This is a genomic window from Parasphingorhabdus sp., from assembly GCF_036964565.1.
In the GTDB taxonomy this organism is placed as follows: domain Bacteria; phylum Pseudomonadota; class Alphaproteobacteria; order Sphingomonadales; family Sphingomonadaceae; genus Parasphingorhabdus.
In genome coordinates, this window is record NZ_JBALTN010000001.1 from 204675 (window position 1) to 259066 (window position 54392).

Below are 54392 nucleotides of genomic sequence, written 5' to 3' on the forward strand. Positions count from 1 at the left end.
TTCCACTTCGAAGCCGCGCGCCCGCGCCTTGCCGACATTGCGGATGATCGGCTGATTGCCGACGCTGTCCTGCGCCTGCAGGTTGGTATAATCATACCAGAAGGCCGACGCGTTGAGCAGCAGCGCCCGGTCGAGCAGTTCGCTTCTCAACCCGATTTCATAGGACCAGATTTTCTCCGGCTCGAATGGGTCGCGCTGGCTGCTACCGATATTATAGCCGCCGCTCTTGAAGCCGCGCTGCACCGAGGCATAGAGTAGCACATCGTCGCTCGGCTTGAAATCAATCCCCAGCTTGGGCGTGAAGGCGCGGAATGTGGTCGGTCCGTTGACCGGCGCGATGATGAAGCCGAAGGGATCCGGCTGGGCCGCATCCCGGTCGTCGCTGATCGCATTGGGAAAGAAGATGGTGTTGGGCGCAATCCGGATGTTGGGCAGCATCACCAGATCAAAATTCTGCCGTCCGTCGCGTCGCTCCTCGCTATAGCGCCCGCCCAGCCGCACCGTGATCTGGTCCGACATATCCCACTGGGTATCGAGATAGGCCGCCCAGGCCTTGGTTTCCTGTTCGCCGCTCAGATGCAGTTCGCAGCATTGATCGCTATCGGGAAACATCACCGGAAAGGGCGGCAACACGCCCGTCGCCTGCAGGTCCATGAAGCCCTGAATCAGGATCGGCTCCCAGAAATTGCCGAAAATATCATTGTCGATGATATTGCGCTCTTCGAAATAATAAGCGCCCGCGATCCACGAGAAGGCCTTGTCGGTAGGCGAACTCAGCTGCACTTCGCCGCTCCATTGCCAATGATCCTCCTCCCGCCCGACATAATTGACATAGGCGTCCGACAGGTCGAATTCATTCTGCGAGGCCGGGTTGGTGTCGCGGTAGCTGCCGATGATTTTGAGAACATGGTCGGCAACGTCCCAGTCGAGCGTGGCGCCCAGCCCCCAGTTCTCGACCTTGTTGAAATAGGGCACATCGGCAAAAATATCGCGGGAAGCGGGGGCGGAAACGCGGCCGCTGTTTTTCATCGCGAAATAGGGGAAGGTCTGCGACCCTTCCCGCGTGCCGTACCAGCCAGGAATTTCGTCGGCATAGCCGGCGCTGGCATAGAAATAGGCATTGGCCTTGTCGTCGGCGCGATAATAGTCACCGGTCAAGGTGATCATCGCATCGGGCGACAGGTCGGCCTCCACCGTCAGCCGGATAGAGACATCCTCCTTGTCCTCCACCTTGTCGGTGCTGTTGTCGGGCCGGGTGACCGTCGCATAGCCGTCGCGGTCCTCCCATTGGAACGCCAGCCGCGCCCGAACCGACTCGCCGAGCGGGCCGCTCAGCGCCCCCGCGACCCGGTAGCGGTCATAATTGCCGGCCGTCAGTTGCAGATTCCCCGAAAGGCTGTCGGTCGGGCGACTGGCGACGATATTGACCGCGCCGCCGGTGGCATTGCGGCCGTAGAGCGTGCCCTGCGGTCCGCGCAGCACTTCAATGCGGTCGATGTCGAAGAACAAGGGGCCGATCGCTGCCGGGCGGCTGATATAGACGCCATCGACATAGGTGGCGGTCGAACTGTCGCTGCCGGCGATGATCGTCGGCGTGCCGATGCCGCGGATGAAAATCGATGTGTCGCCCTGATAGGTCGCAATCTGGACCCCGGGAGCAATCGCGCCGACCTGTTCGATCGAACTGATCGACCGGCTGGCCAGTTCGTCCCCGCCAAAAGCGGTGATCGACAGCGGTGCATCCTGAATCGACTGCTCGCGGCGGTTGGCGGTAACAATGATAACATCACCGGTATTGTCCTGTGCCTGACCGGCCGCGTCCTGCTGCGCATGTGCCGGCGTCGGTATCGCCATGATCGCGGCCAGGCTTGCCGCTCCGAGCACCGCCCGCCTGTTGTTCCTGATGGTCATATTATCCTCCCTCGTTCGGTGATTTCATTCACCGTTTTTCTTGAAAATTCAGGTTCCCTGGCCCCGCCCGCGAAACGTCACCGGGTTGCTGGCCAGGCCGTGGTTGAGCAGGCTGACATCCTGCCAGACCGCGTCGCCGGTCCGTTCAATCGCGCCGTACCGCTCGCGGAGCATCCGCGCCGTGGATTCCGCTTCCAGTTGCGCCAGCGGCGCCCCGAGACAGCGATGGATGCCATAGCCAAAGCTCATGTGCCGGCTGGCATTCGGGCGATGCAGCCGGAATGCATAAGGATCGGGAAAGGCGTTCGGATCATAATTGGCTGCCCCGAAGAAGCAGGCTACCCAGTCACCGCGCCTGATATCGGCGGTGCCGATGCTGATGTCCCGCGTCGCCACCCGGAACAGCCGCTGCGGCGGGCCGTGAAAGCGCAGGGTTTCCTTGTAGATCGCATCGAACAGGTCCGGGTCTGCGACAAACTGCCGCCAGATATCGGGAAAGTCGGCGAACACAGCGATCAGGTTGCCGAGATAGAAGGACGTCGTTTCCGCTCCGGCTACCGTGGCGGTCATGCAGAAGCGGACGATTTCCTCGAACGAAAGCCTGTCGCCGTCGACCTCGGTGCGGATGAAGGCATTGAGCAGCGGCCCCGGCCTGTCCTCGCCTTGAGCGATGCGTTCCATCTGGTCCCGCACATGGCGGTGGAAATAGGCCATGGCCGCCTCGTTGTGGGCCTGCCGCTGTTCCGGCGTGATATCGGCGGACAGCATGAAGGCCGTCGCCCAGTTGCGGACGTCGCGATCCATCTCCGGCGGCATGCCGAACAGAAAGGCCATCACCCGGCTCGGCAGCATCGCGCAATAGTCGGCCGTGACATCGACCGGCCGGTCGGGCACGAAAAAATCGTCCATGCAGGCGGCGACCAAGGCGTCCACGGCGGGTGTCAGCACCTTGATCGAGGAGGGCTGGAACACCTTGGCGGCAATCTTGCGCAGCCGCGTATGGTCCGGCCGATCGTGATTGACCAACATCAGCGTGGGCGCCGACGATTCCTCCTGCAGGCTGTCGCGCGACGAGAAGCTTTCGTGATCCCACGCGACCGCTGCTACCTCATCGAAATTGAGCACCACCCAGGACGGCTTTGGCTCATCGACACCCGGCATCGTACCGGGAGGATAGTCGCGATAGCCGAACAGCGGCGACTGGTCGCGCAGCAGGTCATAATAGGGATAGGGGTTCCGGATCACTTCCGGACGATTCAACTGGTCAACACTGAACGTGGGTTTCATTTATCCTCAATCCCTGTTTTATTATGTCCTATAGACATTATGTCCGTACGACATAATAAGGATTGGAAAATGAAAATGTCAACCGATCTGCATTTCTGACCAACGAACGTTGATCAAGTTATTGATTAAAATATATTTAATTGCTTTTATGGAGGGCGCGTATGGACATAGTGCCGTGCGGCAGATGGACATATTCTGGTGGCAGGATCGAAAAATTACAGAGCGCAGGAATAGACTTTCGTCGGATATTCGTCCATCCACCTTGTTGAGTCGGGAGTCAGTGACACCGGGTCTGGTGAGGGAGCATGGCGTGAAGCAGCAGTCTGATTTCGGTATCGATTATCCCATAAAAAGGGAAACAGCTCCGCAGAATTTTCTCAAGCTGTTCTACCCCTTTCATTATTCGGTCGGCATGGCTGTCGAAAAGCAGCTCAGCGGATCCGATCTGACCCGGCATCAGACGGTGATCCTGTGGATCATCCACTCCAAGGGCGAGGGCGGGCACACCATCCACCGCAAGACCATCGAGAGGCTGATCGGCGAATGGTACGAACTCGGCAGCCCCGCCATCTCCAAGGTGCTGCGCGCGATGGCCGACAAGGATCTCAATCTCATCTCGATCCGGGAAAGCAAGGCTTCCGCTCGCGAAAAAATCATCCGGCTGACCAAAAAGGGCCAGTCCACCGTGAACGAGATGATGAAACGGACCGAGGCCTTCATCAAGCTGATCTCCGACGAGCTGACCGACGAAGAGATTGCCAACGGCATGGAATTCATGAGCCGGGTTGGCGCGATTGTCGAAGGCGGCTTTGCCGGGCAAAAGGAATAGACCAGCCCCCGGCGCCAGCGCCAGATCCCTTCCGGGCGAGAAGGTGAGGGGCGAGAAAAACATGTCCTACAGGCCGCCAATCATGATAGGGATGTCCCATGCCCGATCTCTACGCCAGCATCAATTCTGCCTGCCTTGCCAGTCGCTTGAGTCCGTTTTTGCCGATTGAGGGGCAAGTGCGGGATTTTTTTCTTAACCTTGTAAAGATTGTAAAGTTCATCAGCAAACGGACGCCCGACATCAACAGGGTTGCACCGGATCGGGCGGTTTCCTGATGCTGCCGTCGCTGCTCGTTATCGATGATTTTATCGCCGACCCGCTCGCCGCGCGCAACGCGGCGCTCGCGCTCGACTATGATCCCGGCAACAAGCACGGCAATTACCCCGGCCATATCTCGACGAAGCCGCTGGAGATCCAGGGCCTCGACGAGCGCATTGGCGGAATCATCAATATGCCGGTCAAGGCAGCCCCCGATACCAGTCACTTGCATTGCCGGATCACGCTGAAGGGCGACAAGGGCCGCAGCGGCGTTCATATCGATCCCGCCTTCTACTCCGGCATTCTCTATCTCTCGCTGCCCGAACATTGCAGGGGCGGGACCGACTTTTTCCGCCACAAGCGCACGGGTCTGGAGCGCGTGCCGACCGATCTTCTGCCGATCCAGCAGGCCGGCTATAATGATATCAACGCCCTGATCGAGGATGTGGTCAACAAGGACACCAATCATCCGGCGAAGTGGACGAAGGTGATGACCGTGCCGATGCGCTTCAACCGCCTGATCCTGTTCAGCCCCTGGATGTTTCACAACAGCGGCGAGGCCTTTGGCCGGACCGCGCAGGATGGCCGGCTGGTCAACCTGATGTTTTTCGCGAAGGGATAGCGGCAGCCCTGTGGCGATGCTATGCAGGGGAAAATCTTGTCGCCCCGGCGAAGGCCGGGGACCAGGCACATACGGCGGGCAGGCCCAATCTTGGGTTCCAGGCACCGACCGGAAGAGCAACAACAGGAGAAGACCGATGCCCAAGCCGATTTCCAGAACCTTCGCAGCCCTGCTGTTCACCGCCGCGCCGCTTGCCCTGATCGCAGCCAGCCCGGGCCACGCCCAGGAAGCGGACCGGTTCGCCTCTGTCGAGATCAAGGCGGAGCGGCTGGCCGACGGGGTCGCCGTCCTGTTCGGCGCCGGCGGCAATATCGGCGTCTCCTTCGGTCCCGACGGCACCGTCCTGATCGACGATCAATATGCCCCGCTCACCGGCAAGATCCAGGCCGCGGTCAAGGATCTTGGCGCCGATCCGGTCAAATATCTGATCAACACCCACTGGCATGGCGACCACAGCGGCGGCAACGAGAATCTGGGCGCCGCCGGCGCGCTGATCATGGCCCATGACCATGTCCGCGAACGGCTGGTCAAGGGCACGGACAAGGTCCCGCCCGCCGCGCCCGCAGCGCTGCCGGTGATCACCTATCATGACGGTATCAAGCTGCATCTCAACGGCGACGAGGTGCGGGTCCGGCACATGAAGCACGCCCATACTGATGGCGACAGCATCGTCTTCTGGACGAAAGCCAACGTTCTCCACATGGGCGACCTGTTCTTCCACAAGGTCACCTTGCCGTTCATCGACCTCAGCAGCGGCGGCAACGCGCGCGGCATTTTGGCGGCGGCGGACAAAGTGCTGGCGATGGTCGACGAGGACACGAAGATCATCCCCGGCCACGGTCCGGTGGCGACCAAGGCGGACCTGGCCGCCTATCGCGACATGATGAAGAGCGTCATTGCGGCGGTCGAAACGGCGCAGGGCGAAGGCAAGTCGCTGGCGCAGGTGCAGGCGATGAAGCCGGCGGCGCAATGGGACATCAATCCCGATGCCTTCATCAAGGGCGATGCCTTTGTCGAGGCGGTCTACAAGAGCCTGCAGCAGCCGGCCCACGCCGAGGAACACGCGGATGGGCACTCCGACCAACAGGCAGAGGGTCATGCTCACTAGCTAGAGCGTGGCCGCCTCGATTTCCTCGCGCAGCGAGGCGACCAGGGGCGCGATCCGGGTCAGCCGCGGCGCTTCCTCGTCGATGATCTTGGCAAAGATGGTTTTCTTGAAGCCGAGCACGGTCGCGCCGGGCGGGCGCTTGGACGGCGGCAGGGTCGACAGGACGATGTCGATCATCCGCTCGGCGCCGTGCAGCCGGCCCCACAGATAGTCGTTCTCGCGGTAGCTGCGGCTGAAAAAGGCACCGAAATTGTTAAACTCGATGCCCTTCAGCGTCGCCGCGACGCCGCCCTTGCGGATCGTCTTGGCATCTTCCGGCGAGATCCGGTCGACCTTGATCGGGTCAAACTCGTCGAGGCCCTCGCCCTGCAGCAGCGGCAAGGTGGCGATGTCGTAAAAGGGGAAGCCGAGAAAGGCGAGCAGCATCGACCGCTTCTCCGTCTTCGGGGTCGCCGCCAGCGCCGTTGCCAGTCTGGCATCGACAATCGCATCGGCGGTGGTCAGGTCCCGCGCCCGCGCCAGCGCGTCCAGGACCGCGCCCGGCCGATCCTCGGCATGCTCGGCCAGCGCCACGAAATCATCGCCGAGATAATCGATCGTCTCGCGCTCGATATAGAGCGACAGGCAGTCGTAGATCACGTCGTGCATCGATTCCATCGCTGCCTGATCGCCGGGGGCGGCGCGATCGAGATCCTCGGCTAGCTGCCGCGCAAGGAACCGCAGGCGCCGCACCCGCAAGCCCAGATCATGCTGGCGGAAGAATTCCGCTGCCTGCGGCGTCGGTCCGCCGCTCCTATGCCCGATATTGTCGAGGCCGAGCCGCCGTATCTCTCGCCACAACGAGTCACGCAACCCGGGATGATTGTGCGCATTGGGGTCGGCCTTGGCCCGGCGGATGGTATTGGCAATATCCTCGATCACCGTCGCCAGCCTGAGATGCCCGTAGGCGCTATAGGAAAAGCCGGCGAGCTTGGCCGCCTTGTCCCGCGCCTTGCGCCGCCAGGCGGCAACCCGCGCGGCCGTCGGCCGGTCGAGGAAAAAGGTTCGCCCGAACAGGCTTTCGACATGCTGCTCGACCTCGCCGCGCAAATTCTCGGTGATCAGCCGCATCTGGGTGATGCGGTTCGACCGTCCGGCGATCGCGTTCAGGCTGTCGCGGATCGGCTGCTCCCGCGGTATGTTCGAAATCGCTCCGAAAATCGTCGAGAAAAATCCCGGCAGCGCCTCGTCCTCCGCTTCCTGGGCGGCCTGCAGCCGCTGCATCGCCCGGTCGCTCTTCGCCACGTCGAGATCGGGGCGGGGATCGATATAGACGAAGCGTCGGTCGACCTGTCGCTTCGCAGGCCGGTTCTTCAGCGCCTCGATGGCTTGCGCGAACGGCGCGTTGGCAAGCACCGAACCGTCGATCAGCACCGTATCCTCCGCGGTGCCCGCGCGATACTGGCTGGGCAGCACGCGTTTCAGAAATGCCGACCGGCCCTCCCAGACATAGTCCCGGTCTGCGAGCAGCGCGTCGAGCTCGCGCACCGTAAACGGGGGAAAGGCCCCCGGAAAGCTGGCGGTGGCGCGACCGGCGAAGGTCAGCGCTGCCGGATCGGCGATCGCGTCGTCGCGTTTGCCGCGAGTCGAGAAGCCGATGGTGATCCGGTGCTCCATTTCCAGCGCTTCCGGCGGGCTGTGCAGCTGCAGCTTTTCCGGATGGCCGACGAAATCGGTCACGGTCACGAACAGGTCGAGCGGCTGGCCCGGCGGCAGCAGGCGCGGTCCCCGCTCGGTCGCCCGGACCGCGGCCAGCGCATCCCAGATCAGTCCGCTGAACACCTTGCCGCCGAAGGGCGGCGCGAACCAGCGCGCGCGGACAAAGCGCGACAGCTTCATTTTGACCTCTTCCCGGGCTTCCTTGGACACGGTCTGCTCGACCGCGCCGCCCTTGCGGCCCAGCGCCATCCAGGCAATCGGTTCGGCCCAGAATTTCGAAAAGCGCGACAGCGGCCGCGCGTCGGGGTCGAGCAGCTTGTCGACATCTGCCGTCTCGAGCCACAGATCGGTCAGCGGATCGAGCGACTGTCCCGACAGGATCGCCTGCGCCAGGAATATCCCGTTGATTCCGCCGGCGCTGGCCCCGGCAATGATGTCGGGCAGCACCCGCAACCTGGTGCCGGTTTCCCGCTCGAGCCATTCCAATATGTCATAATAGGTCCCGCGGCTGCACTGGTCGACCCGCGCGCCGTCATGAAAATCCCGGCTCGCCTGGGCCAGTTTCCAGATTTCCTTGGTGATGCCGTGCATGTAGATCGCCAGGCTAACCCCGCCATAGCAGATCAAGGCCAGTCTGAGTTCTTTCTGCCGCATGGGGATTTAACTACAGGATGGCCGACACGGTGCAAGCGGGAATACCGTTCAATCTCTCCCAGCCGCGACCCGCCGTCCGATGAAATCTGCTTGCCCTCGATGAACATGCTTTCCTACATGCCTTCACTTCTGTTACATTCGCGGCATGTCCGGAACGCTCAGCATCTCAGACCCATCGATATCGCTTGTCAAAGGACCAGCTTAGCCAAAAATCGAACCGGACAAGCTTTCCGTTAAGGGGGTGTGACCCGTGTGACCCTGGTTCATATTTCTGACCTAAAATCGCTGGTGTTCCTTTTTTGTTCTGCTAGATAAATTTCATGGCCAAACCGAAAAGAAAATATGTCTGTCAGAACTGCGGCTCGATCGCGCATCGCTGGGAAGGGCAGTGCACCGACTGCGGCGAATGGAACACACTGGTCGAGGAAGCGGGTGAAACCGTCTTTGCGTCCAAGCATAATCTGCAGACCGGTGGCCGGGAGGTGCGGCTGGTCGGGCTGGACAGCGAGATTGCGCTGCCCGAACGCAGAAAGACCGGCATCGCCGAGTTTGACCGCGCTGTCGGCGGCGGGCTGGTAGCGGGTTCGGCGACCTTGATGGGCGGCGATCCCGGGATCGGCAAATCCACCCTGTTGCTCCAGGTCTCGGCACGGCTGGCAGAGGCCGGGCTTTCGGTGGCCTATATTTCGGGCGAGGAAGCCGCCGATCAGGTGCGGCTCAGGGCGCGGCGGCTGGGACTCGGCAAGGCTCCGGTCAAGCTTGCCTCGGCCACCTCGGTACGCGATATCCTGACCACCCTCGGTCGCGATGCCCCGGATTTTGTCGTCATCGATTCGATCCAGACGATGCACAGCGACCTGATCGAGGGCGCGCCCGGCACGGTCAGCCAGGTCCGCGCCTCCGCCCAGGAGATCATCAAGTTCGCCAAGGAGCATGGCACGATGGTGATGCTGGTCGGCCATGTCACCAAGGATGGCAATATCGCCGGGCCGCGCGTGCTCGAACATATGGTTGACACGGTGATGAGCTTCGAGGGCGAGCGCAGCCACCAATACCGTATCCTGCGCGCGATCAAGAACCGGTTCGGCGGCACCGACGAAATCGGCGTCTTCGCGATGGAAGAGGCGGGACTCACCGAAGTGTCCAATCCGTCGGCCCTGTTCCTCACCGACCGCAGCGAGGAGGTCACCGGTGCCACCGTGTTTCCCGCGCTCGAAGGGACCCGGCCGGTGCTGGTCGAGATTCAGGCGCTGACCGTGCGGCTGGCCAGCGGCGCCACCCCGCGCCGGTCGGTGGTCGGCTGGGACAGCGCCCGGCTGGCGATGATCCTGGCGGTACTGGAAGCGCGCTGCGGCCTCAGCTTCTCGGGCGCTGAAGTCTATCTCAACGTCGCCGGGGGTTACCGGCTGACCGATCCGGCCGCCGACCTGGCGGTGGCGGCGGCTTTGATCTCGGCCCATGCAGAACGGCCGATGCCCAGCGATGCCGTGATATTCGGCGAAATTGCCCTGTCCGGAGAGATTCGTCCGGTCTCCCGGACACCGTTGCGCCTGAAGGAAGCATCCAAGCTCGGATTTAATCGCGCGCTGCTGCCGGCATCCGGCGAAAAGGGCGGGGGCAGCGTGAAACAGCTGCAATTTGCCAAGCTTGCCAATCTCGTTGACCATATGCTTGGCCGTGACTAGCTAGAGCGAATGACCGGACTGGATATTTTTGTACTGACATTGATGGGCGGCGCTGCCGTCCTCGGCTTCCTGCGCGGCTTTGTCCAGGAAGCCTTGTCCTTGCTTGTCTGGATCGTCGTGGTCGTCGGCGTATGGGCGCTGCACACGCCGATTGCCGACCGCCTTATCGCGCCGGTCGGCAGCGAAAGCGGCGCCTCGATGCTTGCTTTTGCGGCAATCGTCATCGTCATCTATGCCCTCGGCCGGTGGGCTGCCCGCTCGGTCGGCGCCCGCTCGCGCAAATCGGTGCTGGGGCCCGTCGATCGTGTGCTCGGGTTCGGCTTTGGCATGATCAAGGGGCTTATCGGCGCGACCCTGCTCTTTTTGCTGGTCAGCCTGGTCTATGATACGATCTACGGGGCAGACGAACCGCGGCCGGAATGGCTGGCGGAATCGCGTACCTATCCTCTGCTCAACGCGAGCGGGACGGCAATGATCGACTTCGTCCAGGAGCAGCGCGCCGCCGACGAGGAAGAGGCCGGGCAATGAGCGAGCCTCTCTACACCCGCGACATTTTGCGCCTTGCCGTATCGATCCCGCACCAGCAGCGGCTGAGCGATCCCGACGGTACGGCAGACCTGCGGTCGCGAACCTGCGGCAGCAGCGTTTCCGCCGATGTCACGGTCGATGAAAGCGGTGTGCTGCAAAGTCTGGGATTCGCCATCAATGCCTGCGCGCTGGGACAGGCATCGGCCGCGATACTGGGTGCACAGGCGATCGGAAAATCGTCCGGCGAAATCGAACAGACCCGATCCGGGCTGCTTGCATTTCTCGAGGGTTCGGCGGAAACGCCCGGCGACTGGCCGGATATGGACAAGCTTTCCGCAGCGCGCGACCACAAGGGCCGCCACCCGGCGATATTGCTTCCCTATGACGCGGTGATCGCTGCGTTTGCGGACGCTGCCACCAAACAGAAGGCAGGCTGATCGATGGAACCCGAAACCCATATGGCCGATCTGCTGCTGGGTGGCTTTGTCATGCTCGGCGCAGCGCTGGTGATGGTGCTGGTCTTTCGCCGGTTCGGCATTGGCGCGGTTCTTGGCTATCTGATCGCCGGGATATTGATTGGCCCGCAGGGCTTCCAGTTGATCAGCAACGCGGAAACGGTCCTGGAATTTTCCGAAATCGGCATCATCCTGCTGCTGTTCATTGTCGGGCTGGAACTTGCCCCGGCACGGCTGATGCGCCTGCGTCAGGCAATCTTCGGGCTCGGCATGAGCCAGGTTGTGCTGTGCGGGATAGCATTGTTCCTGCTGATCATGACCGCCACGAACTTCACCCTGGCCGCATCGATCGCGATCGGCCTGCCGCTGGCGCTCTCCTCGACCGCACAGGTCCTGCCGATGCTGCAATCTTCGGGCCGGTTGAACACGCCCACCGGGGAAAAGGCATTTTCCATCCTGCTCTTTCAGGACCTCTCGATCATACCGCTGCTGACGATCATCGCGGCCCTGTCGCGGGCGCCGGACGAAAGCGGCGGTCAGTCGGGTTGGCTCACTGCCCTTTATGCCGTCATTGCGATTGTCGGGCTTATTGCCGTGGGCAAATATCTGCTGCAGCCGTTGTTGAAGGTAATCGGCCGGATAGCTGAGCGCGAACTGTTCATCGTGGCCGGCTTGGTCGCGGTATTCGGCAGCGCGGCGCTGATGGAATTCATTGGCCTGTCGCCCGCTCTGGGTGCCTTCATTGCCGGTGTCATGCTCGCCAACTCGCCCTATCGGCATGAACTGGAAGCCGATATAGATCCGTTCCGCTCGCTGCTGCTCGGCTTCTTCTTTCTCGCCGTCGGGATGATGCTCGACCTTGATGTGGTGATGGAAAATCCGGCCTTTGTTCTGGGTGCCGCGGCGGCGCTGGTGCTGGTCAAGATTGCGATCATTTTCGGACTCGGCAAGCTGTTCGGCATGGCGACCAATCCCGCTCTGGCGATGGGCATGCTGCTCAGCCAGGGCGGTGAATTTGGCTTCGTGCTGTTTTCCGAGGCGGAGAAAGCGTTGCTGATCGAGCCGGAGGCGAGCAGTCTGTTCGGCGCGGTCATCACGGTGTCGATGGCGACGACTCCTTTTCTGATGCTGTTGTCGCGGCGGTTCAGCAATGGCACCGCAAAATCGTCGACGAAACTGGACGATCCCGGAAACGCGGCGCGGGCATCGGTGATCATTGTCGGGCAAGGACGCTTCGGCCAAACCGTGTCCCAGATGCTGCTCGGCGCCAAAATTCCGCTGACTCTTATCGATATCAAGCCGGAACAAATTGATATTCATGAACAATTTGGCGCGAAGGTGTTTTATGGCGACGGCACCCGGGTGGATCTGCTCCGCCGGGCCGGGGCTGCCGAAGCCAATGCCATCGTGTTCTGCATCGACGACCCGAATTTCGGTCCGGAACAGGTCCGCGCCATCGTCCAGTCCTTTCCGGACACCAAGCTGCTGGTCCGCGTGTATGACCGGCGACAGCTGATTGCGCTCAAGGGACTGGGGATCGTCGGAATGAAGCGCGAGCTTTTTGAATCGGCCATTGATCTCGCAAAACAGACGATGTTCGCGATCGACATCGACAGCAGCCTGATCGACGAGGTTGACGAAGAATTCAGGCAGCGGGACTGCGACCGGCTGGAAGCCCAGCTGAAATCCGGCGGTGACATGTTCGCGGGCGCGGAACTCCGGTTCGGGACCGGTCTGCCGCCGGAAGCCTGACCTAGTCCGATTCGTCGAGGAACGCGGCGACGTCCGCCAGATCGACGTCGTTGGCCAGGAACGACTGTCCAATGCCGTTGGCAAGCAGGAAGGGCAGGGTGCCGCCGCTCATTTTCTTGTCGTGCATCATGTGCTCGACCAGCCGCTGTCCCGATGCCCGAACCGACGCCGTGGCGAGGCTATGGGGCAGGCCGACCGACTGGAGATGCCGGGAAACGCGCTCCGCATCGCCGGCGCTGCAATGGCCGCGTCTTGCCGAATATCCGAACGCCAGCGCCATGCCAGCGGCGACGGCTTCCCCGTGAACCAGCGTGTCGGAAAATCCGGTCTCGGCCTCCAGCGCGTGGCCGAATGTGTGGCCGAGATTGAGCAGCGCGCGGCGACCGCTCAGTTCCTTCTCGTCCTCGCCGACGATCTGGGCCTTGGTGCGAACGGAGTGGATGATCGCTTCGCTCAATGCCTCGGGATTGCGATTCAGCAATCTGCTGCCATTGGCCTCGCACCACTCGAAGAAGCGGGCGTCGTTGATCAGGCCATATTTGACCACCTCGGCATAGCCGGCGCGCAATTCCCGGTCAGGCAGGCTGTTCAGCACAAGCGGATCGATCAGCACAAACCGCGGCTGGTTGAAACTGCCGATCAAATTCTTGCCGGCCGCGCTGTTGATTGCCGTCTTGCCGCCGACGCTGCTGTCGACCTGGGCGAGAAGGCTGGTCGGTATCTGGACAAATTCGCAGCCGCGCTTGACTATTGCTGCTGCGAAGCCTGTCAGGTCACCGACAACGCCGCCGCCAAGGGCAACCAGCGTATCGGATCGCTCGACCCCCTGTTCGAGCAGCCAGTCGGTAACCCTTTCCAGTTGTTGCCAGCTCTTGCTAGCCTCGCCGGCCGGCAGGACCTTGACCAGCAGATCGGTCCCGCTGCCGGCAAAGGCCTGCTGCAATTCCGGGAGAAGTTGGCGTCCGACATTGTCATCGGTCAGAATGAAAAGCCGCCTGTTGTGGGCGAATGACTGCAAATGCTGCGCGGCCCGCGCGAGACTGCCGGGCTGGACCAGGACGGGATAACTGTGTTCGGCGAGTTCGACTGTGATCTGGGTCAACGTTGCAAAGCCTCGATAATCTTTTCGACGGTGGACTCATGAGGGGAATCGTTGCCCGTCACGTGTATTTGGGCGGTCGCATAAACCGGATTTCGTTTGGCCGCCAGTTCGCTCAGGATTTTCGCCGGGTCGCCGGTTTTCAGCAGCGGCCTTGTATTTCTCCGGGCAACGCGTTTCACCAGCGTGTCCAGATCCGCATCGAGCCAGATTGCTATGGCCTTTTCCAGGATCAGGCTTCTTGTTTCGTCATTCATGAACGCGCCGCCGCCGGTTGCGATGATCTGATGCTCGCCTTCCAGCAGTCGGGCTATGACCCGCCGTTCGCCATCGCGGAAATAGTCTTCGCCGAAGCGATCAAAGATTTCGGCTACCGTGAGACCGGCCGCCCGTTCTATCTCTTCATCCGCATCGACAAACCCCATGCTCAAGCGCTTTGCCAGCCGGCGACCCACCGTGGTTTTGCCGACGCCCATCAGTCCCACCAGAACAATCGACTGGTCTGGCACAAAATCCGGCCTTTCACCGGAATTTCCGATGCAATTGTCGAAAGAGGCTTTAATGTTTTTGTCCATTGGGGCAAAGGCTATACAAGGGTTGGCTAAGGGTGCAAATTCGAATGCTGACTATGCTGTTTTTTTAACCGTTCAGAAGATTGAGTCCCATTGATGCCGCGTTCGTTGGTTTTTCTCGTTTTATTTGTCGTAATTTTCATTGGAGCGGCTTTTGCCTTGGCTTCGATGGACGTTGAACAGCCGCTTCAGCCGGTCGAGAAGCCGGTCATTGGTGACGATCTCCAATAATATGCGGATCAGGCATATATCTTTGGCTGCGGTAAGCGTTGGCGCGCTGTTGATAGCCATCCCGGTTTTTGGCCAGAATTCTCCGGAATCTCTACTGCCTCCCGGATTTGGCGAACCGGCGCCGGCTCCTGCACCACGACCGGCCCCGACGACCTCCCCCACACCGGCTCCAGGCCCTGTGCCGGGCAGGCCAGCGGGTTCTCAGGAAAGCGATCCGTCGAGTTCGGCTGAGGGCGATCCGGGCACGGTACCAGCGGAGCGGGACTCCCCTTTATTGACTCTGGACGAAAATGGAGAACTGGATCTGGACGCCCTCGATGCGGCGCTTCAGCCGCAATATGAGCTGTCTCCTGGCGAGCGGCGGTCGATGGCGGAAATCGGTGTGCTTACGCCGCAATATAACGGCCTGCCGGTGGATGCTTTCGGTCAAGAGGGCGGTCAGTATCTGACCAGCCTGATCCAGAATCTGAAGGGCCCCATTCTCTCCCGGTGGGGAGCGATCATGCTCAGGCGCACCCTGCTCAGCAAGGTGACCAGTCCCGAGAACATCAATCCGGCCGACTGGACGGCTGAACGTGCCTGGCGATTGCTTCTCATGGGGGAAGCGGATGCGGCCCGCTCGCTGGTTCTGAAGATCGACGGCGGTAACTACACGCCGCGACTTTATGAAGTAGCGATGCAGGCACATCTGGCGACGGCAGACCCGGCAGGAATATGTCCCCTGGTTGACGGTGGCGCCCGCGTGAGCGACGCCCCCACCTGGACCATGTTCAGACCGATTTGTGCGTCCTTTACCGGCGAACAGAGCCGTGCAACCAGTCTGCTGCAGCAGGCACGACGGGATAAGGTGGCTACGGGTATAGACTATCTGCTCGCGGAGAAGACGATCGGCGCCGGCTTTGAGGGCCGGCGAGCGGTCTCGATCCTCTGGGACGACATTGAATTTTTCAACAACTGGCGCTTTGGGCTGGGTGTGGCCACAGGCGTGGAACCTCCGGATCGCCTCTACGCCCAGGCTGGACGCCACGTGCAGGGATGGCGGGCCCGGGCTCCGATGCTGTCGATCGAATCGAGGCTGAAGGCGGCAGACACCGCAGCGGCGATCGGCGTGCTGTCGAATAGGGCCATGGTCGGCCTTTATTCTGTGGCCTATGATGATCCCGATACGAGCGATGATCGCAAGGCCTTGGCTTCGGTTCTGCGTCAGGCCTATGTCGGGGATACGGCAACAACCCGACTGGCGGCAATGCAGGATCTATGGAACAGATCCGACGATCCGCTGACGCAATATTCGGCCAGAATATTGACCGCTCGCGCTGCGGCGCAAATTCGACCGTCTGAGTCGCTTGGCGAGCAGAGCGGCGTGATCATTGCTTCCATGCTGACGGCAGGCCTTGATCGCAGCGCGATCCGATGGGCCGATATGGTCGATCCGGGAAGCGATGGCTGGGCCCTTCTGGCCGTTACAGCGCCCAAGCCATTTCCGGTTTCCTACAGCAATCTTGATGATTTTGGTGACAATGATGTCAGCGACAATCAGCTCCGGAGCAAATTTCTTCTGGCCGCAGTTGCCGGTCTGGGCCGTGCGGACCAAGAGGCTGTCGCCGAGTTTGCCGATGATCTGAGCGTCGACCTGAATCGTTCCACCAAGTGGACCAGAGCGATCCAGGCAGCGTCCGAGCGCGGCCAACCCGGAACGGTCGCGCTGCTGGCGGCCGTCGGCATGCAGGGTCGCTCATGGAAAGTCATGTCTCCGTTGCATCTCTATCACATCATGCAATGCCTGCAGCGGGTGGGGCTGGAGCCGGAAGCGCGGATGATTGCAGCCGAAGCCTTGACGCGGACTTGAGTTTCACCTGGACGATCGGGAGATCCAATCGTGCAACACATCAGTGATGACGATAGCCTCATCGACCGATTTCTGGAAATGCTCGCTGCGGAAGTCGGGGCGTCCCGTCATACTCTGGCTGCGTATCGCACCGATCTGATGCAGGCTTCGGCGATCGCCGGCGGACAATTGGCGCTAGCCGATCGGGAGGTCATCCGGCAGTTTCCCGCGCACTGGCGGAAGCTTCAGAATAGCACGGTCGCCCGCAAATCGTCCAGCTTGCGCCGGTTTTTCGGATTTCTGGTGGAGGAAGGGTTCAGGGAAAATGATCCGTCCGACGCTTTGCCCAGGCCGGGCGTGGTTCGGTCATTGCCGAAAACACTGTCCCACGCTGAAATTGCGCTGCTGTTCGAACGGATTGCCGAAGGCCTGACCGAGAATCCCGAACAGCCGGCTCTGCTTCGGCTGTCCGCCATTCTGGAGTTGCTTTATGGTTCTGGACTGAGGGCCAGTGAACTTGTCAGTCTCGAGCGGTCGTCAATCACCGGCGACAGACCTTATCTGATCATCAGGGGCAAGGGAGAGCGGGAGCGACTGGTGCCGATTTCGCAGCAGGCCTGCAAAGCGGTAGGCCGCTGGGCAGGATCATGCGAGCCCAAGGGAAAATGGCTGTTTCCTTCGAGGGCAGGCCATATCAGCAGAATCAGGCTTTTCCAGATTATCAAGGAGCATGCTGGCAAGGCAGGCATCAACCCGGCCAAAATCAGCCCGCATGTTTTGCGCCATGCATTTGCCACCCATTTGCTGCAGGGCGGGGCAGACTTGCGGGCGCTCCAGACATTGTTGGGTCACAGCGACATCAGCACGACACAAATCTACACGCATATCGACACCGCTCGCCTCGTCGAACTGGTGAACAAACGGCATCCTTTGAGCCAGAGACATCTCGCGCGTTGACCTTTAGCGTGTCGGGTTCTAACTCTTTTTCATGACATCTTATCTCGATTTTGAAAAACCAATCGCCGCGCTTGAATCCCGCATTCTGGAGCTGAGAGACACGGCCGACGAAGGCTCACTCGATATCCAGGCGGAAATCGAAAAACTGCAGGCCAAATCCGCAAAAATGCTCGGCGACACCTATGCGAAGTTGACGCCGTGGCAAAAGACCCAGGTCGCCCGTCATCCGGAACGCCCGCATTTCAAGGATTTCACTGCGGGTCTGTTCGACGAGTTCATCCCCTTGGGTGGCGATCGGAATTTTGGCGATGATCAGGCTATCATCGGGGGGTTTGCGCGGATAGGGGACCGTCGCCTGATCGTCATTGGCCATGAGAAGGGTGACGATACGGAAAGCCGCTTGCGGCACAATTTTGGCATGGGGAAACCCGAAGGATATCGAAAGGCGATACGCCTGATGGACATGGCCGATCGATTTTCACTGCCGGTCTTGACGCTGGTCGATACTTCAGGCGCTTTTCCGGGCGTCTCGGCCGAAGAGCGCGGGCAGGCTGAAGCGATTGCGCGTTCGACAGAAAAATGCCTGTCGCTGGGAGTGCCGATGGTAGCCATTATTGTTGGCGAAGGAGGATCGGGGGGAGCTGTGGCGCTCGCCGCCGCCGAACGCGTGCTGATGTTCGAGCATGCGGTCTATTCGGTTATCTCTCCCGAAGGATGTGCCTCCATACTGTGGCGAACCGGCGACAAGGCAGATGTTGCTGCGGATGCGATGCAAATCACCGCCCAGAACCTGCAAAAGCTGGGCGTGATTGATCGAATCATCGAAGAACCTGTCGGCGGGGCCCATCGCGACCGGAATTTGGCTATCGCTTCGCTTAGACAGGCGATCGTGGAAGAATTCCTGCAACTCGCAAGCCATGACCGAGAGGCCCTTCGCCAGATGAGGCGTGAGAAATTTCTGGAGATGGGCGCGCTTTAATCTGCGGTGCGACTCTGCCTTCTCCGATTTGGCCGGAACACGGAACCCTTTGTCGGATGATCGGTTCCTATATATTGCACAAAGAGGAACCTGACATGAGACGATTTTCAAATGGCCTGACGAGCGCCGCGGCAGTCATAGCGCTGGTGGCGTGCACCGGAAGCGGCGCGGATGCGGGAGCGGTCGGGTCGGCCGGAAGTCAGGCTGGCGAGGCACGGTCAATCTCCCCCGCGGAGAAGCAGAAGGGCGCCGAGGCGCACCCGCAGTTGCTCGAGGAATTCGGCGGGGCCTATACAGGGCCGCAATCTCCCTATGTTGTGGGCGTGGGTCAGAACATCGCAGTGCAATCAGGGCTGGGTAACGCGAGAAGTGACTTTACCGTCACCTTGCTGAACAGCCCGGTGAACAACGCATTCGCGATTCCGGGAGGCTATGTTTACCTCACGCGTCAGTTGATGGCGTTGATGAACGACGAGGCGGAGATGGCCGGGGTGCTCGGGCATGAAGTTGGTCATGTTGCCGCGCGACATAGCGAGAAACGGCAGAAGGCGGCGACGCGGAACGGTATTCTGGGGATTTTGGGACAGATCGGCTCGCAGGTGCTGCTGGGCGATTCCTCGCTCGGACGAATCGGTCAGGAAATCTTCGGAACCGGCAGCCAGCTGCTGACGCTGAAATATTCACGCGGCCAGGAATATGAGGCGGACGATTTCGGGATTCGCTATCTTGCGTCGGCCGGCTACGACCCCCAGGCGCTGTCGTCCATGCTGGCCTCGCTGGCGGCGCAGTCGGCGATCGACGCCCGGGTTGCCGGCCGCGATGCGCGCAGCGCTCCCGAATGGACCAGCACCCATCCCGACCCGGCGCGCCGGGTATCCCGCGCCGCGACCAATGCCAGCAAGCTGAAGAAAGTCGGGGGTCTGCGCAACCGCGACCAGTTCCTGCAGAAACTGGACGGCATCCTCTATGGCGATGATCCCAAGCAGGGGGTGATCGAGGGTAACAGTTTCCTGCACCCCGACCTGAAGCTGAAGTTTACCGTTCCCAGCGGCTTTTCGATGCAAAACGGCGTCCGTGCCGTCAGCATCGCTGGATCGGGCGGGCAGGGCCAGTTCACGACCGGTGCCTATAACGGCAATATGGCCACTTATATCGACGCCGCCTTCAAGGGGCTTGCCGGTCAGGGCAAGACCATCGCCTACGGCGCAATCGAACGGACGACGGTGAACGGACTGCCGGCATCCTATGCAATCGCCCGGGTGGACAGCAACAACGGGCCGGTCGATGTGACCGTCTTTGCCTATGAATTTTCGAAAAGCAGCGCCTATCACTTTGTCACGATGGCGCCGGCCGGCAAAGCTGCCGTGTTCTCGCCGATGTACCAGACCCTGACGAGGCTTTCTGCCGCACAAGCCGCGGCCATAAAGTCGCGGAAAGTGGATGTCGTGACCGTCCGGGCCGGCGATACCATCGCCAGTCTGTCGGCGCGCATGGCTTACACCGATCTTCGCGAAGACCGGTTCCTTGTCCTGAACCGCTTGCGGGCAACGGACAGGCTGCAGCCGGGCCAGAAGGTCAAGATGATCACCTATTGAATTGGTCGGCATAAAAAAAGACGGCAACCCGGAGGGTTGCCGTCCTCTTTTCTTAAACAGTCCGAAGACTATTCCATCGAAGTGTTGACTTCGTTGAAGGTGTTGCTGAGGGTGTTACCCAGCTGACCCATGGCGACGATAGCCGCAACAGCGATCAGAGCAGCGATCAGGCCATATTCGATAGCCGTTGCGCCTTCTTCATTCTTGAACATTTTACGTACGAATTTCATCGGTGGTCTCCTAGTTTGACAAACTTCACTTACCCAGTCAGACCCAAAGCAAGTCCAACGTTCACCAGTCTAAATTACAAACCTTACCAAAAATTTAAGAGTGCAAGCCTTGATCATGAAACGTCGGTTACCTGGTTGGCAACGTCATCCCACATGTTGACGGTCGTGTTGGCCACATTGCCGATCGCAACAATTGCGGTCAGCGCAATGAGAGCCAGTATCAAACCATATTCAACAGCCGTTGCACCCTTGTCGGAAAGATATAATTTTTCCAGAAGATCAATCATGTCTCTCTCGACGCGGGTAAAGTTCTGCTAAGTCGTGAACGGATCCGGTTTCACAGAAATGGCTTAACAAAATCCTTAGATCGCACAAAAAAATGGAAAAAAATCCGACATATCTATTTGTCGCCGCAGCCGCGCTGATCGACGAGGCCGGGAGAATCCTCGTGCAGAAGCGACCGGAAGGCAAACCTTTGCCCGGGCTGTGGGAATTCCCCGGTGGCAAGGTCGAGGCCGGTGAAACGCCGGAATCCGCGCTTGTTCGCGAACTTCGGGAGGAACTCGCAATTGTCGTGCATATCCCCGACATCGTCCCCGTGGCCTTTGCCAGCGAGGCTCTGGCCGATCGCCATCTGATCCTGCTGCTGTACAAGTGCCTCTGTTGGGCGGGCGACATCCGAAGCCCGGATGGACTGGAGCTGCAATGGTTGCCGGTGGAGGCCCTGCATGATCTGCCGATGCCGCCAGCCGATGGTCCGCTGGTTCACCAGCTGTCGCAAAGCCTTCGGTCCCGGTCCTAGTTGTCCCGCGGACCCTTGCGCGAGTCGGACAATGTGTCTGCGAGCGAGGTCTGGCCGCTGCCGCGCCGTGCCGGTTTCGGCTGGTCCGGATGCGCGGCCCAGGCGCAAAGATACAGGATCGTGACCGTTTCCGCGAATTTTCCGTCCGGCCCGGACCGCGCCTGAAACAGGTCACGCATGCGCTCATAAACATCCCGCCGGACCGGCGCCCCGCGCCCCGAGATAATATTGGTACCACCGGTATCGCGGATGTCGGCCAGCAGCCGCTCCAGACTCGAATAGTTCAGGCGCAGGCTATCGCTGTCGGCAACGGGCAAGGCCAGTCCAGCCCGCACTACAAGATCGCCGGCCGTGCGCACGTCAATCTGCGGATGGATATGGGCGGCAACACGATCTTCTTCCGCGCGCATCATCAGCGACTTCAGCGCCGGAAAACTTTCCGCTCCGACCAGCGCGGCCAGCATCAGCCCGTCGGGCGCCAAGATCCGGCGCATCAGGACCAGCGCTCCCGGCAGATCGTTGACGGTATCGAGCGAACCGATATTGATGATCAGATCGAAGCTGTGATCGGCAAAGGGCAACCGGTCGTCGTCGCATTGTACTCCGCCCAGCGCATCGGCAGCCAGAGTCCCGGAATCCGCGCAGATCACGCGGATCCCGCGCGCTTTGAGCTGTTCCGCGACCTGCCGCGCGGGCAGGCCAATCAGCAGCGCCCGCCGGAACTGGCGCTTCACCACATCCAGGCGCTCGAGAATCTCCTCGACCATCAGACGCGAGAAAAAATCGTTACCGCCGGCCCGGACACAGGCACGGTCGCGGACGAGCCGCCTTCTCCTTCGGTCGAATATGTCGGGGACATTGACTGTATCGGTCATAGGGCTTGAGGCTTTACGGGCGGCGGGCAAAAAGATCAAATGCCGTTGCAGTTCTTGATGAAGCCACTCGCCGATTTCGCCTTGCCGCCAAGATGCCCGATATGCGGCGTCACGGTGGAGCAGGACAACCGGTTCTGCATCGATTGCTGGCATCAGCTGAATTTTCTTGCCGAACCCTGGTGCGCCGCCTGTGGTCTGCCCTTTGCCTTTGAACACGCCGCCGACAGCCGGTGCGCCGCCTGCCTAGTCCAGCCCCCCGTCCACGACGGGGTCAGGGCGGTCGTTCAATATGACGAGCGCAGCGCCCTGATTGCCATGCGCCTGAAATATGGAAACCGGCTGGGGCTGGCGGACCTGATAGCGGAACAGCTGCAAAAGTTCATCGAGAATGGCGCTGAAGATGCCATCCTGGTTCCGGTGCCGCTCCACCGGTGGCGCCTGTGGCGCCGGGGATTCAACCAGTCGGTGCTGATTGGCAGAACGCTGGCCCGCATCACGGGCCTCGAAATGAACTGCGGTCTGATCTTTCGCAACCGTATCACTCCGCCACTGCGCGGCATGAGTCCCAGGCAGCGGCGCAAGACGGTGGATGCGGCCTTTGCACTTCGTCCCGCAGCCTCTGCCAGTCTGAGCGGGAGAACGGTCCTGCTGATCGACGATGTCTATACCAGCGGTGCGACCAGCAACGCGTGTGCCCGGCTGCTGAAAAGGGCCGGCGCAGCGCGCGTGTATGTTTTTTGCTGGGCCCGTGTCATAAGAGAAGCTGAGCCCGGCCAGTTTTCGCAGCAGGCAGCGATTGCTTGAAATTTGCTTGGCAAAAGCCCATCTGAAAGTCTGATGGCAGAAAGATTTCAATATGTCGAAAGTCGAGATTTATACCAAGTTTACCTGCGGATATTGTTTTCGCGCCAAAGCCTTGCTGGAGAGCAAGAATGTCAAGTTCGAGGAATTTGATATCAGCATGGGCGGCGAGAAGCGGGAAGAGATGATCCAGCGTTCCGGCGGCAGGATGACCGTTCCGCAGATCTTCATCGATGACCGCCATGTCGGTGGCTCGGATGATCTGGCGGCCCTGAACGAGAGCGGTCAGCTCGACCAGTTGCTGGCAAGCTGAATCGTCCTGGCTGAAGCATTTTGAAAGTTGCACTCGCCCAGTTCTGCAGCGGCATTGTTCCGCAGGAAAATGCCGATCGCTTGTGTCAGGTCATGTCCGAGGCCGCAGCCGGTGGGGCGACGATGCTGTTCACGCCGGAAATGACGGGGCTGCTGGACCGCGACCGCGTCCGCGCGGCCAGTGCTATCCGCGATGAAGCGCATGATGTTGTGCTGTTGGTCGCGCGGCGCGAAGCAGAGCGTCTCGGAATCTGGGTGCAACTCGGCTCGCTGGCGATAAGGGCGTCGGACGATCCCGACGGAAAATGGCTCAATCGGTCGTATCTGATCGATCCTGAAGGCGAGATAGCAGCGCGCTATGACAAGATTCACCTGTTCGATGTCGATCTGAGCCCTTCCGAATCACTGCGGGAATCTGCTGCCTACCGAGGGGGACAGCAAGCGGTCGTGGCGTCCGTTCCGGGTGCGACGCTTGGCCTGTCGATATGCTATGATCTTCGCTTTTCGTCGCTGTACGAAGCCCTGACCAATGCCGGAGCGGATATTCTTTCGGTTCCCGCCGCCTTCACCGTGCCGACCGGCAAGGCGCACTGGGAAATATTGTTGCGCGCCCGGGCGATCGAGTCTGGTGCCTTTGTCATCGCCGCGGCGCAGGATGGCGACCACGCAGACGGTCGGTCGACCTATGGCCATTCCATGGTCGTCGATCCATGGGGCGAAATCTTGCTCGACCTGGGCAAGGGTGAGGGACTGGGATTCTGCGATCTCGACCTCGCGAAAATCGGAGAAGTGCGGTCGCGGGTGCCGGCTGTGGCCAACCGCAAGGAATTTGCGCAGCCGGCCAAGCCGTCATGATAATCTTCGATCTGACATGCAGCGAGGGCGGGCACCGCTTCGAGGGCTGGTTCGCCTCTTCGGCAGACTATGCGGATCAGCAAGCGAACGGTTTGCTCGATTGTCCGGTTTGCGGCAGCAGCAAGATCGAGAAAGCCGCGATGGCACCGAATGTGGCCAGAAAGGGTAACCAGACTCCGGCTGCGGCACCGGCAACCGACGGAAGGCCCGATTCCCCGCCAGCCAAACCGGTCAGCAGCAGGGTGACAGTGCCTGCGGAATATCAGGAACTGATCGGCAAGCTGGCTAAAGCGCAGGCGCAGATGCTGAGCAATTCGGAATGGGTCGGCGACAAATTCGCCGCGCGGGCGCGTGACATTCACTATGGTGATGCGGATGAAAAGCCCATCCACGGGACGGCATCGGCCGAGGAAGTGGCCGACCTTGCCGAAGAAGGCATTACCGCGACGCCCCTACCTTTGCCGGTGCTGCCGCCGGAATCGAAAAATTGACTGTGGCGCGCGCTGGCCGATGTGGCTAAACACGGCTCCGGAACGCGCCCGTAGCTCAGTCGGATAGAGCATCAGATTCCTAATCTGGGGGCCACAGGTTCGAATCCTGTCGGGCGCACCATTCTGCGGTTTTCCAGTTACCGTTTTGCAGATACAGGTTGTCCTTTCCGTCCCCGGGGCGCTCCCGGGAGGTTGACGATGCCGAAGGCCTCGAATGGTCGGTAGGGCGATCGACCGGGATGCAGGCAGGTTTGCGGCGCAGGCATCTGTATCTCGCCGCTGTTGACTTGTCCAAGCAGGGCGGTACCATCCCAAACAGGACATTTACCTTATGAATGGAAAAAATAATGAACGTCATCTTGCGCCTAATTGCCGGCCTGCTTCTGACGGCTTTGCTGCCGCTCGCCGCTCAGGCTGCCGACGATCCCTTTCTCGGCGCTTGGCAACTCGATATTGAGCGATCGACTATCGCAGACAACCCCGGCGTCAAGAGCAAGCAGTTCGTGTTTGCGCCCAGTGCCGACGGGGTGCTGATCACCGAAACGCTGGAACTAATGTCGGAAGACGGAAAGAAGCACGTCTCGCAAATTCCCTATTCCTATGGCCAGGTCACGCCGCAGGCCGGCCCCGGTATCGACGGGTTGCTGGTGGTGAAGGCTGACAGCCACACCGCTTATTGGACCGCTCTGGGGAGTGGCAAGGTCCTGTCGCAGATGCAGGTCGTCGTCTCGAGCGAAGGTACACAGATGACCTTCCGCTATCTCTGGGCCGCGGGAGATCCCACGGGCAGCCGGTTCAATGATCGATATGTCTATGTACCCGTGACCGAGGGGTGACGCGCCGATAGTCCGGTGGTGCCTGACCCGGCAGGATGATGTTCGATCCTACCGGTTCAGGTCAGGGCGACGATACTGGCCAGGATCAGCCGGACCAGATCGGCCTGCCCGCGGGTGCCGGTCTTGGCGTAGATTCGTTTCGAATAGAGCCGCGCGGTTTCGAGGGTGAGGCCAAGCAGGCCGGCGGCTTCCCGAATGGTGACGCCGCGGCTGATGTGGAGCGCGAGCCGCGCTTCCTGAATCGTGAGGCCGAAGAGATTGGCCAGATGCTGGCTGCGTTCGACGCTGCTGGAGCGCTCGCCGTGGACAAAGGCGACCGCCAGCGGCTTGAGGGCGCCGGGCAGGTCGACCGGCGGGGTGGTCAGCAGCATGTCGAGCCAGGGTTCGTCGGAGAGATGGACCGTGCGCACCGCGCTTTCGCCCGCTTGCCGCATCTGCAGAAATTTGCGCAGGATGCCCTGTGCGTCGGGACTCTCCGCGATCAGCCGGCCGTCGGGGGATTTTCGCAGCGTCCGGGCCTCCTGCACGAAGGCTTCCGCCTGTTCGCTCATGTCGATGATGCGGCCTGCGGCATCAAGCATGAACCAGCCGAAGTTGAGCCGCATGATGGCGTCGGCGGATATGCCGGCCTTGAGCCGCTGGCGCTCCAATTCGGAATAGGTGCCTGCGGCGATCGCGAGATGCCCGGCCAGCGCGCCGAGCAGCGCGCCGTCGCTGGCGGAAAAGTCGCTCTGTTTTCGCCCCAGGGAGATCCAGATCTGACCGCCATTGGGCTCTGCCACCCGCATATTGCGGGCGTAGCGGATATCTGCGTCCTGTAGGAACAGGGCCCTGAACCGGCTTTGCCGGGGGTCGTTCGGATCGAGAAACTCGTCCAGCGAATAGACGCGGTTGAGCCGCATCGCCTTGTGGGGCAGGGCAGCAGCCAGCCCTAACTCCTCCTGGTAGATATCGTTGAGGTCGGCCGACTGCTGGGGCAGAGCGGGTATCCGGACGGATTGCAGCCAGTCATGATCGCCCTGAAAGAACAGCCGCGCATAGTCGGCCGCGGTTCTGCGGCGCAGCTGTTCCAGGAAATCCTCCCAAGGGGGCGCCCCGAGGGTACCGCGGTGGAGCGCGGCGATAAGATCATGTTCCTCGCCAAGAATGACTGCCATTTCCCGTCTATATCCCATATGGGAACTACGCGCCAGTCGGAATCCTCTAATAGAGCGGGGAATGATCAGGAATGGAACGACACGTGACCCGCATATTGACCCATCTCGAGCGGCTTGAGGCCGAGGCCATCCACATCATGCGCGAAGTGATGGCGGATGCCCAGAAGCCGGTGATGATGTACAGCGTCGGCAAGGACAGCGCGGTGCTGCTGCATCTGGCGAAGAAGGCCTTCTACCCGTCGCCGCCGCCGTTTCCGTTGCTGCACGTCGATACCACCTGGAAATTCAGGGACATGTATGCGCTGCGCGAAAAGGCCGCGGCGGAGGCCGGCATGGAACTGATCGTCCATCACAATGCCGAGGCGAAGGAGCGCGGGATCAATCCGTTCGATCATGGCCCGCTGCACACCGACATGTGGAAGACGGAAGGACTGAAGCAGGCGCTGGACCTGTACGGCTTTGATGTTGCCTTTGGCGGCGCTCGCCGCGACGAGGAAAAGAGCCGCGCGAAGGAGCGGGTATTCTCCTTCCGGACCGCCAGCCACGGCTGGGACCCGAAGAACCAGCGGCCCGAACTGTGGAATCTCTACAATGCCAAAAAGGCAAAGGGCGAAAGCATCCGGGTGTTCCCGATCAGCAACTGGACCGAGCTCGATATCTGGCAATATATCATGGCCGAGAATATCGAGATCGTGCCGCTCTATTTTGCCGCGCCGCGGCCGACCTATGTCCACGAAGGCGGGCTGTTCATGGCGGATGACCCGGAACGGCTGGAACAGGTCATGGGCTACAGGCCCGAGATCAGCACGCGCTCGATCCGGTTCCGGACGCTGGGCTGCTTTCCGCTGACCGGTGCAGTCGAGAGCACGGCGTCGACGCTGTCGGAGGTTGTCCAGGAAATGCTGCTGACCACCACCAGCGAACGTCAGGGCCGGGTCATCGACAAGGATGAAGGCGGGGCCGGGATGGAGAAGAAGAAGCAGGAGGGCTATTTCTGATGACCGAGCAGACCGTCAAGGCATCCAGCTACGAAACCGAAGCGCTGATCTCCGAGGATATCGACGCCTATCTGTCGCACCACCAGAACAAGGAGCTTCTCCGCTTCATCACCTGCGGCAGTGTCGACGACGGCAAGAGCACGCTGATCGGACGGCTGCTCTACGACAGCAAGATGATTTTCGAGGACCAGCTGGCGGCACTGGAGGCGGACAGCAGGAAGTCGGGAACCCAGGGGCAGGAGATTGATTTCGCCCTGCTGGTCGACGGTCTGGCGGCGGAGCGGGAGCAGGGCATCACCATTGACGTCGCCTATCGGTTCTTCTCGACGGAAAAGCGCAAGTTCATCGTCGCCGACACGCCGGGACACGAGCAATATACGCGGAACATGGTCACCGGCGCGTCCACCGCCGACGCCGCGATCATCTTGGTCGACGCTCGCAAGGGAATATTGGTGCAGACCCGGCGGCATTCCTACCTGGCGCATCTGCTGGGGATCAAAAACCTGATCCTGGCGGTCAACAAGATGGATCTGGTCGATTTCAGCGAGGAGGTGTTCGAGACGATCGTCGCCGACTATCGCGCCTTTGCCGAGGGCATCGGTATCAAGAGCTTTACCGCGATCCCGATTTCCGGGTTCCGCGGCGATAATATCACCACGGCACCATCGGCCAATACCGGCTGGTATGAGGGTCCGGCACTGATTGCGCATCTCGAGAATATCGAGATCGCGGCGACCGCGGCGCAGGACCGGCCGTTCCGCATGCCGGTGCAGTGGGTCAACCGGCCCAATCTCGATTTTCGCGGCTTTTCCGGTCTGGTCGCGGGGGGCTCCGTCAAACCCGGCGATCCGGTGCGGATCGTGCCGTCGGGCAAGAACAGCAGGGTCAAGGATATCGTTACGCTCGATGGCAAGCTCGATGAAGCGGTGGCCGGCCAATCGGTAACGATCACCCTGGAGGACGAAGTCGACTGTTCGCGCGGCGATGTCATCGCGGCGGCAGGGGCTCCGCCAGAGGTCTCTGACCAGTTCGAGGCCACCATCGTTTGGATGAGCGAGGAGGCGTTGAAGCCTGGGCGTGGCTACTGGCTCAAGCTGGCGACGCAGACTGTGAGTGCTTCGGTTCAGGAGCCGAAATACGAGATTAACGTCAACACGATGGAGCATCTTGCTGCCAAGACCTTGGAACTGAATGCGATCGGCGTTGCCGAAGTGCGCACCGACAAGCCGGTCGTGTTCGAAGCCTACGGCGACAATCCGGAGCTTGGCGGCTTCATCCTGGTCGACAAGCTCAGCAATGCCACGGTGGCCGCCGGCATGCTGCATTTCAGCCTGCGGCGGGCGTCCAATGTCCATTGGCAGCCGACAACCATATCGCGCGAGGAACATGCGCTGCTGAAAAACCAGACACCACGGGTGCTCTGGTTCACCGGGCTCTCCGGGTCGGGCAAATCGACGATCGCGAACGAGGTCGAGAAGCTGCTCAACCTGATGAACCGGCACACGTTCCTGCTTGACGGGGACAATGTGCGGCACGGCCTGAACAAGGATCTCGGCTTTACCGAGGCCGACCGGATCGAGAACATCCGCCGGGTCGGCGAGGTCGCGAAACTGATGTCTGATGCCGGGCTGATCGTGCTGACCGCCTTCATCAGCCCGTTCCGGGCCGAGCGCAGGATGGTCCGCGAGATGCTGCCGGACACGGAATTTATCGAGATATTCGTCGATACGCCGCTGGCGGTTGCCGAACAGCGCGATGTGAAGGGGCTCTACAAGAAGGCCCGCAGCGGCCAGCTGAAGAATTTCACCGGGATAGATTCCCCTTATGAATCACCGGAGAGTCCGGAAATCCGGGTCAATACGGTGGAGATGACCCCGGTCGAGGCCGCCGAATATATTGTCCGTCAAATCATGCCGCTGAAATGAGTGAAACCATGACCGACGCCCAGCTTGCGGCCCATCTTGCAACCGTTGCCGGGCGCCTTCTGCTCGGCGTCCGGGACAGCGGCGTTTTTGACGGCAAGGCGCTTGGCAAGGCCGGCGACAAGACCGCGAACGAGTTTCTGGTTCACGCCTTGCGCCATCAGCGCCCCGAAGACGGCCTGCTGTCAGAGGAAAGCAAGGATACCAAAGAACGGCTGACCAAGTCGCGTGTCTGGATCATCGATCCGGTCGACGGCACCCGGGAGTTTGGCGAGGGACGGTCGGACTGGGCGGTCCATGTGGCACTGGCGATCGACGGTGTTGCGTCCGTCGGAGCGGTTGCATTGCCCGGTCTGGACGGCGGGATCGTGCTGCGGAGCGACGGGACCGGCAGCCTTCCCGATCGGGACGGGCCGCCGCGTCTTGTCGTCAGCCGTACCCGCCCCGCCGCGGAAGCGATTTCGGTCGCCAACCGGCTTGGAGGCGAACTGGTTCCGATGGGGTCCGCAGGGGCCAAGGCGATGGCTGTGGTGCGAGGGGAGGCGGAGATCTATCTCCATTCCGGCGGCCAGTATGAATGGGACAGCTGCGCCCCGGTCGCGGTGGCATCGGCACATGGATTGCACTGTTCGCGGCTTGACGGATCCCCGTTGCTGTATAATCAGGGCGATACCTATGTGCCGGATCTGCTGATTTGTCGGAAGGATTGGAAGGTTAGAGTGTTTGACGCGCTAAAGGACTGACTTCGTCAGACAATCGCGGATTTCCTTAAAAAAATATTTATATTACAAGTACTTAAATGTATTTAATTGGGGCTGGCGCTAGCTGGAACAGCTGTCATCCATTTTATCGGACAGTATTTCGAGCGCCTCGGCGATCTTCAATGCCGCCAGCGAAAGTTGCAGATTGTCGAGTTCTGCCAATATGCCTTCCAGCGGGCCGATGACCTCGTTCTTCAGATTTCGTTTGGCGCTGTCAGTCATGATTCCAATTTCCTAGCAAATGATAGTCAACGATTTTTTTCCGGACAGTCCTGGTTCAAACGGGCAATTCTTCGTTAACGGGCGATAGGGATGAATGTTAAACATGCGGCGGCAATGGGTTCTGGGTCCCGCGCTGGGTTGGGAGGCAGGCGGAGGCTGCCGAGCCAGTTGCGTTCACTCTGCGGGAACGATATGAGCAAGCAGAATTTATGGGACATTAATCGTGGACGAAAGCGATCTTGAGGTATCGCGCGTAGCCAAGTTGACCGCAAAGCAACGCGAATGCCTGCACTTGGTGGTGCTGCGAAAATCCTCCAAGGAAATAGCGAGGATTCTGGGAATATCCAAACCGGCCGTCGACCAGCGGCTGATCAGTGCCCGTCGCGTTCTTGAGGCGTCTACGCGAGACGAAGCCGCCCTGATCTATGCCCGGGCTTCCGGCACCTATGACCGGATATTATATGATCCGGCAGGTGTTCCCTTCCACGATGAAAACGGGGCAGAACAGCAGCAGGACGAGGCGGCAGATTCGTTCATCCTGGAAGAAGTTTCCAATCCCTATGACTTCGCAACCGGGCATGATCGCGATGTTTGGCCCCAAATCCTGAAAGATACAGGGGGACACTGGGGTGCTGCGCAGCGAATTGCGATCATTGTCGTTTTGACGATTGGTATCCTGGCGATCGTTTTGATCGGACTGTCCGTCTCCCAGTCTCTTTCCAGTCTTGTGGCAAACTAACCGGCCATCAGACTCAATTAGATGGATGCACAATGCATCCGCGATTTGCGGAAGGGAGAAGTCATGTCTTATAAAATCAGAATTGCCTGCGACCGGATCAAGCGCGATGTCCCTGAGACGGAAACGTCGATTGATGTCGCGCTGATCTCCGTGTCGCACTTGATGGCTACGCTATTGGAGGCGCGCATCGATACGGGCCTTCCCGCTGGTACCGGTCAGGCTGCGGTGCGCCGTCTGGCCAAAGCACAAATGGCGCTGGTCGAAGCGAGCACAGATGTGCTGAGGGTGCACGGAGAACTCAGGAAGGTCGGGCAGGCGGTCGCCGGCCTTGATTTGCACGAGGATTGCCCGCCGGCTCAGGCGTGCGCCAGCACCCATGTCCTGCATGTGGCCTGAGCGATCTCGGTTGACTGTGATGCCCGCGACTGGTCCATATAGGACATGCGGACGTCCATCTTCCTTCTCCTGCTCGCGATCAGCTGCGTCTATGCGATCTCTCGAGGAGGGGCGCCGGAGCGATGGGTTGCTGCCATCATCATTGGCATGGGCGCGCTGGACCCGCTTGTTCATGTCGTTACACCTCTGGAATATGCCAAGGTGGACCCCGGGCATCTGTTTATCGATCTGGCGGGATGGCTTGGCTTCCTTTGCGTCGCGCTTCGGGCAAACCGGTTCTGGCCGTTATGGGTAGCCGCGCTGCAGACAATCGCATTGGTGGCACACATGGCAAAACTGCTGGACGTAACGATCCAGCCAAAAGCCTATATGATCATGCAAATAGCATCCTCCTATCCCTTACTGGTCGTGCTGATGATTGGAACATTCTGCCACCGCAAGAGATTGAAGACCATCGGGACCGAGAGGTCCTGGCGCAATTCCTAGCCATCATCGCCCCGAACGAGGCGCAGCACCTTTCCAGCGCGCTGCTGTCGGAATTCGGTTCGATAGGACGTATATTGGGGGAATCCGCCATGTCTCTTGACCGCATTCTGTCCGGGCAAGAGGAGGTCGTCAAATTGCTGCAGGCAACGGAACGGCTGATGCTGGCCCGGCTGCTCACAGATATTCCCCGCAAGCTGGTGGCGGGTACCGATCAGCGGCTTGTTCAATATTTGCAGGCGCGCATCGGGTCCCGGTCCACCGAGACCATGCGGATATTATTTCTGGATGGCGCAAACCGGCTGATGGGGGATGAGGAATTTGGAGACGGTTCTCCCCGGCGGATACTGGTGCAGCCCCGATCCATCGTGAAGCGCGCTCTGGAGCTCGATGCGAGCGGGATCATTCTCGCCCACAATCATCCAGGCGGCAATCCCGAACCGAGCAGGAAGGATGTCCAATTTACCCAATCCCTGAAATCGGCATGCCAGCAACTGGATATCCGCCTGCAGGACCATATCATCATCTCCGGCAACCGTTGGGCGAGCTTGAGGAAGCTGGGATTGTTGTGACCTAGGGCAGGGACCAGCACCGTACGCCGGGATTGCGTGGTCGAACCAGCCAATATGCCAGAATATATATCCCGAAGATGCGGCGGGGAAGATGGGAACAGATGCCATTGTCGCAGTTCTGGAACGCCGGGGTGCCCGGAAAGCTTGCCCGGCCAAGAATTAGTCAAAACCGGTTGCGATGGCCGGTCGAATGGTCAATATTCGGTCGCTGTTATATGGAACAACATCACTCCCTGGAGCAATCCGGACAGATTTGCGTGACCCGGATAACGGACATAATTGTCCGGCGCGAAGATTTCCGTGGGCGGCAGGCCAGCGGTGACGATTTCCACAATAACTGGTTGTCACCTGCCGTTTACTGACCCAGTAGGCAACAGAGATGTTTGCGCCCGGAAGAGCGCTCGGCTTTGGGAATTACTATGGAATTTACCTATAAAGAGATTCAGGAGATTCTCTCGCAGAAGCATGATATCGCCAAGACCAGCATTACGGCGTTTCGCGGCAGGATCCAGCACATGCAGCGGCAGGGATTTCCGACAGGGATCAATACCGGCAAGGGCCGGCCGGCTTCCTACACATGGCGCGAGCTGTTGCTCCTGGCTCTGGCGTTCGAATATCTAGAAATCGGCTCGACTCCGGACCGGGCCATCGCCGAAATCATCAAGCTGGAAGACATGCTTCTCGCTGGGGTCGCGAAAGTGATCCTGGCCGACAAGGAATCCGGTGGCAGCGATCAGGGCAGTCACTTTCTTTTTGCCGAACTGTCCGCGCTGCTGACGCTGAAATCCGAGGAGAGCTGGTATCAGCAATGCAAGATCCTGTCGTTCCGGGAGATCAGCCAGATCTTGTCTTCCGAAGGCAATGATGCGTTCCGATCGCCTTATGCGATCATTGACCTGCGCCAGTTTCTGGGCGGAATATTCATGAGCGTCATGAATGTCTGCGGTCTCAATAACCAGATCATGGCCCAGGACATAAAATTATGGGCTTCGCGCCAATTGTCGGTGGCACATTAGCACACCGTGATTGCGGTAAGCATCCCAGTTCCTCAAGCTGACCAAATCACTCTCGCCGGTTAATAGCCATTGTTTTTGACCGTCCCTGACTCCGAGGTCCTGTTTTCAGGCCAGCCGGAGGAGTGTGGTCTATCGTGCCGTTTCGTGAACAGGGGGCCGAGGGCGGCAGACGCATCGTGGTCGCCTCTGCGCTTGCGATGCTGTTGTGCAGTCCCGCCGGGGGAGCGGAGTCGACAACCGGCAGCGGCGGCGGTTCCGCGATGACCCAGGCAAGAGCCGTTATCCGTGATGGCATCGAACTGCGGCAAGAGGGAGGGACGCTCTCCCCCGCTCCGGCCATGACAGCGGCGTTGCAGGTCAATGTCGTGCCGTGCGATCCGGAAATGCGGAAAATCCGCGCGGATTGCGTTCTTCTTGTCTATGAAATCCAGTAGCCGATATTATGGCAACCCGTGTCCTTGCGTTTGGGTCGGGTGCTGATCCGTCAGCTATCGGGCGCGCCGGATTCCGGCGCGGATTCCTCAATATCCTTAAGGATTTGAATGGCTTCCTCAACCTTGATCGCCGGCACAGCCAGTTCATTGTCGTCCAGGAAACCGAGAACCTTTTCCAGTTTGTCGATCAACTTTTGCACGGCAATATTCTCCTTTCCCACGCGTCGCGACGTTGCATGGCCAGAAATTTGCGGGTTGAAATCATCTCATCTCCTCCCGGGTTTGCCAAATGACTGCTGTCATGATCTGCTTGGAGCAACCCATTAGGATTAAACGATTATATGTACAATAGTAACGACCCGTATTTATACACGGTCTGCCATGTGTATCATCTTGTAAACCATTTGGACAGAGGCGGTTAAAAATCCGGCGCCAGAGCCGGATTTCCTGCTTGTGGCGGCGCAATCCGCCCCCATGCCCGACGATTGCCGCGGGTTGCACATTAATAATTGTTTTCCTGACCGTTAACCACAGTGTGAAGGAGCCAAGCTATGGCCAAATATGATTATGACTTCGTGGTGATCGGAGGCGGGCCGGCCGGTCGTCGAGCTGCGATCCAGGCGTCCAAGCTAGGAAAGTCGGTGGCCGTGGTCGATGACCAGAAGCTGATCGGCGGCGTGTCGGTGCATACCGGAACACTGCCATCAAAAACGATCCGGGAGTCGGTCATGTCCGTGACCGGCTGGCGCGACCAGCATTTCAAGTCCCGGCAGCATCGCAATGGCATAAAGCTGATGCAGGATTCCATCAATTCGCGGCTGTCGACCACATTGGGCGACGAGGTCGAGGTCATTGACAGCCAGCTTGCGCGCAACAATGTCGCGATCCTGAAAGGCAAGGCGAAATTCTGCGGCACGCACAAGCTTGCTATCCAGCAGAATTTCCAGGGCAAGAAGACCATTTTTTCGGTCACCGCAGAAAAATTCCTGATCGCCGTCGGGACCAAGCCGTTCCGACCGAAAAGCATCCCGTTCAACGGCACCACCGTTATCGATAGCGACAGCGTGGCCGCCAACCTGCCGATGCCGAAAAGCATCACCGTCGTGGGGGGCGGAGTGATCGGGCTCGAATATGCCACGATTTTCTCGACCCTGGAAATCCCGGTAACGGTGGTGGAGGCGCGGGAGCGGATTCTGGAGTTTATCGACCGGGACATCATCGCCAATTTCGTTCAGCAGCTGTCCGACCGGGGCATCAATCTCCGGCTCGGCCGAACCATCGACAGGATTTCCCTGAACAAGCAGGGTCACCCGACGATCATTCTTGACGATGGCCGGCAAGTCCAGTCCGAAATGCTGCTGTTCACCGCTGGCCGGGTCGGCGCCGTCGACAGTCTCGGACTGGAAAAAGTGGGCATCGCGTGCGACAGCCGCGGCCGGCTGGAGGTCGACAGGCAAAGCCTGCAGACCAGCCAGCCGCATATCTATGCCGCCGGCGACATCATCGGTTTTCCGGCGCTGGCCTCCACCTCGATGGAGCAGGGGCGGCAGGCCGCCTGCCACGCCTTTGGTGCTCCCATCCAGAATTCGGGCAACAGCTTTCCGCTCGGCATCTATGCCATTCCCGAGATTGCCAGCATCGGCCTGTCGGAGGAAGAGGCGCGGGCCAAGGGGTTCCAGGTGGAAATCGGGATAGCCCGCTTCCAGGAAACCTCACGCGGCCATATCCTGGGCAATTGCAAGGGCATGCTCAAGTGCATTTTCGATTTGCACGCGCGCACGTTGCTGGGCGTGCATATCGTCGGCGAGGGCGCGACGGAGCTGATTCACATCGGTCAGGCGGTTATCAACCTGAACGGCGGGATCGACTATCTTTCGGACAATGTCTTCAATTTTCCGACGCTGGCGGAGGCCTACAAGGTCGCCGCGCTGGATGCCTATAACCGTATGCCGAAACCAAGACTGCGAGCCTGACATGAAAATCCATATCAAGAACATCTGGCACTCCTACATGGGTGACAAGGACGGCGGCGACGTCTGCCCCGTCTGCACCGAGGTCGAGGGCCAGCGCTCGCCGATGTACGAGATCGGCAATTTTCTGGTTCGCCACAATCTTGCGATCAATCCGAAAAACCTGGAACAGAGCTGGGAATATGTCTGCGGCACCAACAAGGAGCTGAAGGCGGAGCTGGATCGCGCCTCCTCGGCGGCGAAGCTCGACAATGAATCGGCGCTTGCGATCTACGACAAATATCTGAACGACGATATCAACGGCCGGATCGGGAAGATATTCGAGGAGGCCGTCGAGCATATCCACAATTCGTCAATGATCATCAAGGCCGGCAATGACAATGCGATCAAGCACGAGACGCAGCTGATCGAACAGGCGGATGACATCCGCGGCGGCAAGACTTCGCTTGAGCACTCGATCGAGAAGCTGCTGGGCCTGTCCCGCCTGATGGTGGAATCCACGCGCGAGAACCGCGAGCAGATATCGGAAACCAACAAGAAGCTGGCCACGCTGCAAAGGGAGCTCGAGGTGGCCCGCAGCGAGGCTGACCATGACAAGCTGACGCGTCTGCCGAACCGGCGGAAATTCGACCGGGTGCTGGACGCCGCGCTGCAGCGGCACAAGGATCAGCAGCAGCCCTTTGTGCTCGCCTTTGTCGATATCGACCATTTCAAGCGGATCAATGACACGTTCGGCCATGATTGCGGCGATCGGGTGCTCAGGATGATCGCCGACCAGCTGTCCGAGCTGTCCGACAACCGCTGCCACATATCCCGCTACGGCGGAGAGGAATTTGCGATATTGTTCGAGGATAGCGAGCTCGACCCGGTGTTTCGCAAGCTCGACCAGTGCCGGGCAGCGCTGGCCGAGAAATCGCTGGTGGACGTGGGATCGGGCAAGCCGATGGGGCGGATCACCTTTTCCGCCGGCATGACCCAGTGCCTGAATTCGGACGCGAAGACCTCGGTGCTGCGAAAGGCCGATCTGGCGCTCTACAGCGCCAAGTCGGAAGGCCGGAACATGATCTGCGTCTATTCTCCCGATGTCGATAGCGACGAGCAGGCGATGGGCTAGACGCCCCGCCCCGGAACGGGGCTTCCCTCAAATATTTCCCAAGGGCACCCCGGCGCGACCGCGGTGTTTCTGTATGGGGGCACGAGATCCGCCCGAGAACGGGTGCCGACCTTCGGCTGGCAGAGCTGGCCGGGGCGATCGGTGAGGGGCGTTCTTCCGCGACTAGCACGAAGACGCCTGGCTCAAGTCGGCTTTCAAGATTGTCGGGGAGATGGGGTAGGACGATAAAGACCGCCCTACCCAAACCTGAAGAAGCGCATACCAGGTGCACTACGTTCACCCAGACTGTGGCCTGCGGGGGCTGAACAGTCTCGGTAGAAAGTTTTCAACCTTTCTGCGTCAACCTATCGGAATCCCGGCTGCGAAGATCAAATAGTATCCCCACCATTTTGGCTTTATGGGACCCTATTATATCCATTTTGGTGCGAATGTCGCCCCACGGCCAGCGGATATGCGCGGCTGCTATCGTCCTTCAGCGGCGCTTCAAGGTGATGGAAATGCGCCGGTTTCTGTCATCCATGCGGTCTTCCGGATTATAGGGCTCGGTATCGGCGACGCCCTCGATGCGGGTCACCCGGGAATTGACGACGCCCTGTTCGACCAGTTCCCTGCGCGTCGCCTCTGCGCGCGCCGAGGACAGCATCCAGTTGTTCATGTTCTTGCCGCTGGCATAGGGCAGGCTGTCGGTATGGCCCCGGATGACCAGCTGGTTGTCGACCGAATCCAGTATCCTAGCCACTTCGCCGATCAGCACCCGGGCCTTTGGATTGAGATTGTCGGTGGCCAGGGCGAACATGCTGAAATTGGCTTCGTCGATGAGATCGATCCGCAGGCCCTCGACGGTATCGGTAAAGCGGATATTCTTCAGCAGCGCGAGCTTCGACGGATCCTTCTTGATCCGGTCGCGGATGCGCTTCTCGAATTCCTTGGCGTCGATTTTCGGCCGGCTTTTGTCATCCTTGCCTTTTTCGTCCTGGGTGCCCGTGGCGTCGCGCGGTATGGTCATCGACCGGGTTCCGGTTTGCGAGGCCCTGTGCGGATAATTGTCCTTGGATGTCAGGGAGTCGCCGCCGAACATGCCGTTTGACCCGGCGCTGCCTTGCCGCATTTCGACGAGGGTTGGCGCAAAATAGTCGGCAAGGGCCTTGCGCTGCTTCTCGTTGGTCGCGCCGAGCAGCCACATCAGCAGGAAAAAGGCCATCATCGCGGTCACGAAGTCGGCATAGGCGACCTTCCAGGCGCCGCCATGGTGACCCGCATGGGCCTCCATGATGATCTTTTTGACGATGATCGGGGGCTGGTTGGAACCGGCGTCGGCCTTTTTTGCCATTGGTCAGCGCGCCCTTATCGCATCAAACACGTCGGCGAAGCTCGGCTGGTTGGCGTGCTGCAGGCTGGTCCGCGCCGCCTCGATGATCAGCGGCTGCGGATGGCCGTGGAGGCTGGCGATGATGATCTGTTTGGCAACCTGGTAGATGGTCGCGTCGCTTTCGATCACCGATCGCGCGCGTTGTGCCATCGGACCGGCAAAACCGTAGGCGAGCAACACGCCGAGGAAGGTGCCGACAAGCGCAGAGCCGATCATGCCGCCCAATATGGCAGGCGGCTGATCGATCGCGCCCATTGTCTTGACCACGCCGAGAACCGCGGCGACGATGCCCAGCGCCGGCAGCGCGTCCGCCAGGCCCTGCAGATTGTCTGCCGGGGCGATCGCTTCGTGGTGGTGGGTCTTGATGCTCTGGTCCATCACGTCCTCGACGGCATAGGGATCCAGCGTGCCCGACGAGACGACCACCAGTCGCAGGCTGTCGGAGATGAGATGGACCAGCGTCTCGTCTTTCAGCAGCTTGGGATATTCGCTGAAGATCGGCGAGGCCTTTGGATCCTCGATATGCGGTTCGAGGGCCACCGGCCCTTCGCTCTTCAAAATCTTGGTCAGCTTGGAAACCAGCAGGATGCAATCCATGAAGTCCTGTTTGGCATAGGTCGGGCCCTTGAACACTTTCCCGAAGCCCCCCAGTAGCGCTTTCAGCTGAGCGCCGGAGTTGCCGATGATCAGCGCGCCTACCGCAGAGCCGCCGATTATGCCCATTTCGATCGGCAGGGCGTGCAATACCACGCCCATGTCTCCTCCAGACAGCGTGAAAACGCCGAAGACCATGACGAGCAGAACAACAATACCAATACCGGCAAACATATATCAATTCCCCATCGACGGCTTCCGAGTGTTAGGTTCCTCCTCGCTTCGGCTGAGAGGGGACCCGGACATTATGATGATAAACGGAGGATCCGGCATTTGGTTAAGGGCCGAATAACGCTGAATCCATAATCCGCTAGCCGATCAGCTGAATGAGCGAGGTGCTTGCTGATTTGGCGTAAAGTCTCTGCGCCGCTTCCAGATTGACCAGCAAGGACTGGAACCGGGTAACCGCCTCCGCGACATCGGTGCTTTCCAGCACGGATTGCCGTTCCGTCGAAGTCAGCTGCGATCGCTGAAGCCTGTCTTCCTGCTGATCGAGCCGGTTTACCATGACGCCCTGACTCGCGATCAGGCTGGAAAAATGGGTGATCATGGATCCCGCCCGCTCGAGCTGCTGTGCCCGGTCTGCCGCGGTGCCAGTGCCGACCGCCGAGATCATCTCTGCCATGATCGTGTCGAGATCAAGAGGGCCGCCCGCGACATTGATGGATTGCGCCACCGTCTGCAGGTTGGGCGATGGCGTGACCAGAACATTGGTATCGATGCGCATCTGGATCGGGTCACCCGCATGAAAGAGATTTCCGCCATAGCTGTCCTGCGCCTGGGTAAGCTGGTTGAACTGGTCGCGCAGGCCTTGCAGCTCGATCGCAATGACTGCGCGATCCTGGGGCGAAATTGTTTCGTTGTTGGCGAGGATGACGAGTTCGCGTGCGCGCGTGACGCCGTTGGCAATTGCATCGAGCGATGATTCTGCCTGCTGCGCCATGATGCGCGCTCGCCCAATGTTGTTGAGCCATGAATCCTCGATGGCCGCCTTGCGTCCCAGGCTGGATATTTCCAGCCAGCTGGATGGGGCTTCGGACGGGCGACTGAAGCTTTTTCCGCTGGCAATCGTCTCCTGCGTCTTGCCGATGAGTGCCGACAGTTCGGATTGAATCTGTATGCTGTCATTGGGACGGGTTCTGTTGATCGATTCCATGGTTCTGTCTTTCGGGTACGATGGGCTAGAAGATCGCCAGGATCGACTGCATGGTTTCCCGTGCCACCTGAATGATACGCGCCGAGGCCTCGTAGGATTGCTGGAGCCGGATCAGATCCGCCGCCTCGCGATCCAGATCGACCGCAGACACATTGTTCCTGGCTTCCCGGGTCGCCCGGTCAAATGCCGTTGCGGCTTCGCTTTCGCTGCGCGCCGCGAGCAGATTCTGTGCTTGGCCGAGAGCAATTTTCTCATAGCCCTGTTCGGTACCGGTTGCGGTGCGCAAATCGACGAACGCCAGAATATTGCCATTGGCGACGCCTGCCGGCGAGGCGAGGGCGAGATCGCTGGCCGCCAGTCCCGTTATCGCCAGGCTTGCAGCAGTTCCGCCATGAGATACGATCGCAGCACCGGGCGCGCCGGCATCGGTGCGACCATTTGCCTGCCAGGTGTTGACCTCGTCGGCAAATTGCACGGCAAGACTGTTCAAGTCATTGCCAAGATTGACGAGGCTCGACTGGGAGCGATGCAGCCCGCCCAATGTTCCGTTCGCAGGAGGTGCCTGCACGGCACCGCCAATCTCGAGGTCGAAACTGGCTCCGGCATTGGCGATGAAATTGACGGGCGTAGCGGCGTTGAAGGTCAGCAAGCTGGTGCCGTTGCGCGATATATCGGCAGTGCCGTTCTGGCCGAAGCTGATCTGCACATCCAGCTTCTCCGTGATCACCGTCAAGGCGGCATCGCGGCGGTCCAGCAAATTGGTATGCTGACCGGTGCCGGAGCGCAGGGGACGCAATTGCTGGTTTATCGTCGCCAGTTCGCTCAGCGCGCTGTTGAGTTCCTGTGCTTGCTGTGTTGCCGCCCCGTTGATCAGCTCGACCGAGGAGCCGAGACTGAGCGATGTCTGGTTGAAGCGGTGAACCGTGGCCTCGATATCGCCAAGAAACTGGTTGCGCAGCGCCGGTTCGAAGGGGACAGCGGACAGCTCCTCGGCGCTGCCGAACAGCTGCGTAAGCTGTGCTCCTATGTCCACATCATTGTTGGCGAGGGCAATTTCGCCTTGGTCGAGCCATTGGACCAAGACTTCGCTGCTGACCCGGCTCGCGCCCGTCTGCCGGGTGGCGGCCTCGAGAAACTGGTCGCTGGAACGTGTGATGCCGCCCACCGCGACGGTGCCGAAACCGTTGTAGTTACTGTACAGGGGATTGGTCGCGCCATATGCGGCCGTCTCGCCGATATTCAACGATCGACGGACATAGTCGGGATTGTCCGCGTTGGCGACGTTGGAGCCGACGACGTCCAGTGCGCGGGAATTGGCCTGGATCGCCGCCCGACCTATGTTAAGAAGGTCAGACATCCTTGTTTTCCACATGGCGGGCGAGCATTTGCGCTATGCCGAACACGCCGCGCTGGGCCATGGATTCAGCGATTTTGGCGTCCTGCATGTCGCGAAACTGCTGCATCCCCTGGCCCTCGAAAAGCCCTTCGCCGAGCGAGGAGCTCCGCATCGTCGACAGCATCTGGCGCACGAAAATGGCCTCGAAATCGGCGGCCATGGACTGAACGTCGTCGCGCTTTCTGGTGGTCGCTGCCGAGTTTGCGGCGGCAGAGGCGGGAGCAGGGCCGCTGAGGGGTAAGATACTGGTCATATGATTATCAACTCCGCTGTCAGCGCACCGGCTTGTTTCAGGCCCTCCAATATTGCTGTTAGATCAGACGGTGGAACGCCCAGAGAATTAATAGTCTCGACGATTTCCGCGAGCGATGCCCGCTTGCCGATTTCAAACGCGGGTCTGCTCGGCTCTTCCACGCTGATCGCGCTGTTCTGCTCGGTCGCGGTCTGGCCGCGGCTGAACGGTGCGGGCTGAACCACGGTCGGATTTTCCTCGACGCGAAGGGTCAGCTTGCCGTGGCTGACCGCCGCTGGCCCGATCCGCACGGCGCCATTGATGACCACCGTTCCGGTGCGGGCGTTGATGATGATCCGGGCAGGCGCATCGGCCGGCTTGACTTCCAGATTCTCGATCCGGCCCATCAGCATGACGCGTTCCTGCGCACCGATTGGCGCGGCAATGCGGACGGTCACGGCATCTGCGGCGATCGCCTGCTCGGCCCCCAGGGCCTGGTTTATCGCATCCGCAACGCGCAACGAGGTTGTCAGGTCTGCATCGGTCAGGTTGAAGCTGAGAAACGGCTGGCTTTCAAATCCTGTTGCGACCGTCCGTTCGATCGAGGCGCCGCCGGAAATGCGTCCGACGGAGGGGATGTTGACGGTGACTTGCGAGCCATCGGCGGCAGAGACACCGAGGCCGCCGACTGCCAGATTGCCCTGGGCCATGGCATATATTTGCTGGTCTGCACCAAACAGCGGCATCAAGATCAAGGTGCCGCCGCGCAGGGATTTTGCCTTGCCGATGGCGGAGACGGTTACGTCCATGCGCTGGCCTGGCTTGGCAAAGGCCGGCATTTCCGCGGTGACCAGCACCGCCGCGGCATTTTTTGATGCCGGGTTGACGCCGGGGGGCAGGGTCAGGCCGAGCCGGTTGGTCACGCCCTTGAGGCCGACGGTTGCATATTCGAGACTGTCATCCCCGGTTCCGGCGAGCCCGACGACGACGCCATAGCCGACCAGCTGGTTGGTCCGGAGGCCCTCGAAACTGCCGATATCCTTGATCCGTTCTGCCTGCGCCGCTGGCGCGACCACGAACGCCGCCGCGACCAGCGCGAGCATTGCAGCGAGCCAGTGATACGGCCGGTTGATATTGAAAAACTGGGTCATGATATCTCTTCTGCTGAAAGCTAGAATGGCGAAACGAAGGAAAAGAATTTCTGCAGCCAGCCCTGTTTGCTGGCCGATGCAATTTCCCCGGTGCCACCGTAGATGATCCGTGCATCGGCCACCCGGGTCGACGGGATCGTGTTGTCGGGCGAGACATCGATGGCGCGGACAAGGCCGCTGAACTGGGTATGTTCATCGCCGCGGTTGAGTGATGTGAGCTTCTGTCCGCGCACCAGCATGGTGCCGTTCGGATAGCTTTCGGCCACGGTCACGCTGATCTGCCCCTGGAGACTGTTGGACTGGCCGGCGCTGCCGGTGCCGGAAAAATTCTGGTTGCCGCTGGCGGTCACATCGCTGGGCGAAAAGAACGAGAACAGGCCGGTGGCCGGCGGGGCGAGCGAAAAGCCGCCGTTGCGGTCCTTCGAGGCGCTGTTGGATTTAGACGCGCGGGTCTGCTCGACCAGCAAGATCGTGATGATGTCGCCGCGCCGGCTCGCCCGTGTGCCGTTGGTCAGCGCGGAATAGCCCGACGCGACCTGAAAAATGGCGCCGTTGGCGGCGACCGGTTCGGGCGCGGGCGGCGCTGTGACAGCAGCAAATTCCTGCGCGGAAATGCCGGTGGCCGATCCCATGCAGCCGATCAGCAGCAGGGGTGCCGTGCCGATCAGCAGGCTTCGTGTCCGGAAACGCAAATTGGTCATGATGGGTGCTCTTTCTGGTTGCGTCAGGATCAGATTTGCTGGTTCACGAACTGCAGCATTTCATCGGTTGCCGAGATCATCTTGGAATTGACCTCGTAGGCGCGCTGCGTCTCGATCATGTTGACCAGTTCCTCGACAATATTGACGTTGGACCCCTCGAGCGCGCCCTGACGGATATGGCCGCGGCCTTCCTGTCCCCCTTCGCCCACCTGGGGCGCGCCGCTTGCCGCGGTTTCGGTCAGGATATTGTTGCCCACCGACAGCAGGCCGGCCGGATTGGCAAAGCTGGCGAGCTCGATCTGGCCGAGTTCGCTGGGTTCGCTCTGGCCGGCGACCGATGCGGTGACGACGCCGTTGTTGCCGATGGTGATCGCGGTGGCCCCTTGTGGAACCTGGATCGCGGGTATCAGCGGCAGGCCGTCGCTGGTGACCATATTGCCCTCGGCGGTCAGGTTGAAATTGCCCGCCCTTGTATAGCCGGTGGTGCCGTCCGGCATTTCGACCTGGAAAAAGCCCGCGCCTTCGATCGCCAGATCCATGGCATTTTCAGTGTTCTGCAGCGTTCCCTGGGTATCGATCTTGCCGATTCCGGACAGCTTGACGCCGGTGCCCAGCTGCACGCCGCTGGCATAGCGGTTCTGCGCGTCCGACGGGGCCCCGGGGGCAACGATATTCTGATAGGCAAGGGTCGCGAAATCGGCGCGATCGCGCTTGAATCCGGTGGTGTTCACGTTGGCCAGATTGTTGGCTATCACGCGCATCTTGGTGTTTTGCGCATCCAGTCCGGTGCGGGCAACTTGCAGGGCAGCGTTACTCATGTCATCGACTCCTCAATGGGGTTATCCTTGCGGCAGGCTCATCACGCCGGCACCGTCGCTATCCAGATCTTCGGTCATTTTTAGCAACCGGGCCTGGGTTTCCCAGGCGCGGCTGGTCTCGATCATGTCGACCAGCGCGCTGGTCATGTTGACGTTCGATTGCTCGAGCGCGCCCGATACGACTTTGGCATTGTCGTCGACCGGCAGGACGCCGTTGTCGGCAACATGGAACAGGCTGTCCGAACCCTTGGACAGTTCGCTGCCGGTCGTGCTGACCAGCTTCAGCCTGCCAAGCTGTTGCGGCTGGGTCGGATCGCCGCCGACGGGGACGAAGGAAATCGTGCCGTCCGCGCCGATGTCGACCCGATCGGCCGGGGGCAGGGTTACCGGGCCGCTCTCGCCGAGAACGGGAAATCCGTCGCCGGTCAGCATCGCGCCGGACGGGCCGATCTGCAGATCGCCGCGCCTTGTATAGGCCTCCTTGCCATCCGCCGCCTGCACCGCCAGCATCGCGTCGCCCTCGAAGGCGACGTCGAGGGGCCGGCCGGTCTGGCTGACCGCCCCCCCGTTCATGTCCCCCTGCATATCCCGATCGACCGCCATTGCCCGGCTGTCGTGGCCCGGCCCGTTGACATATTGGGCCTTTGCCGAAACCATGTCGGCCTTGAAACCGACGGTATCGGAATTGGCCATGTTGTTGGCGATCGTGGCTTGCCGATTCATCAGCGATTTCATCGCGTTGACGGCGGTATATGCAAGTTTGTCCATGGTTTACTCCTTCACCGGTTCAACCGCTATACCTGCAGGTTGATGATAGTCTGGGTGAGGGTGTTGGACGTTTCGATGGCCTGGGCGTTGGCCTGGAAGTTGCGCTGCGCGGCAATCAGGGACACGAGTTCCTCGGTGATGTCGACATTCGCGAGCTCCAGTGCGCCGGAGCGGACCTGGCCGAGCGGGCCGTTGGCAGCCTGGTTGACTTGCGGCGGGCCGGAATCGCCGGTCGCCTGCCAGTGGGCGTCGCCGACCGGCCGCAGTCCCTCGACGGCGGTGAAGCTGGCCATCGCGATGGCGCCGATATTCATCTGGTTGCCGTTAGAGAAGGTGGCCGAGACGACGCCTTCCTTGTTGATCGAAATATTCGACAGCAGCGCGGCGGGATCGGCGGGATCGGTGTCGGGCAGCACGAAATCGTACATGTCGCCGATCGCATTGGACGTGATCACGCCATTGGCATCGACCGGCAGCAACTGCGCCTTGGCGCCGGTAGTGTCGACGACCTCCCGGTTGCTGTTCACCGAAAAGGCACCGTTGCGGGTGAAATTCAGATCCTGCCGTGGCGGCTGTCCCTTTACCGAGAAGAAGCCGTCGCCGGCTATCGCGAGGTCAAGCGTCTTGTCGGTCGCCTGCAGGGTACCCTGGGTGAATTGCTGGGCAATGCCTGTCAGCCTGACGCCCTGACCCGCTACGGTCTTGGTCGACTGGGTCGGGGCGGCGGCAAACAGGTCGCCGAACAGCGCCCGGCTCTTCTTGAAGCCGGTCGAATTGGAGTTGGCGACGTTGTTGGAAACCACGTTCAGGTCCGTCTGGGCGGCTTTCAGGCCGCTTAGTGAGGTAAAGAACGACATATTATCTTCTCCTGTTGTGAAATCGGGTGCGGATCAAAAATCATCCGACCTTGAGGGCTTCGGCGGGAAACACATTGCCGATGGGCGTGACGAGAATGGGCGGTCCGTTGGCTTCGGAGGTCTTGACCGATGCGACCGGTACCCAGGTCGCCAGATTGGATATGGATCCGCCATTGACCCGAACCCGCAAGCGGCCCTGATCGAGCGGCTCGCCATTTTCGTTCTTGCTGTCGAAATTGAATTCGACCGGGCCGGCTTCCTGCTGGCCAAGCTCGACAAACATCACGATTTCGCCGGCTTCGTTGAGCAGATCGATCGACAGGTTGTCGGTGGCGTTCTCGAGTTCGAATTCGCCGGAATATTGACCGTTCTTGTCGGCCACCGAAATATTCCCGGGCACCAGAATGGAATGGCCAATCCATTCCTTGGCGTCGGATAGCCGGTTGTTGCCGAGAATGGAGGCAATCTCGGAGAGCGACTGTTTCATTTCGGAAATGCCGGCGACGCTGGAAAACTGCGCGAGCTGGGCAACCATCGCCTGATTGTCGAGCGGATCGAAAGGATCCTGGAATTTCAGTTGCGTCGTCATCAGCCGCAGAAATGAATCTTGGTCGAGCTTGTTGTTGCCCGTCGCGTTGGCTGGCTGCGCCTGTGCCAGACCGGCGATGCCGGTAGCCGGATTCTGAAGAACTTCTGGTGCGATATTCATTATGGATTCCTCACTGTTTCCAAGATTAGGGATTTTGCGGTTTGCAGGACCTGCACGTTATTCTGGTAGTTTCTCGCGGTTTCTAGCATGTCGATCAGCTCGGCTGTCTCGTCGACAGCGGCCTCCCAGACATAGCCTTCCTTGTCGGCGATCGGATTGGACGGATCGTAGCGCTTCTGCGGCTCCGCATCCGTCTGGACGATGCGATCGACATCGACTGTGGCCAGATTATCCTCGACAACGGAGCGAAATACCGGGCGCAGGGCCCGAAAGGCTTCGTCCTTGGTGGCATAGTCCGTCCGGGCGTTGGCCAGATTGGACGCGGTGGTGTTCAGCCTGACCATCTGGGCGGACATTGCCCGTCCAGCGACATCAAAGACATTCATACTGCCCATGATCATTCTCCTTTCAAGGCGCGCCGCATCGACGATACCTGGTCCTGCATGAAGGACAGTGTGGTGCGGTACTGAATGGCATTTTCGGCAAAAAGCGTCTGTTCGACCGACAGCTCGACGGTGTTGCCGTCCAGCGACGGCTGCAACGGCACGCGGTATCCGGTATGAACGGTCATCGCCTGTTCCAGCGATCCGCCATTCTGTGCCTGCTGCATGGCGCGGTCAAAATCGAGATCCTGCGCCTTGTATCCGGGCGTGGAGGCATTTGCGATATTGGACGCCAGCATATTCAGGCGCTGAGCGCGGAGCTGAAGCGCACCCCCGTTCAATGCAAATATCTGATCCAAACTTGGCATCTGTACTGTTCCCGTATTAACTATCCGGTCCGCTGACCGTTCTTGTTGATGAGAAACACCCGGATTGGTGAACTCGAACATGATGTTGCAAAGCGTGTGCCAGTTTTAGGACGCGGTTCCGCCAGTGGCTGATTTTCGGGCTTTGCAGCCGATAATCCGATGGGACTCATGCAGGGTTGCGCCAGAGCGGCAAAATCCTGCCGCCTACCGGCAAATTCCTGCCGCTCATTTCAGGATTGGGATCGATGGACATTTTATGGACCAACATCTGGCGGTTTTTCGACCCTTCGGTGTTCGGCATTGTTCTGGCTGCCGTACTGGTCCTCGCCTGGGTCCAGAACGGGCGCCGCTCGATAGTGAGGGGCTTCGCCGCGCTAGCGAGCATCGGCAGAAATCCCTTTGAGGAAACGGGCGAGAACGCGACATTCATGTGCCGGCGGATCGATTTCACGCTGCGGCAGCAAGGGTTTGTCGGGTTGGAAACATTGCACAGCCAGGATAGGTTTGTGGTGCGCGTTCTGAATTTTCTGGTCAATGCGAAGGACCCAAAGAGCTTCGAGGAATGGGTTCGGCTGGAACAGCATTCTGCCGAAACGCGCCAGAATACCGCTGCGGGATATTGGAACTCGGTGGCCGAAATCGCCCCTGCCATCGGCTTGATTGGTACGATCACGGGCCTGATCCAGCTTTTTGCAACGGGGATCGACCCGCTGAAGATGGGGCCGGCGATGAGCTTCACTTTGCTGACGAGCCTCTACGGCTTGCTGATTTCCCACATCATCGCTTTTCCGATCTATGTGCGTCTGCATTCCCGAGCGGATATATTGAACGCGTACAGGTCGAGGGTGGTTCAGCACGTGATCGCGATTGCAAAGAAGGAACTGGCTGTCATCGATCCGGTGCATTTCGTTCCGGCGAACAGCGCCAAAAAAATGCATAGCTCGTGAACGCCAGCCGCACCACATTGTCGTTTCTGGACCTTGCGCTGATGCTGCTCAGCGCGTTTGCCTACACGCATTTCGTGAGTCTCGCCGATAGCGATACCCAGAGGAAAATGGCGGGTGCCATCCAGGCACCTCCAGCCGACCTGGGCTCCTACACCTACAGGACATCCGATTTCTTCGCTGACAGCAACGCCATGCTGACCGACTTTGCGCGCCAGGAAATCGCGGAAATCCTGACGGTGCAGCAGGGGCAGACGCTGACCATCTCTGTCGCAGCCGCGCGCGAAGGGCGCAACGGCTCCCGGCTGAGCCAGTGGGAGACGGTATCGGCGCGATCGGCCGCTATCGCCGATGCGTTCGAGAAAGCGGGGCAGGATGGCAAAATGATCGTGCTGAAGGTTCCCCAAACGCTGGTTTCAGCACCCAGTGTCCAGCCCAATGTCCTGCTGACCTTCCGCTAGCCGGCGGGAGCGGATTGTCCTGCCAAGAGATCAGCCTCCAATTTGGCACGATACATGCTTGGTTTCCTGGAATAGAGTATAGGAAACATGCGTATGGCCAAATATCACTTCACTTTGCCCCTTCTCACCATTGTCCTCACGGCGGCGACGCCGGGCTTCGAGGACACGTCCCTGCTGGACAGGCAGGTTGCAGGACATCTGGGCGCAGCCATTGGTGATGTGGGCGGGGCGCTCGCCCCGATAGATCCCAAGCTCAAGCTCAAGCGCTGCGCGGAAGCGCTGGACATTTCCGAAACGCACCGCAATGCGGTGCTGATCAGCTGTCCGCAGATCGGCTGGCGCATTTTTGTCCCCGTTCGACTTGGCGGCAAGGGTGGCAATGCCCACAACAGCGGGGGCGGCATGGCGCAGGAGCCTCTGGTCCAGCGCAATCAGCCGGTTACAATGGTCATCCGCCGTGCGAACTTCAGCGTCAGTTACAGTGTGATCGCCCAAGAGAGCGGCGCCCTCGGGGACTATATTCCCGTCCGGACGGACCGAAAATCAAAGGAACTGATTGCCCGCGTGTCAGGCGCAGACGAAGTTGAACTGAGTCACTGAAATATTTCGACCGAATGTTTAATTTTTTCACAACGTACCGTAAATGGTTGTGAAAGAAGTTGCAAACGGCGCAAATCAAGGGATGGCAAGACACAGTGCTTGCCGTTTTGGCGCAGCAAGGATGGAACGATATGAAACCAGTTGATAGCTATTCGGCCATGAAATTGCGGCTGGAACGCCCGGCCTTGAATGATCCCGGTGCCAAGCCTGTGAAGGGAGCGGAACAAGAGGGGAAGGCCGATACACCCAGTGCAATCTCCCTGACGGCTGCCCAGCTGGAGCGCGCCGCTGCGGCAGAGACTGCCAAGAGCGTGGCCGCTGCAGGAGACGTGAAGATATCCGCCTCCATAACAACGACCGTTTCGAAGCTGGCCGCTGACAAACCGCCATTCGACATAGAAAAGGTGGCAGATATCAAGCGGCAGATCGCCTCGGGCAGCTATCAGGTCGACACCGACGCCCTGGCCTTAAAAATGCTGGATGCCGGCGTCCTTGGTGTGGATTCGAAAAAATGAACCCGATCGTCGAGACTTTCCGCAATTCCCAAGACAAGCTGGTCACGGCTTTAGACGGCCACGACAGCGATGCAATTTTCGAAGCGAGCCGCGAGCTTAGCAATGCCGTGTCCAGACTGGGTGATCTGCAACCGGCCGATATCGAGCAGTCCTTGCGACCGATTGTTTCGGAAGTAGAGGAGCTGATGCAGGCCTCCATTTATCGCCTTCGTTTCCTTCGTGATCATAGTGCATCACGACTGCAGCTTCTATCGGGCTGGCGTTCGCAGCCGGCCGACACCTATTCCAACGGCTTGCGCGGGCGCTAAGCGCGCTCACACCGGTGATCGGGGCGGTATTTGACCGCCGCGAAGCAAATACTGGCATGATCATTGCTTATCTCCCTTGCAGGAGAAACCGAGCAAATCATGTCAAACCTTTCCATCACTCCGAATTACGAGCGCCGCAATTTGCCCGGCGTTATTGCGCGTTCGGCGCAACGCAACGGTGTGGACTTCAAATATCTGATGGCGCAGGCCCAGCTGGAAAGCGGCATGCGACCCGACGCCAAGGCGAGCACGTCCTCCGCTACCGGCCTCTACCAGTTTGTCGATCAGACGTGGCTCGGCCTGGTGAAGAAAAAAGGCTCTCAATATGGTCTCGGCTGGGCCCAGAATGCCATTTCCCAAGATCGCAGCGGCAAATTCATCGTCGCTGACAAGGCCCAGAAATCCGCGATTCTTGCACTGAGAACCGATCCCACATTGTCCGCGAACCTGGCGGGCGAGTTTGCGCGCGAGAATCGCTCGTTTCTGGAAAATCGCATTGGCCGGGAACCGGAATCGGTCGATCTCTATCTGGCGCATTTCCTGGGACCGGCCGGTGCAGGAAAGTTTCTCAAGTCGTTCGAAGCAAACCCCCACGCAGCGGCAGCCTCCTCCTTTTCGAGCGCGGCCCGAGCAAACCGTTCGATCTTCTACGACAAGTCCGGCGGCGCCCGCAGCTTTCAGGAAATCCGGAACCTGTTCGCGACAAAGCTGGAAAATGCGTCATTGCAGGCGGGCGGCAATAATTTTCAGGGGGGCGGAAAAATCTTGCCGCCATCGGAAAAGCCGATGCCGATGGTTCAGCCGGCCGACTATCTGCGGATCGCGAAAAATCACGTCAACGACCAGGCTGACCCGGATGCCGCCAGGCCTTTCGATACCTCCGCCAGGCTCGCCTATCTTATGCTTACTTCAATTGGAATATAACAGAACATGACAACAAAGCTCATTTCGCTGGACAAATTGGCGGGTCACCTGAAATCGGGGTTGCTGCCGATGGCAACGCTCTTGCTGGTCATCTTCATGGTGCTGCCGCTGCCAACCATATTGCTCGACATCGGCTTCATCACCAATATCATGATCTCGCTGGCAATCCTGATGGTGGCGCTGAATGCCAACAAGCCGCTCGATTTCTCCAGTTTCCCGACGGTTTTGCTGTTTGCCACGCTGCTGCGGCTGGGACTGAACGTTGCATCTACCCGGGTGGTGCTGGTTGAAGGTCATGCGGGCGGTGCTTCCGCCGGTCAGATCATCGAAGCCTTTGGCGGCCTGTTGCTGGGCGGCAATTACGTGGTCGGCATCTTCGTCTTCTGTATCGTGATGATCATCAACCTGATCGTGATCACCAAGGGCGCCGGCCGGGTGTCCGAAGTGTCCGCTCGCTTTACGCTGGACGCGTTGCCGGGCAAGCAGATGGCGATTGACGCTGATCTGAACGCCGGTCTTATCACCCCCGACGAGGCCAAGGCGCGGAGATCGGAAGTTGCCACCGAAGCCGATTTCTATGGCTCGATGGACGGTGCTTCCAAATTCGTGAAGGGCGATGCGATCGCAGGCGTGCTGATCCTGGCGGTGAACATCATCGGCGGCATCATTCTCGGCCTGACCACCCACGGCCTGTCCTTCGGCGAGGCGGCCAGCACCTATTCGATGCTGGCGATCGGCGATGCGCTGGTTGCCCAGGTCCCGGCCCTGATCCTCTCGATCGCAGCCGCGGCCATCGTGACGCGGGTGTCCTCCAGCCAGAATCTGGCGGACCAGATCACGGGACAGTTTGGTTCCGGTGCGGCATGGGTGCCAGTTGCCGTCATCCTTACCATTCTCGGTGTCCTGCCCGGCATGCCTCATGTCGTGGTGCTGTCCGCCGCCGCCGTCGCCGGGGGCATCGCGTTCTACCTGATCCGCAAGCCCGAGCCCGTGGAAATCGCAGCCCCACCGCGGGAGGAAAAGAATCCCGAGCAGATTGACTGGGACGATGTTTCGGAAAAGGCACGGCTCGGCATCGAGATCGGCTACGGGCTGGTGCCGCTGGTCGAGGATCGCAAGGGCGCCCCGCTGATGAAACGGATCACTGGCATCCGCCGCCAGATTTCAAAGGAACTTGGCTTTGTGATCCCGCTGGTCCGGATCAAGGATGATCTGTCGCTGGAGCCAAACAGCTATCGCATCATGATGGGCGGCATGATCCTGGGCGAGGACACGGTATGGCCCAATGACTTCATCGCGCTGGATGATGGCCATGTCGATTCCGTGATCGAGGGTCGGCCGTGCAAGGATCCGACGTTCGGAATGGATGCGATCTGGATCAGTGCCGACAAGAAATCCCAGGCGATTGCCGAGGGATATACCGTCGTCGATGCGCCAACGGTGATCGCAACCCATCTCAACGACGTGGTGCGACGCAATGCCGCCCAGCTGTTCGGCATGGACGAGGCGCAGAAGCTGCTCGACTTTCTCAAGGAAAGTTCGCCGCAGCTGGTCGACAGCCTCACGCCGCAGCCGCTGTCGCTCTATACCATCACAGCCATTTGCCGGGAACTGCTGGCCGACAAGGTGCCGGTCAAGGATTTCCAGAAAATCTGCCTGGCGATGCTGGAAGCGGCGAGCCTGCACAACGACACCCCGCAGATGGTTGACGCGATCCGGCAGAAAATCGGCAATCTGATCGTGCAGACGCTGGTGCCGATCAGCCTGCCGCTTCCCGTGGTGACGCTGGACGCGGACCTGGAAAGCCTGCTCGTCAAGGCGCTGAAGGTCGGCGAGGACGCCAGCTATCCGATCGAGCCGCAGCTGGCCCAGAAAATAATAGCCGCGGTGGACGACGCGGCGCGCAGTCTCCCGCTCGAGGCCCGGAGCGTCGCGCTGGTGACGTCGCCGATCGTGCGGCGCCCGCTCGGCGCGCTGCTGAAACAGCGATTCCCCGATCTTACCGTGCTGTCCTACCAGGAGCTGCCCGATGACAAGTCGATCGAGGTGCTGACCAAGATCGGAATGCCAGAGGCAAACCAGCCGCTGGCCGTCACCAACCAACATTAATCACCAATCGGAAGAACGATATGTTGCAAGCAAAGAATCGAGCATCGCAGGCCTATGGCGCGATGAGTGTGGACGAGGACCGCCTGATTCGGGAAAACCAGTCGCTGGTGACCAAGATTGCCTGGCAGGTCAAATCCTTCGCGCCCGACCAGATGGAGATCGAGGACCTGATCCAGGTCGGGCTGATTGCGATGGTCGAAGCGGCCAAGAAATATGTCGATCAGGGCCACAGTTTCAGCACCTATCTCTATGTTCGTGTGCGCGGCGCCATGATTGACGACCTGCGGGCGACCTGCAACCTGCGCCGGACGTCGGTCGACTGGCACAAGAAGGTGCGCGGATATCGGGAACGGCTGGTCCGGGAACTGGGTCATGAACCCAATGATGCCGAACTGGCTGTGGCGATGAACATGGATGCGAGCGAGTTCCGCAAGAATACCGATCGCGCGATCGATATTCATGTCGGTTCGCTGGACGAAATCTATTGCGATTCCAGCAGCTGGTTCACCGACCAGGAGGATGACCAGCACGAGAAGCTGGAAAAGTCCCAAATGGCGGAAATATTGTCGGCCAATCTGAAACAGCTGAACGAACGCGAGCAGCTTGTGCTCAACTGCTATTTCGTCGAGGAAATGCAGCTCGATGAAATCGGCGCCATACTCGACGTGTCTTCGGTGCGCATTTGCCAGATCAAGAAGCGCGCCCTGGAAAAGCTTCAGCAAGCGATGACTGCTGGCTGATGCTGATCAGCCGCAGGGGTCGGTGGTGCGGCAGCTATCGGCCAATGAAAAAAGCCTCCTCCCGCGAGGGAAGAGGCTTTTCTCGTCCTGGTCTTCAGATTTTAGCGGAGCAGGCTCAACACAGACTGCTGCGACTGGTTGGCTTGCGACAACATCGCCGACGAAGCCTGGCTGAGGATCTGGTTCTTCGCCAGC

General features: G+C 60.0%; 62 protein-coding genes, 1 tRNA gene and 1 pseudogene (2 of these 64 cut by a window edge). 38 read left to right on the plus strand and 26 right to left on the minus strand.

Going from position 1 to position 54392, the window contains the following annotated elements:
* Positions 1-1911, minus strand: the 5' portion of a protein-coding gene (locus tag V7650_RS00955; protein ID WP_335654366.1) for a TonB-dependent receptor. The gene continues 501 nt to the left of window position 1, outside the view; 1911 of the gene's 2412 nt are visible here — the first part of the coding sequence; it begins with the start codon at positions 1909-1911; its stop codon lies off the left edge, out of view.
* A gap of 48 nt (positions 1912-1959) precedes the next feature.
* Positions 1960-3198 carry a cytochrome P450 gene (locus tag V7650_RS00960; protein WP_335654367.1) on the minus strand — a complete coding sequence of 413 codons (1239 nt, stop codon included), beginning with the start codon at positions 3196-3198 and terminating at the stop codon, positions 1960-1962.
* 310 nt (positions 3199-3508) lie between these two features.
* Between V7650_RS00960 and V7650_RS00965 the strand changes: the two genes are divergently transcribed.
* The 4 genes from V7650_RS00965 (at position 3509) to V7650_RS00980 (ending at position 6015) form a co-directional block, all read left to right on the plus strand.
* A complete protein-coding gene (locus V7650_RS00965; protein ID WP_335654368.1) occupies positions 3509-4027 on the plus strand; it encodes a MarR family winged helix-turn-helix transcriptional regulator in 519 nt (172 codons plus the stop codon).
* A 98-nt stretch (positions 4028-4125) separates the two neighbouring features.
* Positions 4126-4302, plus strand: coding sequence for a hypothetical protein (locus tag V7650_RS00970; protein WP_335654369.1), 177 nt, complete (start codon positions 4126-4128; stop codon positions 4300-4302).
* Positions 4302-4907 carry a DUF6445 family protein gene (locus V7650_RS00975; protein ID WP_335654370.1) on the plus strand — a complete coding sequence of 202 codons (606 nt, stop codon included), beginning with the start codon at positions 4302-4304 and terminating at the stop codon, positions 4905-4907. The genes V7650_RS00970 and V7650_RS00975 overlap by 1 nt, the downstream gene beginning before the upstream one ends.
* A gap of 136 nt (positions 4908-5043) precedes the next feature.
* Positions 5044-6015, plus strand: coding sequence for an MBL fold metallo-hydrolase (locus V7650_RS00980; protein ID WP_335654371.1), 972 nt, complete (start codon positions 5044-5046; stop codon positions 6013-6015).
* On the opposite strand, the gene V7650_RS00985 is transcribed toward V7650_RS00980, so the two are convergent.
* The gene (locus V7650_RS00985) at positions 6016-8367 is read right to left on the minus strand and encodes a patatin-like protein (RefSeq protein WP_335654372.1); all 2352 of its coding nucleotides are present in this window, start codon (positions 8365-8367) and stop codon (positions 6016-6018) included.
* Positions 8368-8687: 320 nt separating this feature from the next.
* Between V7650_RS00985 and radA the strand changes: the two genes are divergently transcribed.
* Genes radA through V7650_RS01005 form a run of 4 tightly spaced genes read left to right on the plus strand, consistent with a single transcriptional unit; the run spans position 8688 to position 12787 of the window.
* On the plus strand, positions 8688-10052 hold the full coding sequence (radA, locus tag V7650_RS00990) for a DNA repair protein RadA (RefSeq protein ID WP_335654373.1): 1365 nt from the start codon (positions 8688-8690) through the stop codon (positions 10050-10052).
* 9 nt (positions 10053-10061) lie between these two features.
* A complete protein-coding gene (locus tag V7650_RS00995) occupies positions 10062-10580 on the plus strand; it encodes a CvpA family protein (RefSeq protein ID WP_335654374.1) in 519 nt (172 codons plus the stop codon).
* Positions 10577-11017 (plus strand): iron-sulfur cluster assembly scaffold protein, encoded by a 441-nt coding sequence (locus V7650_RS01000; protein WP_335654375.1) that lies wholly within the window; start codon positions 10577-10579, stop codon positions 11015-11017. Before V7650_RS00995 ends, V7650_RS01000 begins: the two co-directional genes overlap by 4 nt.
* Positions 11018-11020: 3 nt before the next feature.
* Entirely contained in the window at positions 11021-12787 is a 1767-nt protein-coding gene (locus V7650_RS01005) for a monovalent cation:proton antiporter-2 (CPA2) family protein (RefSeq protein ID WP_335654376.1), read from the plus strand.
* Position 12788: 1 nt separating this feature from the next.
* Here V7650_RS01005 and aroB read toward each other — a convergent pair whose 3' ends face one another.
* The 3 genes from aroB to V7650_RS01020 form a co-directional block, all read right to left on the minus strand.
* Positions 12789-13889: a 3-dehydroquinate synthase gene (gene aroB / locus V7650_RS01010; RefSeq protein ID WP_335654377.1), complete on the minus strand. Its 1101-nt coding sequence runs from the start codon at positions 13887-13889 to the stop codon at positions 12789-12791.
* The gene (locus V7650_RS01015; protein ID WP_335654561.1) at positions 13886-14362 is read right to left on the minus strand and encodes a shikimate kinase; all 477 of its coding nucleotides are present in this window, start codon (positions 14360-14362) and stop codon (positions 13886-13888) included. Before V7650_RS01015 ends, aroB begins: the two co-directional genes overlap by 4 nt.
* Before the next feature lie 219 nt (positions 14363-14581).
* Positions 14582-14749, minus strand: a complete 168-nt coding sequence (locus tag V7650_RS01020; protein ID WP_335654378.1) for a hypothetical protein — start codon at positions 14747-14749, stop codon at positions 14582-14584.
* Positions 14750-14963: 214 nt separating this feature from the next.
* Here V7650_RS01020 and V7650_RS01025 point away from each other — a divergent pair, with 214 nt between their 5' ends.
* The 4 genes from V7650_RS01025 to V7650_RS01040 all read left to right on the plus strand — a co-directional run bounded on the left by V7650_RS01025 (position 14964) and on the right by V7650_RS01040 (position 20048).
* The gene (locus V7650_RS01025; protein WP_335654379.1) at positions 14964-16538 is read left to right on the plus strand and encodes a hypothetical protein; all 1575 of its coding nucleotides are present in this window, start codon (positions 14964-14966) and stop codon (positions 16536-16538) included.
* A 39-nt stretch (positions 16539-16577) separates the two neighbouring features.
* Positions 16578-17474 (plus strand): tyrosine recombinase, encoded by an 897-nt coding sequence (locus tag V7650_RS01030; protein ID WP_335654562.1) that lies wholly within the window; start codon positions 16578-16580, stop codon positions 17472-17474.
* Positions 17475-17505: 31 nt separating this feature from the next.
* Positions 17506-18453 (plus strand): acetyl-CoA carboxylase carboxyltransferase subunit alpha, encoded by a 948-nt coding sequence (locus tag V7650_RS01035; RefSeq protein ID WP_335654380.1) that lies wholly within the window; start codon positions 17506-17508, stop codon positions 18451-18453.
* Between the two features lie 95 nt (positions 18454-18548).
* Positions 18549-20048, plus strand: a complete 1500-nt coding sequence (locus V7650_RS01040; protein ID WP_335654381.1) for a M48 family metalloprotease — start codon at positions 18549-18551, stop codon at positions 20046-20048.
* Between the two features lie 68 nt (positions 20049-20116).
* On the opposite strand, the gene V7650_RS01045 is transcribed toward V7650_RS01040, so the two are convergent.
* Both V7650_RS01045 and V7650_RS01050 read right to left on the minus strand, forming a co-directional pair.
* On the minus strand, positions 20117-20278 hold the full coding sequence (locus V7650_RS01045; protein WP_335654382.1) for a Flp family type IVb pilin: 162 nt from the start codon (positions 20276-20278) through the stop codon (positions 20117-20119).
* Between the two features lie 113 nt (positions 20279-20391).
* The gene (locus V7650_RS01050) at positions 20392-20565 is read right to left on the minus strand and encodes a Flp family type IVb pilin (protein ID WP_335654383.1); all 174 of its coding nucleotides are present in this window, start codon (positions 20563-20565) and stop codon (positions 20392-20394) included.
* Between the two features lie 92 nt (positions 20566-20657).
* On the opposite strand from V7650_RS01050, the gene V7650_RS01055 reads away from it, so the two are divergent.
* The gene (locus tag V7650_RS01055; protein WP_335654384.1) at positions 20658-21080 is read left to right on the plus strand and encodes a (deoxy)nucleoside triphosphate pyrophosphohydrolase; all 423 of its coding nucleotides are present in this window, start codon (positions 20658-20660) and stop codon (positions 21078-21080) included.
* Here V7650_RS01055 and V7650_RS01060 read toward each other — a convergent pair.
* Complete coding sequence (locus tag V7650_RS01060; protein WP_335654385.1) at positions 21077-21955, minus strand: methyltransferase domain-containing protein; 879 nt, start codon at positions 21953-21955, stop codon at positions 21077-21079. The two genes, V7650_RS01055 and V7650_RS01060, sit on opposite strands and share 4 nt — an antisense overlap.
* Positions 21956-22012: 57 nt before the next feature.
* Here V7650_RS01060 and V7650_RS01065 point away from each other — a divergent pair, with 57 nt between their 5' ends.
* From V7650_RS01065 to V7650_RS01090, 6 genes are all read left to right on the plus strand, one after another.
* Positions 22013-22759, plus strand: coding sequence for a ComF family protein (locus tag V7650_RS01065; RefSeq protein ID WP_335654386.1), 747 nt, complete (start codon positions 22013-22015; stop codon positions 22757-22759).
* A gap of 52 nt (positions 22760-22811) precedes the next feature.
* On the plus strand, positions 22812-23069 hold the full coding sequence (gene grxC, locus V7650_RS01070) for a glutaredoxin 3 (RefSeq protein WP_335654387.1): 258 nt from the start codon (positions 22812-22814) through the stop codon (positions 23067-23069).
* Between the two features lie 20 nt (positions 23070-23089).
* The gene (locus tag V7650_RS01075) at positions 23090-23923 is read left to right on the plus strand and encodes a carbon-nitrogen hydrolase family protein (protein WP_335654388.1); all 834 of its coding nucleotides are present in this window, start codon (positions 23090-23092) and stop codon (positions 23921-23923) included.
* Positions 23920-24414 (plus strand): DUF1178 family protein, encoded by a 495-nt coding sequence (locus tag V7650_RS01080; RefSeq protein WP_335654389.1) that lies wholly within the window; start codon positions 23920-23922, stop codon positions 24412-24414. The genes V7650_RS01075 and V7650_RS01080 overlap by 4 nt, the downstream gene beginning before the upstream one ends.
* 44 nt (positions 24415-24458) lie before the next feature.
* Positions 24459-24535 (plus strand) — tRNA-Arg (locus V7650_RS01085).
* A gap of 226 nt (positions 24536-24761) precedes the next feature.
* The gene (locus V7650_RS01090; protein ID WP_335654390.1) at positions 24762-25250 is read left to right on the plus strand and encodes a hypothetical protein; all 489 of its coding nucleotides are present in this window, start codon (positions 24762-24764) and stop codon (positions 25248-25250) included.
* A gap of 56 nt (positions 25251-25306) precedes the next feature.
* On the opposite strand, the gene V7650_RS01095 is transcribed toward V7650_RS01090, so the two are convergent.
* On the minus strand, positions 25307-26407 hold the full coding sequence (locus V7650_RS01095; RefSeq protein ID WP_335654391.1) for a helix-turn-helix transcriptional regulator: 1101 nt from the start codon (positions 26405-26407) through the stop codon (positions 25307-25309).
* Between the two features lie 71 nt (positions 26408-26478).
* Between V7650_RS01095 and cysD the strand changes: the two genes are divergently transcribed.
* Genes cysD through V7650_RS01110 form a run of 3 tightly spaced genes read left to right on the plus strand, consistent with a single transcriptional unit; the run spans position 26479 to position 30070 of the window.
* Positions 26479-27405 carry a sulfate adenylyltransferase subunit CysD gene (gene cysD / locus V7650_RS01100; RefSeq protein WP_335654392.1) on the plus strand — a complete coding sequence of 309 codons (927 nt, stop codon included), beginning with the start codon at positions 26479-26481 and terminating at the stop codon, positions 27403-27405.
* A complete protein-coding gene (gene cysN / locus V7650_RS01105; RefSeq protein ID WP_335654393.1) occupies positions 27405-29330 on the plus strand; it encodes a sulfate adenylyltransferase subunit CysN in 1926 nt (641 codons plus the stop codon). The genes cysD and cysN overlap by 1 nt, the downstream gene beginning before the upstream one ends.
* An 8-nt stretch (positions 29331-29338) precedes the next feature.
* On the plus strand, positions 29339-30070 hold the full coding sequence (locus tag V7650_RS01110; protein ID WP_335654394.1) for a 3'(2'),5'-bisphosphate nucleotidase CysQ: 732 nt from the start codon (positions 29339-29341) through the stop codon (positions 30068-30070).
* 78 nt (positions 30071-30148) lie between these two features.
* Here the strand turns inward: V7650_RS01110 and V7650_RS01115 are convergent, their stop codons facing one another.
* Positions 30149-30310: a hypothetical protein gene (locus V7650_RS01115; RefSeq protein WP_335654395.1), complete on the minus strand. Its 162-nt coding sequence runs from the start codon at positions 30308-30310 to the stop codon at positions 30149-30151.
* A 223-nt stretch (positions 30311-30533) separates the two neighbouring features.
* Here V7650_RS01115 and V7650_RS01120 point away from each other — a divergent pair, with 223 nt between their 5' ends.
* From V7650_RS01120 to V7650_RS01145, 6 genes are all read left to right on the plus strand, one after another.
* On the plus strand, positions 30534-31049 hold the full coding sequence (locus tag V7650_RS01120) for a helix-turn-helix transcriptional regulator (RefSeq protein ID WP_335654396.1): 516 nt from the start codon (positions 30534-30536) through the stop codon (positions 31047-31049).
* A gap of 63 nt (positions 31050-31112) precedes the next feature.
* On the plus strand, positions 31113-31445 hold the full coding sequence (locus V7650_RS01125; protein WP_335654397.1) for a hypothetical protein: 333 nt from the start codon (positions 31113-31115) through the stop codon (positions 31443-31445).
* A gap of 45 nt (positions 31446-31490) precedes the next feature.
* Positions 31491-31931: a hypothetical protein gene (locus V7650_RS01130; RefSeq protein ID WP_335654398.1), complete on the plus strand. Its 441-nt coding sequence runs from the start codon at positions 31491-31493 to the stop codon at positions 31929-31931.
* Positions 31932-32020: 89 nt separating this feature from the next.
* Complete coding sequence (locus tag V7650_RS01135) at positions 32021-32500, plus strand: JAB domain-containing protein (RefSeq protein WP_335654399.1); 480 nt, start codon at positions 32021-32023, stop codon at positions 32498-32500.
* 419 nt (positions 32501-32919) lie between these two features.
* Positions 32920-33516, plus strand: coding sequence for a hypothetical protein (locus V7650_RS01140; protein WP_335654400.1), 597 nt, complete (start codon positions 32920-32922; stop codon positions 33514-33516).
* 134 nt (positions 33517-33650) lie between these two features.
* The gene (locus tag V7650_RS01145) at positions 33651-33950 is read left to right on the plus strand and encodes a hypothetical protein (protein ID WP_335654401.1); all 300 of its coding nucleotides are present in this window, start codon (positions 33651-33653) and stop codon (positions 33948-33950) included.
* 50 nt (positions 33951-34000) lie between these two features.
* Here the strand turns inward: V7650_RS01145 and V7650_RS01150 are convergent, their stop codons facing one another.
* Complete coding sequence (locus V7650_RS01150) at positions 34001-34150, minus strand: hypothetical protein (RefSeq protein ID WP_335654402.1); 150 nt, start codon at positions 34148-34150, stop codon at positions 34001-34003.
* A 351-nt stretch (positions 34151-34501) separates the two neighbouring features.
* On the opposite strand from V7650_RS01150, the gene sthA reads away from it, so the two are divergent.
* Complete coding sequence (gene sthA / locus V7650_RS01155) at positions 34502-35923, plus strand: Si-specific NAD(P)(+) transhydrogenase (RefSeq protein ID WP_335654403.1); 1422 nt, start codon at positions 34502-34504, stop codon at positions 35921-35923.
* A 1-nt stretch (position 35924) separates the two neighbouring features.
* Positions 35925-37034, plus strand: coding sequence for a GGDEF domain-containing protein (locus V7650_RS01160; protein WP_335654404.1), 1110 nt, complete (start codon positions 35925-35927; stop codon positions 37032-37034).
* A 484-nt stretch (positions 37035-37518) separates the two neighbouring features.
* On the opposite strand, the pseudogene V7650_RS01165 reads toward V7650_RS01160, so the two are convergent.
* The 13 genes and pseudogenes from V7650_RS01165 to flgB all read right to left on the minus strand — a co-directional run.
* Positions 37519-38364: pseudogene (locus V7650_RS01165) on the minus strand (flagellar motor protein MotB); the annotation flags it as partial.
* Between the two features lie 3 nt (positions 38365-38367).
* On the minus strand, positions 38368-39231 hold the full coding sequence (motA, locus tag V7650_RS01170) for a flagellar motor stator protein MotA (RefSeq protein WP_335654405.1): 864 nt from the start codon (positions 39229-39231) through the stop codon (positions 38368-38370).
* Between the two features lie 136 nt (positions 39232-39367).
* Entirely contained in the window at positions 39368-40213 is an 846-nt protein-coding gene (locus V7650_RS01175) for a flagellin (RefSeq protein ID WP_335654406.1), read from the minus strand.
* Positions 40214-40238: 25 nt separating this feature from the next.
* Complete coding sequence (flgK, locus tag V7650_RS01180) at positions 40239-41570, minus strand: flagellar hook-associated protein FlgK (RefSeq protein WP_335654407.1); 1332 nt, start codon at positions 41568-41570, stop codon at positions 40239-40241.
* Positions 41563-41862, minus strand: a complete 300-nt coding sequence (locus tag V7650_RS01185) for a rod-binding protein (protein WP_335654408.1) — start codon at positions 41860-41862, stop codon at positions 41563-41565. The genes flgK and V7650_RS01185 overlap by 8 nt, the downstream gene beginning before the upstream one ends.
* On the minus strand, positions 41859-42992 hold the full coding sequence (locus tag V7650_RS01190; RefSeq protein ID WP_335654409.1) for a flagellar basal body P-ring protein FlgI: 1134 nt from the start codon (positions 42990-42992) through the stop codon (positions 41859-41861). Before V7650_RS01190 ends, V7650_RS01185 begins: the two co-directional genes overlap by 4 nt.
* A 20-nt stretch (positions 42993-43012) precedes the next feature.
* The gene (locus V7650_RS01195; RefSeq protein WP_335654410.1) at positions 43013-43693 is read right to left on the minus strand and encodes a flagellar basal body L-ring protein FlgH; all 681 of its coding nucleotides are present in this window, start codon (positions 43691-43693) and stop codon (positions 43013-43015) included.
* Between the two features lie 29 nt (positions 43694-43722).
* Entirely contained in the window at positions 43723-44511 is a 789-nt protein-coding gene (gene flgG / locus V7650_RS01200; RefSeq protein WP_335654411.1) for a flagellar basal-body rod protein FlgG, read from the minus strand.
* Between the two features lie 21 nt (positions 44512-44532).
* A complete protein-coding gene (flgF, locus tag V7650_RS01205) occupies positions 44533-45279 on the minus strand; it encodes a flagellar basal-body rod protein FlgF (protein WP_335654412.1) in 747 nt (248 codons plus the stop codon).
* A gap of 26 nt (positions 45280-45305) precedes the next feature.
* Positions 45306-46136, minus strand: a complete 831-nt coding sequence (locus V7650_RS01210; protein ID WP_335654413.1) for a flagellar hook-basal body complex protein — start codon at positions 46134-46136, stop codon at positions 45306-45308.
* A 40-nt stretch (positions 46137-46176) separates the two neighbouring features.
* The gene (locus tag V7650_RS01215) at positions 46177-46845 is read right to left on the minus strand and encodes a flagellar hook assembly protein FlgD (protein WP_335654414.1); all 669 of its coding nucleotides are present in this window, start codon (positions 46843-46845) and stop codon (positions 46177-46179) included.
* Positions 46845-47231: a flagellar basal body rod protein FlgC gene (gene flgC / locus V7650_RS01220; RefSeq protein WP_335654563.1), complete on the minus strand. Its 387-nt coding sequence runs from the start codon at positions 47229-47231 to the stop codon at positions 46845-46847. The genes V7650_RS01215 and flgC overlap by 1 nt, the downstream gene beginning before the upstream one ends.
* Positions 47232-47242: 11 nt before the next feature.
* The gene (gene flgB, locus V7650_RS01225) at positions 47243-47596 is read right to left on the minus strand and encodes a flagellar basal body rod protein FlgB (RefSeq protein ID WP_335654564.1); all 354 of its coding nucleotides are present in this window, start codon (positions 47594-47596) and stop codon (positions 47243-47245) included.
* 245 nt (positions 47597-47841) lie between these two features.
* Between flgB and V7650_RS01230 the strand changes: the two genes are divergently transcribed.
* From V7650_RS01230 to V7650_RS01265, 8 genes are all read left to right on the plus strand, one after another.
* The gene (locus V7650_RS01230; RefSeq protein ID WP_335654415.1) at positions 47842-48543 is read left to right on the plus strand and encodes a MotA/TolQ/ExbB proton channel family protein; all 702 of its coding nucleotides are present in this window, start codon (positions 47842-47844) and stop codon (positions 48541-48543) included.
* A complete protein-coding gene (locus tag V7650_RS01235; protein ID WP_335654416.1) occupies positions 48540-49001 on the plus strand; it encodes a hypothetical protein in 462 nt (153 codons plus the stop codon). Before V7650_RS01230 ends, V7650_RS01235 begins: the two co-directional genes overlap by 4 nt.
* Before the next feature lie 93 nt (positions 49002-49094).
* Complete coding sequence (locus V7650_RS01240; protein ID WP_335654417.1) at positions 49095-49601, plus strand: flagella basal body P-ring formation protein FlgA; 507 nt, start codon at positions 49095-49097, stop codon at positions 49599-49601.
* 95 nt (positions 49602-49696) lie between these two features.
* Complete coding sequence (gene flgM, locus V7650_RS01245) at positions 49697-50116, plus strand: flagellar biosynthesis anti-sigma factor FlgM (protein ID WP_335654418.1); 420 nt, start codon at positions 49697-49699, stop codon at positions 50114-50116.
* Positions 50113-50424, plus strand: a complete 312-nt coding sequence (locus V7650_RS01250; RefSeq protein ID WP_335654419.1) for a hypothetical protein — start codon at positions 50113-50115, stop codon at positions 50422-50424. The genes flgM and V7650_RS01250 overlap by 4 nt, the downstream gene beginning before the upstream one ends.
* Before the next feature lie 99 nt (positions 50425-50523).
* Positions 50524-51348, plus strand: coding sequence for a transglycosylase SLT domain-containing protein (locus V7650_RS01255; protein ID WP_335654420.1), 825 nt, complete (start codon positions 50524-50526; stop codon positions 51346-51348).
* A gap of 6 nt (positions 51349-51354) precedes the next feature.
* Positions 51355-53457: a flagellar biosynthesis protein FlhA gene (gene flhA, locus V7650_RS01260; RefSeq protein ID WP_335654421.1), complete on the plus strand. Its 2103-nt coding sequence runs from the start codon at positions 51355-51357 to the stop codon at positions 53455-53457.
* A gap of 20 nt (positions 53458-53477) precedes the next feature.
* The gene (locus tag V7650_RS01265) at positions 53478-54197 is read left to right on the plus strand and encodes a sigma-70 family RNA polymerase sigma factor (protein WP_335654422.1); all 720 of its coding nucleotides are present in this window, start codon (positions 53478-53480) and stop codon (positions 54195-54197) included.
* 101 nt (positions 54198-54298) lie between these two features.
* Here the strand turns inward: V7650_RS01265 and V7650_RS01270 are convergent, their stop codons facing one another.
* Positions 54299-54392, minus strand: the final stretch of a protein-coding gene (locus V7650_RS01270; RefSeq protein WP_335654423.1) for a flagellin N-terminal helical domain-containing protein. The gene runs 722 nt beyond the window's last position; the window shows 94 of its 816 coding nt (coding positions 723-816); its start codon lies beyond the right edge, outside the window; the stop codon is at positions 54299-54301.

What these genes read in the sequence shown, in the direction of transcription:
- V7650_RS00960 (WP_335654367.1), bottom strand. Translation starts at nt 3,198, where the DNA reads ATGAAACCCACGTTCAGTGTTGACCAGTTGAATCGTCCGGAAGTGATC.
- V7650_RS00970 (WP_335654369.1), top strand. Translation starts at nt 4,126, where the DNA reads ATGCCCGATCTCTACGCCAGCATCAATTCTGCCTGCCTTGCCAGTCGC.
- V7650_RS00975 (WP_335654370.1), top strand. Translation starts at nt 4,302, where the DNA reads ATGCTGCCGTCGCTGCTCGTTATCGATGATTTTATCGCCGACCCGCTC.
- V7650_RS00980 (WP_335654371.1), top strand. Translation starts at nt 5,044, where the DNA reads ATGCCCAAGCCGATTTCCAGAACCTTCGCAGCCCTGCTGTTCACCGCC.
- V7650_RS00985 (WP_335654372.1), bottom strand. Translation starts at nt 8,367, where the DNA reads ATGCGGCAGAAAGAACTCAGACTGGCCTTGATCTGCTATGGCGGGGTT.
- radA (WP_335654373.1), top strand. Translation starts at nt 8,688, where the DNA reads ATGGCCAAACCGAAAAGAAAATATGTCTGTCAGAACTGCGGCTCGATC.
- V7650_RS00995 (WP_335654374.1), top strand. Translation starts at nt 10,062, where the DNA reads ATGACCGGACTGGATATTTTTGTACTGACATTGATGGGCGGCGCTGCC.
- V7650_RS01000 (WP_335654375.1), top strand. Translation starts at nt 10,577, where the DNA reads ATGAGCGAGCCTCTCTACACCCGCGACATTTTGCGCCTTGCCGTATCG.
- V7650_RS01005 (WP_335654376.1), top strand. Translation starts at nt 11,021, where the DNA reads ATGGAACCCGAAACCCATATGGCCGATCTGCTGCTGGGTGGCTTTGTC.
- V7650_RS01015 (WP_335654561.1), bottom strand. Translation starts at nt 14,362, where the DNA reads ATGGGCGTCGGCAAAACCACGGTGGGTCGCCGGCTGGCAAAGCGCTTG.
- V7650_RS01020 (WP_335654378.1), bottom strand. Translation starts at nt 14,749, where the DNA reads ATGGCTATCAACAGCGCGCCAACGCTTACCGCAGCCAAAGATATATGC.
- V7650_RS01035 (WP_335654380.1), top strand. Translation starts at nt 17,506, where the DNA reads ATGACATCTTATCTCGATTTTGAAAAACCAATCGCCGCGCTTGAATCC.
- V7650_RS01040 (WP_335654381.1), top strand. Translation starts at nt 18,549, where the DNA reads ATGAGACGATTTTCAAATGGCCTGACGAGCGCCGCGGCAGTCATAGCG.
- V7650_RS01045 (WP_335654382.1), bottom strand. Translation starts at nt 20,278, where the DNA reads ATGAAATTCGTACGTAAAATGTTCAAGAATGAAGAAGGCGCAACGGCT.
- V7650_RS01050 (WP_335654383.1), bottom strand. Translation starts at nt 20,565, where the DNA reads ATGATTGATCTTCTGGAAAAATTATATCTTTCCGACAAGGGTGCAACG.
- V7650_RS01055 (WP_335654384.1), top strand. Translation starts at nt 20,658, where the DNA reads ATGGAAAAAAATCCGACATATCTATTTGTCGCCGCAGCCGCGCTGATC.
- V7650_RS01060 (WP_335654385.1), bottom strand. Translation starts at nt 21,955, where the DNA reads ATGACCGATACAGTCAATGTCCCCGACATATTCGACCGAAGGAGAAGG.
- V7650_RS01065 (WP_335654386.1), top strand. Translation starts at nt 22,013, where the DNA reads ATGAAGCCACTCGCCGATTTCGCCTTGCCGCCAAGATGCCCGATATGC.
- grxC (WP_335654387.1), top strand. Translation starts at nt 22,812, where the DNA reads ATGTCGAAAGTCGAGATTTATACCAAGTTTACCTGCGGATATTGTTTT.
- V7650_RS01080 (WP_335654389.1), top strand. Translation starts at nt 23,920, where the DNA reads ATGATAATCTTCGATCTGACATGCAGCGAGGGCGGGCACCGCTTCGAG.
- V7650_RS01090 (WP_335654390.1), top strand. Translation starts at nt 24,762, where the DNA reads ATGAACGTCATCTTGCGCCTAATTGCCGGCCTGCTTCTGACGGCTTTG.
- V7650_RS01095 (WP_335654391.1), bottom strand. Translation starts at nt 26,407, where the DNA reads ATGGCAGTCATTCTTGGCGAGGAACATGATCTTATCGCCGCGCTCCAC.
- cysD (WP_335654392.1), top strand. Translation starts at nt 26,479, where the DNA reads ATGGAACGACACGTGACCCGCATATTGACCCATCTCGAGCGGCTTGAG.
- cysN (WP_335654393.1), top strand. Translation starts at nt 27,405, where the DNA reads ATGACCGAGCAGACCGTCAAGGCATCCAGCTACGAAACCGAAGCGCTG.
- V7650_RS01110 (WP_335654394.1), top strand. Translation starts at nt 29,339, where the DNA reads ATGACCGACGCCCAGCTTGCGGCCCATCTTGCAACCGTTGCCGGGCGC.
- V7650_RS01115 (WP_335654395.1), bottom strand. Translation starts at nt 30,310, where the DNA reads ATGACTGACAGCGCCAAACGAAATCTGAAGAACGAGGTCATCGGCCCG.
- V7650_RS01125 (WP_335654397.1), top strand. Translation starts at nt 31,113, where the DNA reads ATGTCTTATAAAATCAGAATTGCCTGCGACCGGATCAAGCGCGATGTC.
- V7650_RS01130 (WP_335654398.1), top strand. Translation starts at nt 31,491, where the DNA reads ATGCGGACGTCCATCTTCCTTCTCCTGCTCGCGATCAGCTGCGTCTAT.
- V7650_RS01135 (WP_335654399.1), top strand. Translation starts at nt 32,021, where the DNA reads ATGTCTCTTGACCGCATTCTGTCCGGGCAAGAGGAGGTCGTCAAATTG.
- V7650_RS01140 (WP_335654400.1), top strand. Translation starts at nt 32,920, where the DNA reads ATGGAATTTACCTATAAAGAGATTCAGGAGATTCTCTCGCAGAAGCAT.
- sthA (WP_335654403.1), top strand. Translation starts at nt 34,502, where the DNA reads ATGGCCAAATATGATTATGACTTCGTGGTGATCGGAGGCGGGCCGGCC.
- V7650_RS01160 (WP_335654404.1), top strand. Translation starts at nt 35,925, where the DNA reads ATGAAAATCCATATCAAGAACATCTGGCACTCCTACATGGGTGACAAG.
- motA (WP_335654405.1), bottom strand. Translation starts at nt 39,231, where the DNA reads ATGTTTGCCGGTATTGGTATTGTTGTTCTGCTCGTCATGGTCTTCGGC.
- V7650_RS01175 (WP_335654406.1), bottom strand. Translation starts at nt 40,213, where the DNA reads ATGGAATCGATCAACAGAACCCGTCCCAATGACAGCATACAGATTCAA.
- flgK (WP_335654407.1), bottom strand. Translation starts at nt 41,570, where the DNA reads ATGTCTGACCTTCTTAACATAGGTCGGGCGGCGATCCAGGCCAATTCC.
- V7650_RS01185 (WP_335654408.1), bottom strand. Translation starts at nt 41,862, where the DNA reads ATGACCAGTATCTTACCCCTCAGCGGCCCTGCTCCCGCCTCTGCCGCC.
- V7650_RS01190 (WP_335654409.1), bottom strand. Translation starts at nt 42,992, where the DNA reads ATGACCCAGTTTTTCAATATCAACCGGCCGTATCACTGGCTCGCTGCA.
- V7650_RS01195 (WP_335654410.1), bottom strand. Translation starts at nt 43,693, where the DNA reads ATGACCAATTTGCGTTTCCGGACACGAAGCCTGCTGATCGGCACGGCA.
- flgG (WP_335654411.1), bottom strand. Translation starts at nt 44,511, where the DNA reads ATGAGTAACGCTGCCCTGCAAGTTGCCCGCACCGGACTGGATGCGCAA.
- flgF (WP_335654412.1), bottom strand. Translation starts at nt 45,279, where the DNA reads ATGGACAAACTTGCATATACCGCCGTCAACGCGATGAAATCGCTGATG.
- V7650_RS01210 (WP_335654413.1), bottom strand. Translation starts at nt 46,136, where the DNA reads ATGTCGTTCTTTACCTCACTAAGCGGCCTGAAAGCCGCCCAGACGGAC.
- V7650_RS01215 (WP_335654414.1), bottom strand. Translation starts at nt 46,845, where the DNA reads ATGAATATCGCACCAGAAGTTCTTCAGAATCCGGCTACCGGCATCGCC.
- flgC (WP_335654563.1), bottom strand. Translation starts at nt 47,231, where the DNA reads ATGAATGTCTTTGATGTCGCTGGACGGGCAATGTCCGCCCAGATGGTC.
- flgB (WP_335654564.1), bottom strand. Translation starts at nt 47,596, where the DNA reads ATGCCAAGTTTGGATCAGATATTTGCATTGAACGGGGGTGCGCTTCAG.
- V7650_RS01230 (WP_335654415.1), top strand. Translation starts at nt 47,842, where the DNA reads ATGGACATTTTATGGACCAACATCTGGCGGTTTTTCGACCCTTCGGTG.
- V7650_RS01240 (WP_335654417.1), top strand. Translation starts at nt 49,095, where the DNA reads ATGGCCAAATATCACTTCACTTTGCCCCTTCTCACCATTGTCCTCACG.
- V7650_RS01250 (WP_335654419.1), top strand. Translation starts at nt 50,113, where the DNA reads ATGAACCCGATCGTCGAGACTTTCCGCAATTCCCAAGACAAGCTGGTC.
- V7650_RS01255 (WP_335654420.1), top strand. Translation starts at nt 50,524, where the DNA reads ATGTCAAACCTTTCCATCACTCCGAATTACGAGCGCCGCAATTTGCCC.
- flhA (WP_335654421.1), top strand. Translation starts at nt 51,355, where the DNA reads ATGACAACAAAGCTCATTTCGCTGGACAAATTGGCGGGTCACCTGAAA.
- V7650_RS01265 (WP_335654422.1), top strand. Translation starts at nt 53,478, where the DNA reads ATGTTGCAAGCAAAGAATCGAGCATCGCAGGCCTATGGCGCGATGAGT.